This is a genomic window from Aureibacillus halotolerans, assembly GCF_004363045.1.
GTDB lineage: Bacteria > Bacillota > Bacilli > Bacillales > DSM-28697 > Aureibacillus > Aureibacillus halotolerans.
In genome coordinates, this window is the sequence record NZ_SNYJ01000009.1 from 57,672 (window position 1) to 115,342 (window position 57,671).

Consider the following 57,671-nt stretch of genomic DNA (forward strand, 5'->3'; position numbering starts at 1 on the left):
TGAACAGAAGTGTAGAGCAGAACATCTTCGGGCTGGGAAATGGTTCTCTCATTTCTCAAGCACGAAGATTTCTGCCTCGCAACTTCTACAGCACGGAACTGGATCTTGAAATGCGGAGGCGAGTGCGTACTGAAGCGCAGAATAGAACATCACACAGCTTTGAAATGGTTCTTTCATTTCAAAAGCTGGGGGATTTCTACTTCGGAGCTTCAACGAGCCAGAGCTGGACATTGAAATGCGGAGGCGAGTGCGTTTTGAAACGGAGGGCAGAACATCACCAAACAGGGAAATGGTTCTCCACATTTCTCTCGTTTTGGGGATTTCTGTCCCGCAGTTTCAGCGAGCCGTAGCTGGACATTGAAATGCGCAGTGCTCCTTTCGCTTGTACAAGCAAATGGACTTTCTGGGTAAGCGTGCAGCTTAGGAAGGATCTTTTAAGATGCCGTCAGGTTTAACAGGACAGAAAAACAACCAAATTAGGGTATACAACGTTCTTCCTCCACGTATAGGCTAATGCCAAATCGCAACTCATCATGCCCACACTTCTGTTTGATAGTGAAGTATCCATGAAAGAGATAATTGAAAGGGATAGCACTGTCAGGCAAATTAAGAACGCCTGCAAGAACCTATGACTTACGTTATTGAAGGGTACAGGCACATTCCGTGTTTAATGTCCTAGAGAAAACACTACCTAATTGCAATAAATCGCAAGGTGTTTCTCAACTCCCTGAAGTTAAGAATCTTGTAAGGAACACGCAAGAAAAATGACAGGCAGGCGGGGTAAGCTAAGTTTGAAAGGAGAGGACATTGCTTATGATGTTGCCAGTGCAGTTGACAAGTCATTTGTTCACTTCCCAGAAAAAAATAATGCCAAAATGCAACTAATGCTCAGGAAGTTTCGTTAGTATATATAGAATTTACATTCTCCCCATTGTTGTTCCAATTGATCCCATGTATGATGGAAGCACTAAGACTCTGGATGGAGACGTATGTAAGGCTTCAGCCTCTTCTTGTCTGCATGACCATCAGCTATACTTTGTAGCAGATATGGTATGATAGAGCTGGTCCTTTAAATAAATACACTGTTGCGTGTTACACATAACTCAACAGTAAAGGAAGTGGTGATGACCGTGAAAAAACAGACGAAGATTATGATATTGACTGGGAGCTACGGGAACGGGCACCTTCAAGTGGTCGATGCATTAAAAAAATCGTTTGACCAGTCTGGCACGGATTATGTGGTTGTGGACTTGTTTCAGGAAGCTCACCCATTAATGACGGCTTTAACTAAATATTTATATATAAAGAGCTTTACAGTGGGACGACGCATGTACAGCTTTTTCTACTATTCAAGTAAAAATATGAAGCACGAACAGTTCATTACGCGACTGTTCAATTCATTCGGCTGGCGCAAGGTTAGGGATCTCATTGAAACCCACCAGCCTGACATGATCGTCAATACGTTTCCAATGTTGGCCGTGCCTGAGTATAAGCGTAAAACGGGAGATACCATCCCTACGAGCCATATACTCACGGATTATTGCCTGCACAATCGTTGGACGCACCCCCTTGTGGATCGTTATTATGTGGCTACCGAAAAGCTGAAGAACGATCTTATTCAAACGGGGATCATGGAGGCTTCTCAAGTGAAAGTGAGTGGCATTCCTGTGATGCCTAGCTTTGAACAAAAAAGCGACCATCAACAGCTCTGCCAAAAGTATGGCTTTGCGGCTGATAAAAAGCTTGTTGTCATTATGGCTGGAGCACATGGCGTTCTGACACATACTGATTTGATTGCTCAAAAGCTCTCTGGGTATAAAAACAGTCAGCTGATCATTGTATGCGGCCATAACCACAAGCTTCGAGAAAAGCTTCTACGTGAAAATGCTGACAATCCTGATGTCGTCGTACTCGGATATGTGAATTATATGGATGATCTTATGAAGGTCGCTGAAGTCATGGTCACAAAACCCGGAGGCATTACGTTAACAGAAGCGATTAATGTCCGCCTTCCCCTCGTCCTCTATAAAGCGGTTCCTGGGCAGGAACGCGAGAACGCTGAATTCTTCCATGCCGAAGAAGCCGCAGTTCAAGTTGATGACATTGACGCAATGATTCAAGCCACACAACGCATTCTTTCTGATGATGCCTATCGTGCCAAGCTGAAGGCGAACATGGCACACCTGCACTGCCCTGGCGCAGGAGGATCAATTTGCAATGATATCTTCGAAACGCTTGACGCGAAAGAATACGCGACGCAACCAGTGACGTTCGAAAAGGTGTCTTTGCTATGAATGGGTTCAAACGGCTTGTCATCATCATGTTTTTGATTGAATTTGTCCGTTCTGCATTTTTAGTTGGCTATTTGCCAGCTATCGCTGTAGGTGGTGCAGTCATCGCAGCAAGTACAGCAGTTACAGCACACTTTTTGTCCGATGCTGGTGCCAATGTGTTTATGGGGCACATCATGCGTCTCATTAAAGAAAAGGGGGCCACTCATTTAGGCTTTCTGCTCGCTATTATCGGTTTGTTTCTAACGACCACTGAACAGCTTTGGGCTCTTATTGTTGGGAGCTGCTTGCTTGGCATCGGTATGGTGCCTGTTTGGATTATCGCTCTTTGCAAAGCATCTGGCGAAAATCGCGGAAAACGAATGGCTGTCCTTTACAGCTTTTGGATGGCTGGACTTGCCACAGGTGCTGTTGCGAGCAACTTATTAATTGATGTTTCAAACGCTTGGGTGTTCTGGATTATGGTCGGAATGGTCTTCATCGGCTGGGTGGTCATGTCAACGGTCTCTCCTCCAGAAGCAGAAGAGGTGGTTGAGCGCAAAACCACTAGCTTCAAAGAAAAGCTCAAAGCCTTTACCTTTTTCGGCAAGCATAGCAGTGTTCTTCTGCCTGGCATTGTCTTAACCGGTGTCGCCAGTGGCATGCTTGTCACATTACTGCCCATCTTTGCAAAGGTGTTTTTATCAAGCAGTCAATTTGGACTTGTACTCGCCGTAGGTGGAGCCGCTGCTCTCGTCACTATCGTGCCTCTTGGCAAACTTGCGGATAAGATCGGTCATATGCCGCCTGTGATTATCGGCTTTGCTCTTTGTTCACTTAGCCTGTTTTTATTGGCTGACACACCAAATGGCTGGGTTGTTTTTGTTGATGCATGCTTACTCGGGTTAGGTTACGCCACCTTTCTTCCCGCTTGGAATGCATTTATGGCTGCATTCGTTCACCCCACACGTAAACAAGAAGGCTGGGGTGTCATCAACAGCGTTCAAGGAGCAAGTGTCATGATTGGCCCGATCGTTGGCGGATTAATTACACAATTCTGGTCGATCCAAGGGGCTTTGCTTGTTTCAGCGATTCTCATTGGGCTGACGGCGTTGTATTATTTCGGCTACAGCTTACGTGGGCAACGCCCAGCAGGCATATAATAGTATATTCAAAAGCGGCTGGAGGACATCTCCAACCGCTTTTTAGCTGTCTACCCTCTATTTTCGTAACATCGCAATATGTAAGATGCCGTCCTCATCAAAAGGCTCAGACACGGCAACAAAACCAACTTTCTCATAGAATCTCTCTAAATGAGCTTGAGCTGTTATGCGAATCACTGGACGTTGCCATTTCTCATCAAGCCATTGGATGCTTCTACGCATGAGCTCTTGACCAAGCCCTCCGGTACGTGCGTCTGCAGAAACAATGACTCTGCCGATACGCGCCTCCCTCTGCTCATCCACATCAAATAACCGTGCGTAGGCGACAAGCTTTCCTTCGTCTGTCGCTGTCAGATGCCAGGTTGTCTGATCTTTTCCATCAAGATCCTTATACGGGCTGTTTTGCTCTACGATAAACACATCAACCCTTAGTTTTAGGATGTCGTAAAGGTCTTCTGTGCCAAGTTCTTCAAAGGAACGAACCTTCCATTCTAAAGCCATTTTGTCATTTCTCCTCTTGTTGCGAACCATTTAGTGCATGAGTATCATTCCTTACGGGTATACCGATAGAAAGAAAGGAATGGTGTTATGCGATCGTTCGTCCGTGGTGTGTATTCTCTCTTTCTTATTGTTGCAGGTGTCGCTCATTTTTTCAAGGAAGCTTCCTTTCGCAAAATTGTGCCACCAGTTCTTCCCTTTCGTAAAGCGATCGTGCTCATTTCTGGAGTGATAGAGGTTCTTTTTGGTGTCCTGCTTTGGGTAAAAAAAGCGCAACAGCTAACTGGTAAGCTGATTGCGTTGTTTATGGTACTCATCTTTCCGGCAAACATTTATATGGCCGTAAAAAAAGTGCCGGTGCAAGGCAAGCAGGTACCGCCTCTCTTATTATGGGCACGTCTGCCGCTCCAAATTCCACTCGTGCTAGGTGCTCTGTGGCTGCGAAAGTCCGATAAAGAGAAAAACTCCTAACAATTCAATTGAATCTGTTCGGAGTTTTTTGCTAACCGCTTCGTCAGAATACTACGCTTTCCGCGGGCACGGCTTCAGCTTCCTCGGAAAGCAAAAGCTTTCCGAGGCGATCTTCAGCTCGCGCTGTTCCCGCAGGAGTCTACGTATTTTGACTTCGCTGATGTTTTGTTTTTGCGTAAAGTGTTTTTATTTTTTTTCTTGGTCTCGTATAATCGAGGAAATGGAAAAGTGAGTTGAGCTGTGTTGTTGCTCCAATAAAGCACATCTTTTCATACAGGATTAATACCAACTGATGCCCTCACGCGCAAAGCAATCCAAGGTAGCAAAACGAGTTGAAGTAGCCGTTCACTTGTGTACTAATTTATTTTCGAGAAATGTAAGACATGTCGTTGCACGAAGTCAGTTACAAACCTGGAGCTAAGAGAAAAACCTATTTCGTCAGGGGGATCGCGGAACATTTCAAGGAACGGATAGAATTTGAGTTAAGCGATACGTTCAAGAAACAAAAAAAAGCGCCGCGCTAAACGCCATTTGTGACGTTTAGGACGGCCTTCTCTTCTTATTTCGTCAACTGATTGACATGAATCTCTACTTCATCAGGGCGATACACTGCTGTGACAGCCCCTTGACGATCAAGGGCAAACATGACCGTCCGCTCGCTCTCCAGTGTGAAGGCATATTCCGTCTGATGCTCTGGATGACGAACCTTCACCTCTGTGTCAAACGCATCTTCGGAAACAAAGACGAGCAAGTCCCCTTCTGGATAAGCTTGTCGACGTCCGTAGATGCCTGAGATATTGCCTTGCAGCCACTCTAGATCAGACTGCACCGACGCATCCTCAAATACAAGCTGGTAGAGCTTTTCCACCGGCGCGTCCTGGTGGTTTAACTCAACAGGAAGCGGACACCAGACAAGTTTTCCGTTCCCAATTCGCTTTACGATAGGCGCAACACCTGTTGAAAGCTGAGTGTCTGCCGTCATTTCGGTTTCAAGCTTGCCTATCAAGTTCATATTGGTTGATTGATCCTCTGAAAAGGTTAATGAATGAACAGCCTCCTCAAGGACAAGCCGTTCTCCGCGACGAATATTCGAAGGTTTGCTTTCGCCGATAACGTCGACTGCTCGGTCGTTCGGATACCAGTATGCATCCAAACTGATGGGCCCTGTCCAAAGAATCGTGCTTCCGTGCACCTCGGCATGAGCGATCAACTTCTCATAAGCCGTATCGTCAAAGTTATGGGTGCTTGGCACGATAATGACTTTCGGTGAATCAATGCTGAGCTCATCCAAGTGGTATTCACTGACGCCGCGGAAAGGAATGCGCAACTGGTTCGTCAGCAGTCTCGCCAGTTTTTTCGTTGCCGCCGGGGCAACTGGGCGATTAGAAAAGTCATTGGAATAGGGATACACGACCGCGACCTCTTCCAGCTTGCGGTCATGCAGCAAATGGCTTACCTTTGGCATAAATGCTCCAAAATCGTAGGACACGTTCGCTTCTGGTTTTTCACTTCCATCTGAACGAATGGCACCGATATTGGATTCGTTGACGTTGTCCATGTAATGGTTCACGTTCCAAAGCCATTGGACCGCTCCCGCTCCCCCTGCACCAAATGCGTACGCGTACTTGCGCTCCAAAATGTTTCGCAGCTCAAGCTCCGAGCGTTTGGCACGACCATCCGGACGTTCGATGTACATAATGCCTGTTTCTTGGACGAGGTTAGGCTTATCCGGAGCCTTAGTGAAGATTGAATCCCACACAAGGTGATCCATGTACCACCACGAGTGGACGGTCGTGTAATCGACGGCCTCGGCATAGAAAAACGGTGATGGACGACGGGAGCCTAAGCCTTCATCTTGACCAACTGTAACGAGCTGATCTGGCACAGCCTGTTTAATTGAAGACGTCAGCTCGCGCGCCCAACGATTGTGCATTTCCATCGTAAAGAGTGTGTAATCAAGCCACTGTCCACCTTTTTTCGGAAGGATGCTCGTCGTGCCAAAAGGGATATCCTCTGGCTCAGGCAATTTGACCGATGCAAACGTTGGCAGCTGCTCTGGGGTCATGTTCCAGCGCTCACGCAAGCGATTGATGTCACCATGTCGCTCTTCAAGCCAATCCACGTAGGCGGCTTGCTCAAATCGATCATGCGAAGATCGTGGCCCTTCGAAAATACGCTTTGGATCAAACATCGTCGGTTCATTGATCAAATCCCATTGAACGTTTTTCGTTGTCTTATGACGCACAACCATGGAACGAATAAAACGTTTTTGCGCTTCCACACTTCGCGGGTCAAGATACGGGTTTTCGCCTTCCCACGTTTCTGGGGCAAAGGAGAAAAAATTCACCGTCACTTCAAGGTCATGACGTTTTGCTGTTAAGATGAAGGCATCAAAGGCACGTAGGGTTTCTTCTGATGGATGGCCATCGACAAACATGGCCGTCCGCCATGCCGTCCAGAAGCCCGTACGAATATAATTAATGCCGGCATTTTTCATTTGCGCCATGTCTTTAAACCATGCCGCAGCGTTTGGCAGGAACAAAAACTTTCTTGCCACGTCTGAGGTCATATAGGTCATGCCGACAATAGGGAAAGGCTCGCCATCCTTTTCAAAGTAATCGCGTCCTGCTTTAAGTGGGGTTCCTTCCTCAAGCAACGCTTTGTCATAGCCCCAAAAGCCTTGGTGAAAATGACGGACATCGCCTTCAGATGAAACGGCTTTTGCCTCAATCGCATAATAGCCTGGTTTGATATCCAACGGGACAGGGATGGACTCGTATGAAATGTCAGCGTCTGCCGTCGTTTGATACGTCGTTTGCCATGATTGACCACTTTGCTCTGCTTTAATATCAATGTCAATCGTCCACTCCGTGATATGTGCATCTTGACGCAAGTCCTGAAGCTGGAGCGACAGACGTGGGCGTTCACCTTCATAATAACTGGCATAGTTAGGTTTCAGCCAAATTTCCGTTACACCTTTCGCAGCAAACGCAGCGATCTTCGCTACAAGGTCTTTTTGCCAGAAACGCTCAGTAACGTGCTGATTAACAAATACCCAACGCCCACCAGCAAAATCACCCTTCGTATTTTCCAGCATGACTGCTGGCGCTGAGACAAAGCGATTGTCTGAAGAAACCCCTTTCACGAGTGGGGAAATATGGGCATCCATTGGGCCACACGACCCCATTTCAGCAGGAACATCTGCCGCATGCGTCACATGTAGCGTGAAATTGTATGTCGGCTGAATATCCAATGCGGCCGCCACTTCTTCCCATTGCGGCCAGTCAGCGTTATGTACGAGAGCGTGAACAGGTGCTGGGTCCACGTCGTGTGTTTCTTGAATGTTTAGTTCCTGATGGTAGCCTGTCTGTTCGCGTTCAGTAAACCACTTGTCCTCCGTTACCGTGACGGGGCGTTTAAATGGCGCTCCTCCAATATGTACCAAGCCTTTACCTGCACGCAGATGTGCCTTTATGCTTGGCCACGCATTCTTTGGAAAATACGCGCCGTGCGTCATGACAAGCACAGTTGCTGACTCAAGCGCTGCTACAAGCTCATCCGCCGATGCCACCGTACCTGCAGAACGCCAAGCATCAATCGTTTGTTGTTTAGGACGCTCTCCTTCAAACGGGAAAGCGGAATCATAAAAATATAGTATGGACATTTTGAAAAACCTCCTCTTGTGATTCATTGTACTGTGGTAGAGGAGGGGCTGAACAGGTCATTTGAACATAAAATGTCTCAAAAATTCGCGAACTGAAAAAATCACCAGATGAGTAACTCATCTAGTGATTTTTATGGACGTTTGTTATTTGTTCATGTCCGTTTTTGTTTCGTCCATTTTTGTTTCATCATCCATTTTTGTATCTTCATTCATTTTCTGCTCGTCTTCATTCATTTTCTGTTCGTCTTCATTCATTTGATTCTCATCTTGATTCATATCGCCTTGCTCTTGATCTGCAGGAGGCGTTTCGTTATTTGCTCCTCCACACGCCGTCATAAGCATTGCAGCGAATGAGATCGTAAGTGCTTTTGTCCACCATTTTGTCATCGGGTTTCCCTCCTTCATCTGCCATATGATCGGCCAGGGTTGGCCTGTTGTTATCATGCCCAACATTTATTTTTTTTTTCGTCATTCGTAAAAAATATCATTTGGCGGCAGCTCGCATGAGATTGACATGAAGTGGAGGCATAGCATCTGCCTTCCATTCCGCATAGAGCAAGTCTTGGTATTTAGACGCTCCTTGCTGCTGCATTGCTTGTAACAGTGTTTCTTCGGAGATGTTCGCTTCCCTAAGGTTGTCTTTAATTAGCTCCCCATCAGTAACAAGAACTACCGGAAGAACTGGTGGAGGAGCAGAGGATGGCGGCTCTTTGACGACAGACACTGAGCCATCGGTCTCCAAAATCGCAAAAGCAACATCTCGGAGCGAAAAGATATCCTTTGCACGCAACAAATGCTGGAGCTGGTTAACGTCCATCTTATTTTTCGCCATCTCCTTTTGTTGTAGGTAACCACTACGAACAACAATGGATGGGTTTCCCTCCAAAAATGAGCGCGTTTTCTTAAACTTTTGTGTAATAATCTCCGTCACGTACGACAATATCCCCCAAACGATCGCCGCATAACAAATATGCCAAAGAGTAACCTCTTGATCATATAAGCCATTTCCAATCAGTTCTCCAAGGACGATGACCGCAATAAAATCAAACGCTGTAATCTGATTCATCTGGGTTTTGCCGAGCAATTTCGTTAAGCAAAGAAGCAGCGCATACCCAACGACCAATTCCAATAAAATATGTCCATACATTCAATCACCTACAGCCTTGGTTTTGGTTAGTATGAACAGGTTTCACCAAAAGCATGCGATGGGCTTCTAAGGAAGCTCGTTCGTTTAAGTACGCTGACCTGCAGTTAGGGGCGAAATGGATAAACTAGGAGCACCGTTATCCGTCAGATAAATGGAGTGACGCTAAAAAACCCCGGCTGCTTTAAGTCGCAACCGGGGCTTTCAGCTTTAAAATGTACTTGCTGGGGTCGTGGATGTGCACCAACGTGCATTCCGTAACTGGTGGAACAACACTTGGTAGGCTTCAGGTGTGCCAATGTAATACAAGGCCTCTAAGGCGTGGGCGCGCACGTAGCGATTTTCATCCTCTAACGCCTCAACCAATGCGGGAACTGCGTCGGCTGCTTTTGGTCCTAGTTTGATAAGAGCCAACCCTGCTGAAAAGCGCACTTGAACATCTTCGTCTTTTAAACACTTCGCTAAGGCAGCTGTGACATCTTTCTCAGGCTGCTGAATAATCCCTAGTGCATCAACGATGGTATATCGGACAAGTGGTTCTTTATGCTGAAGGGCATTGATGAGCGCCTCACTGGCACTTGCTGCTTTTCGCCCTTGTTCCCCAAGAACAAATGCTGCATAAGCGACAATTTCTTTTTTGTCATGCGTGAGAGCTGCCGTAACGTCTTCCAAGACAGTGCTAGCGTCTGATTGCAAACCATAGGCTGCGTGACGTGCTGCTTTCACACGTTCATTTGTCAGGATGTTGAGTAGCTCCTGTTGCCCAGAGGCTCCCATTTTCGCTAAGCTGTAGGCAGCGTTTAAAGCAACGGGTTCATACGACTCCTTCACCGCTTCAGCCAACGCTTGAATGACCTCTTGACTTGCCTTTTCTCCTGCTCTCCCTAGCTCGTCAGCCGCGCGAGTTCGAACGTAATTATCCTCGGATGTTAGCTCTTCAACAAGTGCTTGCTGACTAATATCAACTGAGGTGACATTGCTTTCCCCACGGAGCCAATGCCATGTATCCTTCCACATCATTTCATGAGAATGGAACAAACTAGACACATCTGGTGTACGCCACTCCTCATTCTGGTGTGCCCACGACGGTGCAGATGGCACTTGTGTACGCATAAATTCAAACTTGAGCATATATCGTTCTGTGCCTTTTAAATTGGCTGTCGAGCGATGCCAAATATCGTAATGAATAAGGGCAAATGTACCTGCCGCGCCAAAGGCTTTGGCCTCTTCCTCGTACTCATCTTCCTTAAAAATACGCGTTTCATGATTTTGTGTGCCTGGCATAATACCAGTGGGTCCAAGCTCAAGCGGCGTATCCTGAGGAAAATACATGACCATTGCCCACCACGGCCTGTGATGACGAATGGTGTTATACCCCCAGTAAGAATCTTTATGCCACTTGCCCGGTACAGCAGAGTTGTTAAAATGCCCGTGCCGGTGCGCATGCAGCATATAGTTCTCACCTAACACACTTGTTAACGCACCACTCACAATCGGATGATCAAATACTTGCTGCAATTCTTTGACGCGTGGCAACAAATTGTTTCCCGGATTTCCTTCTTCCTGATAGACATTGTTGAGTTGCGAAAGGAGCTCTTTGTGGAATTGTTCCGAAAAGTCTGTTTTCAAAATTAAAAAACCGTTTGTAATAAACTCCTGCATCTGTTGATCGGTCAGCAGATTCTTTGCATTGGTCATCTTGTATCCCTCCAATTGGGCTTTTCTCTATTGTACGGGATACGATTGAAATGAACATACCACATTCTCACTCTCTCTTGCACAAAACTAATCTATTTTGATACAGTCCTTTTCGCTCTCAAAAGAGTTTAACTGTGTGCACTCACGAACGAACTGCGCGGATACAGTCTCAAACTGACCCGTTATATGCAATATGCGCGCGGACATCATCGCTACCTGCGCCGATTCACTGGCGAACTGCGCGGCTAAACAGAATACATTTCGTATCCGGGGACCTTTAAGTACAAGAGAGATGTGCGACGACGATTTAGATAATCCCGTCAAAAACTAGTGCCCCATCAGGTAACGCAGATCTTATTTTATTCAGGATGAGTTATGGGTCTTGTTTTCGCACAAGTTAACAGCTGGATAACATTTTCTATAGGCAAACGGCTATACATTCGCGTTCAGCCTAAAGGGTACTTGTGCAACATCGACTCGAAAAGACCTCGTCATGACTTCTTCGTCGTGGAGTCTCGCTAGTCGTCGCTGCTAGTCGTCGCTTTTAGTTTATGGTAAAGGGCGAATGAAATGAGAAAGATCTTTTTTGGTTTCATTTTCAACAGTTACCACGACATTCGTGTAAAAGGCACCAGGTGACCTACCTTGAAACATTGCACTGACTTGCCTGTTGGTTGCAACACGGTTTTTTACCCAATATACGAGACCAAGCCACATTAAAACCATGTACGCAGAAACAAACATCAGCGTAGGCAACATACGTAGACTCTAGTGGGATCAGCGCGAGCTGAAGATCCCCTCGAAAAAGCCTGCTTTTTCGAGGAAGCTGAAGCCGTGCCCCACAGAAAGCGAAGTTTGTTGACGCAGCGATCGTCATTCCCGTGCACCCTAGCGCATCTTCAACTCGAAAAGACCTCGTCGTGTTTTCATTACTACTGGAGTCTCACTAGTTGCCGCTTTTGGTTAGTGTAAGTTTGGTTCAATTTCGACCATAACCAACGAAGGGAATGGAAAGGGCACTAATTTCTCTGTTGACCCAAAAACACTTGTCGGTATTCCGATGGCGATAGCCCTACTTTTTTCTTGAACACTCTTGAAAAATAATGCGGCTCCATCGCTAGCTGCTCAGCAATCTCACTGATCGAGGCGTCGGAATGGGTCAAGCATTCCTTTCCTTTGTCGAGCTTCGCTTGCAGCATAAATTGAATGGGAGATAAGCCCACCTGATTGTGAAAAAAGCGTATGAAATAATTCGGATGGAAATGAAGCAAATCGGCAAGCTGCGACACCGTGACCTTTTCATGGAGATGCTTTTCGATGTACGCAAAAACAATGGCGAGCTTCTCTCCTTCCTCCGTTTGGGTCGGAGTGTCTTCATGATCTGTTCGTTGTAAATAAAAGTGAATGAGGCGAAACAAGTTGGCTTTCTCCTGAATAGATGCCGTCCAATGCTGACGTTTATGGGCAGACAACAGCTCTTCAAACAATGCTTCAATTGCAGCTTGGTCAGTTGCGTTTAGCGACAGGAGCACCGGTCCTTTCACCCATTGAAATAACGAGATTGATCCGATGTGGGCGGTAAAGTGGCACCAATATTTTAGATAGGTATAATCGCTAATCGTTCGGTACGATTGTGGAACGCCGGAGGGCATAAGCACAAGATCCCCTTGCTTAGGATAATATGTTTTTCCGTCCACAGTGATTTCACCCTCGCCCTCAAGGATGTAATAAAAGCGATGGTGATCTGGCACGAAGGTCGTGTCCTTCCAATATGTAGCCACCTTTGTTCGCGTTGCGATGGACACAGACCCTTGCAAATTGTGCAATTTATATCTCCATTGTGTGTGCTCCATTGCATATCCCCCATTGTGAAATACAAAAAACTGACAGTCTAGCCTGTAAAGGAGACGGTCAGTTTTCATCGTTTTAAGCGTCGCCAATGGCAAACGTAATTTCAGCCTCAGCAGCAAGCTTACCGTTTACAGTAGCTCGTCCTTTGCCTTTGCCAATTTTCCCACGAACTCGAGTCAATTCTACGTCCAGCTCGAGAACATCGCCTGGCACAACTTGGCGTTTGAAACGGCATGCATCAATGCCAGCAAGAAAAGCGAGCTTTCCTCGAAGCTCTTCTTTATGAAGCAGGGCAATGCCACCTACTTGCGCCATCGCTTCTACGATGAGCACACCAGGCATAACTGGATAGCCCGGAAAATGACCTTCAAAAAACGGTTCATTTCCAGAGACATTTTTAATCGCTTTGCATCGTTTTCCTTCGTCCAATTCGAGGACTCGGTCTACAAGCAAAAAAGGGTACCGATGGGGCAATATTTGTTGAATTTCTTTAAATTCCATTCCTGTTCACTCCTGTTTTCACCATCAGGAAGAGGGAGTTCCTTTGACAACAATATCGACGATGTGTTGCCAAGTCGATGGATCCAAAACATCTAGTGGCTGCCCGTCTCCTACGATTCCGTATCCGACCATCGCGCCTAAGATAAGGGCAATTCCAGTGGAAACAATGAGGAGGAGAAGCCGAAGCCAAATAGGAAACATCCGAATTCTTCCGCGCTTTTTCCGGCGTTCCTTAGATGGTTTCGCTGCCGCTGATGTTTTCTGCTCAACTTGGGCTTTATGCTCTTGGCGTGTTTTTGGTTGATTAGACCCTGAATCGCCCATGCTACTCGTCAAAGGTCACACCCCTTCCGTGCGAATGTTACGTACGCATACTGTTGATCAACCCATTCATTTGATCGGCAATGCTGATGGATCGAGAATTTAATTGGTAGGCGCGCTGCGCTCGTACCATATCTGTCATTTCAATTGCGATGTCGACATTGGACGCTTCTAAAGCACCGGCCATAATGCGTCGGTTATTGACATTCACATTCGCCAAAACCGCAGCTTCATCCACACCACGTGCGGCAAGTCTGCCGTTTGTTGCTATCATGGCATCAGGCTGAAGAACCTCGATCACAGAAATTGGCGTTCCATAGGTTTCTGATTCCCCTGATTGCAACGTATAGGTCAACGATCCATCCTCTTTAATCGCGATGTCTCTTGCACCACTTGGTAGCGAGATGGGTGTGCCATTATCATCAAGCAAGCGGCTTCCATCCCCGGCCACAAGATCTAACTGTCCGGCAACTGTACTCGGCACCGTATAAAAATTGCCTTGACGTGTATACTGCACTTCTAACCCAGCTTCCGTTGCAACCTCTACTCTAAAATAATGGTTTTCGGCGCCGAGAGCAAGATCCAAATTCCGGTTGGTCTGTTTAATAGAGCCTGGCGCAGCATTCATCACAATTTCATTCACGTACGCTCCATTACCGAGGCGGATGCCATTCGGGGTAATACGTGCTTGCTCTTGGGCTGCAATTGGCTGATTGTCTAGCTGCTGACTAAGAAGCTCTCCGAACCGAGCCTGTCTGCTTTTGTAGCCAACAGTATCGATGTTGGCCATATTGTTAGAAATAACATCAAGCTGCGTTTGCAGCTGCTGCATCGTGACAAGTGCATTGTTTGCAATACGATTCATGTGATGGGACCTCCTTATCCAATTCGTCCTACGTCATTGACGGCCTTGCCCATGCTTTCATCATAAGCCTTGACAACACGTTGGCTCGCTTCAAACAATCGATACGAGGACATCATGTTCACCATCGTCTCGTTGAGGTCAACCGATGACCGTTCAAGTGCGCCTTGTCGAACAATAAATCCCGCAGGCGCCTGTCCAAGAGCTGCGCCATCTGCACGGTAAAGCCCCGTTCCTTCTCTGACCAACTCTTCCTGTGGAGCCGCGCTATAAGCAATATTAAGCGCAGTGGCATTGCCAGCAGCATCTGTAATGACACCGTCTTCCGATACCGTAAATGTTCCTGAAGCCAGTTGAATTTGTTCACTGGCGGCACTGAGTACAAAACGTCCCTCCGCATTGACGAGAGAGCCATTATCGTCCACATGAAAGCTCCCATTGCGAGTATAACGGGGTTCACCAGCCTCATTTTGCACTGCAAAAAACACGGCTCCATTTTCGTCTGGCAACGCAGCTTGCACGAGTGCCAAATCGCTGAATCGATTTGTTTCTTGAATATCGCCTTGCGTAAACTGCGGAATCGTTTCCTGCAAATAAACACCCGTATTCAAAGCACCGATCGGCGTTGTCGTTGGAAGCGTGCGATCTAGTCCTGGCACTGACTGCCCACCAATCCGCTGAAGCAGCATTTCAGGGAATGCCCGCAAAACACCTTGATCTGACTTATACCCTGGTGTGTTCACATTAGCTAGATTATTGGACAACATTTCTGTATGCCGCTGCTGTGCGATCATCGCTGATGCTGCTGTATTAAATCCTTTAAACATCCACCATACTCCTTTTGATGAAAAGACATGGAAATTATCCTAAATACCGTGACGGAAATTTATCAATATGCTCTAGCATTAATCCCGTTCCTTGAGCCACACAATTCATAGGATTATCGGCAATAAAGACGGGAACCTTTAGCTCTTCTGCAAGAAGCTGATCAATGCCATGCAGCAAAGCTCCGCCGCCTGTAAGAATGACGCCACGGTCAATAATGTCCGCCGAAAGCTCTGGTGGCGTTCGTTCTAACACAGACTTTGATGCTGTAATAATCACTTCAGTAAATTCTCTCAATGCCTCTTCAATTTCGGCTGAGTACACGGTCACTGTACGCGGCAGTCCTGATACAAGATCTCGCCCTCGAATATCAATTTCTTCTTTTCTTGACCCAGCAAACACGGTGGCCACTTGGATCTTTATGTTTTCTGCTGTTCGTTCGCCAATCAGCAGTTTGTATTTTCGCTTTATGTACGCGAGAATCTCCATGTCTAGGCGATCGCCTGCCATCTTAATTGACGAAGACGTCACAATATCGCCCATTGAAAGGACGGCAACATCGGTCGTTCCGCCACCTATATCGACAACCATATTTCCGCTCGGCTGAAAAATATCCATGCCTGCGCCAATCGCAGCAACTTTGGGCTCCTCTTCAAGAAATACCTTTTTGCCACCGCTTTTTTCAGCGGCCTCTTTGATTGCCTTTTGTTCAACAGATGTAATGTTTGTCGGGCAGCAAATCAGCATCTTAGGCTTCGATAAAAAGCCTTTCACATTTATTTTTTCAATAAAATGGCGAAGCATAACTTCCGTAATATCAAAATCAGCGATGACCCCTTCTCTAAGCGGACGGTGAGCAACAATGTTTCCAGGAGTTCTCCCCACCATGCGCCTTGCTTCCTCTCCAACCGCCAGTGCGCGACCTGTTTGCGTGTCCATAGCCACTACTGATGGCTCGTTCAGAACAATGCCTTTGCCTTTTACATGAATTAATACATTCGCCGTTCCTAAGTCAATTCCGATATCTCGTGCAAACATTGGGTCAGGGGCCTCCCTATTATATAAGTCCATTTTCATAACAATCTCTACAGTATAGTGTAGCACAAATTGAGAAAAAAGAGGGCGGTTTTCCATATCTTTACGCTTGATTTAACGTGGGAAAATGATATGTCTACGCAGACTGGAAAAAGAACTCGCCAAAACGCCCACCTAGTGCCCGTTCAGATAACGTAGATCTTTAATAGAATGAATTGTGGTGCTTGTTTTTGCACAAATTAACAGCGGAAAGCACTCTTTATCTGGCACAAGGGTATCATCGACTCGAAAGTACCTCTCGTCGTAATTACTTTGCACCCTAAAAGGCATAAGCGCAACATCGACTCGAAAAGACCTCTTCGTGTTTTTTTCACACCTAGGTTCTGCTACGGAGTTATGTTAGTATGCTCCAACTGCTCCACTTATCTCCAAAAAAATAAAAACATCTTGTCTCCCGATAAAGCTTTTGGGGAAACAAGGCGTGGTTGGGTGAATGTTATTATTTAACCAGCTCAGCTACGTGCTCATCCGTTTCTTTCAAATACTTTAGCTTTGTTGCCTCTCCTCCTCTTAAATGTCGAATGGACTTGTGGTAATCCAAGATGACTTTCACTTCGTTAGCCAGCTCTGCATTTACTTCGGGCAACCGCTCGGTTAGGTCCTTGTGTACTGTACTTTTCGAAACCCCGAATTCTTTTGCGATAACTCTCACGGTTTTTTTCGTCTCCACGATATATTTCCCAATCTTGATGGTCCTCTCTTTGATGTAATCGTGCACACCACTCGCCTCCCTGGTTTGGATGTGAGAAGTGTGAAATGAGACGTTGTGAACCTCTTCGAAGACTTCCCTCACTCCTCAGGCGTGTGTTGGTTACACCTTCTTAGACCTTTCACAGTCTCTCACCTCAAACACTCTCTTTGCTGGTTGATAAACTTTATGAGTCCATTCGTCTGTTTATTCCAACAATCCAGCTAGGACAAGGGTTTCCTTTTTTCAGGACAGTAGAAAAAACGAAGCGGCATCGTGCGGACTCCGTCTCCAGCGACCCATTATGATTTCATTAGAGGCTTCATGGCAGCTTCTTCATAATCAATGAACGTAAAAAATACCGCGAGCTATGGCCAGCGGCGGTTCGTGTGTGCATTCCACAATTACATTCTATAGTGTGCATGTCTGCACGATTTACACCTCATTTTCTTCCGTTTGCTGGCGCCCCAAACCCTTTTCCCAGAGAATAATTCGCCTTGTTTGACAGCGCTTCCAAACGGAAAAATCACTTGTTGCTTGTAAGGTCATGCTCATTGTATTCCATTCTTCTTTTTCGCTTTCTGTAAAATGATGATACGGTCTCATAGGTTCACGCCCTTTCGCATCTTAATGCTGTTGACAGTTTGTCCTAATGGGTCCGTCTCTAAACATTCCGTCGGGTAGGCTGATGAGAAACGCTCGCTTTCTTTGTTGCTTTGGCTTGTGCGGTGCTCATTGCCCTTGTGGCAACTCCGCTCCTCTTAAGCCTTCGCGCTTTGATAAGACAAACGTTTTCATTCTGCCTACCAGGGTTTTTAAATGACGTTCACTTTCTTCGTTGCTTTGGCTTGTCCGCTGCTCATGCCCTTGTGGCAACTCCGCTCACGCTTCAACCTGTAGTACTCACTGCCATTTCATTCACATACTGTTGAGTGTATTATCTCAAAAAAATGAAAGCGCTTCAACTAATTCCACTCTTAAGATTGTACTGCTTTTTTTGCTGCGTACATCCGCTGATCAGCAACATCAACCAATGTATCGACCTGTGTACCGTCTTTTGGATACTGCGCCGTACCAACCGAAACTTTTACAATGATTTGGCTGCTTGGGTAGGTTTGCAAGGTTTGATGGATATGATCTTCTATCGTTTTCACCTGATCGGCCAATAGGAGAACGACAAATTCATCCCCACCCCACCTGGCAACAATGGTTTGTTTATCTTGTATCGTCTGCAGGCAATTTGCCATATAACACAACACTTGATCACCTATATAATGTCCGTAGCGATCATTGATTTTTTTAAAATGATCGGCGTCAATTAATAACAATGTTAGCTCGTCCATGTTTCCCCGACTGCGCTGATTCCGCACGGATTTTGAAAAAGCTCTCATAAATCCTCTGCGATTGTACACTCCGGTAAGTGCATCTCGTTCCATCGCATTGTAAATAAGGTCAAAGCGATACCCTGCATACACGGCCACTCCTCCACCTACAATAACGATTCCAATGATAAGGATGTCACGGTTCCATGTGGTCATAAACCACACACACGAAATGCACATCAATCCTAGCCACACACTAACCCCAGCCCAACGACCTCGATGTTCTTTTACCATTTGCCTCTCACCGCCTTATGCTTTATCACATGAGCCTAAAGTCACTTAGTGCATACCAACTAACAGGTCATTAGTCCTATTTTCATGACAAAAAAAAGACCGGTACTTCGTGTCGACCGGCTCTTCACATTCTTTATACTATACTACACATCTTTTCCGTTTCCTCTTATTTTTTACAATTCTTATATATCCATTTGCTTTTTTGTCTGTGTTATTGGTTGCTTCGTTTTCATGATCACTCGTTTGATCAAATCGATTTGTTTTTGAACAGCACCTGTCCCTCTGGAGGTCCATAGCCATCTCACTCCGATGACAGCTTCTGCGATTGCAAACAGGAACAATGCGGTAACAACGACTGAACCAATGAAAGCGCCAGTTAAAATGTCGGTTTCATACGTGAGAGGGTTATACATGGTGGTTTCCAATGGAAAGTATGTATTCTGTGCAAAAATCGCCACTTTCTGTTGAATAAATGGAAACGGGTAGCCAAAGGTTGCTGAGGCTAGAGCGGATGCAGATGGAATGGTCGACTTAACGACAAATGGCGTCACTAAAACAGTAAAAAAGGCGAGCGGCACCATTAAGAAACCTAACACCACATGACGTACATGTTTCTTCATCTTCATTTTTTCCTCCTCGGCACTGGATTGTCTTGATTTTTTCCGGCAATGTCGTCAATAAGCTGTAAAAGTGCTGTAAACATTCCTTCTTGATGAAGCGTCCGTGTGCTGAGTGTCTCAAGAAGTTGTCTTTCCTGAACAGATAAAGGGCGATTTATAATCTGTTCCACATGCGTTTTTAGCTTTCGGTATCGTTCTTCTTTGTACTCTTCCACCTTCGTCAGCCTCCCCGTCCTGAATTTCATTGTTCTATGGAGGTGGGGCTCCGTTTTGGACATATCTAAAGAATTGTTTTCCACATTTTCCATGTTTTTAAACAATGAATTGTATTTAGTCTATGCAAAAGCGGCTTTTTCTTTCGATAAATATCCTCACAGCATTTTCCACTTTTAAAAGAACATTAGTTCGTATATACTAGGAACATTAGTTCTATTTAAGAGTCATGAATGGAGGAACATGATGGAACGTGTCGTTTTTCTTGTGGATATGCAGTCGTTTTATGCTTCAGTGGAACGAACTGAGCGACCAGAGCTGAAGGGGCGTCCACTTTTAGTGTCCGGCGATCCAAAGCGACGAAGTGGCGTGATTTTAGCCGCCTGTCCTCTGGCCAAACAGCATGGAGTGAAAAACGCAGAGCGGTTGTATGAAGCGTTAAAAAAATGTCCGCAGGCGGTTGTTGTGAAGCCTCGCATGCAAAAATACCTCGATGTGTCGATGCAGATTACATGCATTCTTGAAGAATTTACGGACCAGGTGGAGCCTTATTCGATTGATGAACTGTTTATGGAAGTCACCGCGAGCCAACGGTTGTTTGGTGGACCAGAGGAGATCGCACAACAGGTGCAGCAGCGAATTATGGAGGATACAGGGGTGTATGCTCGTGTTGGCATTGGCACGAACAAAGTGCTGGCCAAAATGGCGTGCGACAATTTTGCTAAAAAAGCACCGAACGGACGTTATACGCTCACACCAGAGACGATCCAGCATACGCTTTGGCCGTTGCCTGTTGAGTGTGCATTTGGGGTCGGTCGGCGTATGGAGGTGCATTTAAAGCGCATGGGGTTGCGGACAGTGGGCCAACTCGCCAACTACCCGCTCCCTTACCTAAAAAAACGCTGGGGAATTAACGGTCATGTACTCTGGATGACGGCCAACGGATATGACCACTCGCCTGTGAATGTCCGCTCCCATAACCGTGCGCAAAAAGCCATCGGCCACGGAATGACACTGCCGCGCGACTACCATCGCTTTGAAGACATTCGCGTCGTGCTGTTAGAGCTTTCTGAAGAAGTATGTCGCCGCGCACGCACCTCTCGTGTCATGGGCATTACTGTATCCGCCGGAGCGAGGGGGGCTGATTTTGACAATCCTTCTGGGTTCCATCGCCAGCAAACCCTGATCGAAGCGACCAATAACACGCTCGATGTGTATCATGCGGTTGTCGAATTGTATCGAACCTTTTGGGATCGCCGTCCCATTCGCCAGGCGCATGTCAGCCTATCACAGCTCCAAAGCGATGAGGTGTGGCAAATGAGCCTGTTTCAGGATCGCGAGAAGCAGCTACAGATTGGCTACGTGATGGATGGCATCCGCGACCGCTTTGGTCCGGTTTCAATCGTCCGCGCCTCATCGTTAAGGGCGGCTGGGCAGACAACAGATCGTTCTAAAAAGATAGGGGGGCACTACCGATGACTGAGAAGCTGGATCGTGACAATTTACTTTGGGAGGGAAGCCGCATGTTTTTGCCTGAGCATAAGCGAGCCCTGCTTGAGCACCGTGCGCAACAGCAGCGTCCAAATCCGCCGCAGCCAACCGATGAGCAACAACTGGAAGAATGGAACTACATGCTCGCTGAGGCGGAAGCTACAGGGAATCTTCTACACTTTACGGTCTTTGAGCATGGGTACTTCTCTGTGCAGGAGGGGCTTGTCACCAAACCCGTTCAAGATGGGTCCATCCGCTGTCAATCAAAAAAAGGCGAGCCTTTTTCAATTAAGGTCGCCAAGCTGGTGAAACTGGATTGGGCTTAACAAACAGCACCTCATCATTAATGTGAACTGTGAACATTACTGTAATTGCTCAAGCAATTCTTCGACCAGCCTATATACAGTAGTTGCTGGTTTTCTTTGTGAGGGAGTTTCATGTGTATAGTGACTTTGCAAGGTTTTCGCGCGTTTTACAGCTGCTTGCAAAGCACCTTGCTTCGTTAGGATCATATATGATGCTTTTACGATATACGACGCTGTTCTAATTTTACTTGTCAATTTTTCAATGTAGCTATATAATGTTGATAATGATTATCAATATCAATAAAAATAACTAAGTTATTGGAGGATTGAAATGAAAAAAAAGGCGAGATTATTTCTTCATGCATCTTTAGGATTCGCGATTGCCATGCTTGCTGCATGTGGCGCAGATACAAATCAATCAGCTCTAACGAATGAAAGTACCGAAGAAACAACTACTGAGGATTCTGGAGAAGTCAACTTGTATTCTGCCCGACACTATGATGTCGACAAAGAATTATATGATCAGTTTGAAGAAGAAAGTGGAATCAAAGTAAATGTTGTTGAAGGGGATGCTAATGAACTAATAGAACGTATGAAACGAGAAGGCGAAAATTCCCCAGCAGATTTATTTATTACAGTCGATGGAGGAATCTTACATACAGCTAAAGAGGCAGATATTCTGCAACCATTCGAATCTGAGATAATTAATGAACAAGTCCCGGAGAACTTAAGAGACCCTGACAATGAGTGGGTTGGTTTATCTACTCGAGCACGTGTCATTGTTTACCACAAAGACCGTGTTGATCCTAGTGAGCTTTCTACGTATGAAGATTTAGCAACTGATACTTGGAAAGAAAGACTGCTTGTACGTTCTTCTACAAACTTATACAATCAATCACTTATTGCATCTTTGATTGAAATAAATGGAGAAGAAGAAACAGCCAAATGGGCTGAAGGAATTGCTCAAAATTTAGCTCGTGACCCAGACGGAGGAGATCGTGATCAAGCGAAGGCTGTCGTTGCTGGGAGTGGCGATATTGCCATTCTGAACACATATTACGTAGGTCAAATGCTCGTATCAGATGATGAAGAAGAGGTAAAAGTCGCTGAACAGATTGGGGTATTCTTCCCAAATCAAGAGACTACAGGCACACATATTAACATCAGCGGAGCTGGCTTAAGCAAACATAGTGAGAACAAGGAAAATGCGATTAAATTAGTTGAGTTCCTAACAGCTGTAGAGGCTCAAGAAACGGTTTCTAATACTAACTTTGAGTATCCAGTTAACGAAGACGCAGAGCGGGCTGACATTTTAACAGAATGGGGTACTTTTAAAGCCCAAGATATTGATTTTGCTGCATACGGAGTGAATAACCCTACAGCAGTTGAATTGGCCAACAAGGCAGGATGGAAATAAATCATGAGAATACAAACAGTTTCAAGGAATTTGAAACGACATTTGAATAGTTGGACAATAGTAAGCCTTATAGGGGCAGCAGTGATACTGCTGCCTATTGCTATTGTCTTAGCCACCATGTTTACAGAACCGACTGAAAATTGGGATCACGTTAAAGCTTACCTTCTTGTTGACTATGTAAAGGGTTCCCTTACGCTTGCCTTCTTTACTACATTTTTCGCAACGACGATAGGAGTGGTATTAGCTTGGCTAGTCGTCGGCTATTCATTTCCCTTAAGAGGCTTTTTTCGTTGGGCTTTGTTACTACCTTTAGCTCTTCCTCCATATATAGCGGCTTTTACGTACAGAACCATGACAAGTTATACCGGCGTCATCCAATCTACGTTACGCAATCAATTTGGCATTACACTCCCGCCAGATACAATTGAGGTTCACTCAATCCATGGAGCTATATTTATATTGACCTTTTGCTTGTACCCCTATGTTTATTTGATTACAAGAAGTTTTTTAGAAAGACAAAGTGCATCTTATATTGAAAATGCAAACCTATTGGGTAAAAAAAACGTTCAATTGTTTTGGAAGGTTGTCTTACCAATAGCAAGGCCGGCTATTATTGCCGGAATGATGCTTGTTATTTTTGAAGTATTAAGTGATTACGGAGTTGCTTCGTATTTCGGCGTTCAGACCATTTCTACGTCTATTTTTCAAACCTGGTTTGGTATGTACGATGTGGACTCTGCTTTAAGATTAGCTGCATGGCTCATGGTCATTATTATTGGTGTTTTTATTCTTGAACGATTTCTTAGGAGGAATATGCGCTATACATCAACGAGCACTCAGAATAAACCTTTGCATCCAAAACAATTAAAAGGAATATCCTCTTGGAGTGTCCTAGTATTGTGTTCAGCTATTTTTCTTTTGGCTTTTGCTTTTCCTGTCATTCAGATTATAGTCTGGGCCGTATGGAGGTTTGAAGGATACTGGACATCTGATTTTTTGCACCTTATGTCAAACACGCTTCAAGTGTCCATCATAGCCACCGTCATTGTGGTCATTTTCTCCATTATTACAGCAAGAGTTGTTCGAACATTATCTTCTAATTTTGCTTATGGACTCTCTCGACTCATTACAGCCGGTTATGCGGTACCAGGAGCTATTATTGCTGTTGGGATACTAGCTGCATTCATCTTCATTGATGAATCTCTCTCGTCCTTTTATCAATTTTTAGGGCAAACAGAGGGAGCTCTCGTCCTGAGTCTTTCTCTAGGTATGTTAGTGACAGGTTATGTCATTCGTTTTATAGCTCCAGGTTACAATACAATCGATTCAGGATACGAAAAGATTTCAAAATTCTATTCGGAAGCATCTAGAACATTAGGTAAAACATCTACTCGAACGTTTATTAAAATTGAATTACCGTTACTTAAAGGAACCTTATTAGCTGCCTTTATTTTGACGTTTGTAGAGATTATTAAAGAGCTACCTTTGACAAAACTATTACGTCCTTTTAATTTTGAAACCTTAGCAACCCAAGCTTACAAATACGCCATAGACGAACGAATTATAGCCGCTTCTCTCCCCTCCATACTTTTAATTATTGTCAGTTTAGTTTCTGTTCTCATCTTTAATAGCATCGGAAAGAGGGATGAATCGTGAGTTTAGTATTAGTTGAGCAACTTAGTTATGCCTATACGTCTTCGAAACAACCTGTTATTGATGCTCTTTCGTTTACCATTGAACAACATGAAGTGGTCGGTATCTTAGGACCTAGCGGAAGTGGAAAGAGTACACTTCTGCGTCTAATGGCAGGTCTTGAAATTCCTCTAAAAGGAACCATATCTATTGCCGGACGGACTGTAGTAAACGATAAGTTGTTTATGGAAGCTGATCAACGGGGCGTCGGTATGGTCTTTCAAGATTATGCTCTATTTCCTCACCTTACTGTGGAAAAGAACATTATGTTTGGCTTAGGGAAGATAAAAAAAAGGGAACGTGAAGCAAGAATGCATGAAATGATAGACTTGGTGAAGCTTCATGACTTAGCTAAACGTTATCCTCATGAACTGAGCGGCGGACAACAGCAAAGGGTCGCGTTAGCAAGAGCCCTTGCACCAAAACCTACTATTTTATTGATGGACGAGCCATTTAGTAACCTTGATTACGATTTAAAACAAAGCATTAGGCTTGAATTAAAAACGATACTACAAACAGCGGGTATAACATGTCTCTTGGTTTCACATGATTTAAATGATGTGAATGATATCTGTAGTCGAGTAATCGATTTAACTGATCATACTCGAACCACGACAAGAGGATGCTTTGAAGACGTTTCAAATGCTTTGGTCAATAAGCGATAAAGGGACACCTTACGATAATGCCGAGGCAGAGGCGTCTTTCAAATGTATCAAAACAGAGTGCAGTCCCATTGGCCATGGAGTGGTTTAACACAAAGAGAATCCAAGGATCATTAGATGACTTGGATTCTAGAGAATTTGAAAAGGGGGAGACTTTTTCAAATTTGTTCAGTTTTGTGTTGTTGACAGACCAGGTCTTTGTTTTGCTGTCCTCAACACGAACAGTGGCCGGAGGGGAAGGTTTTCTCCACGCAAACGACTTGCCTTCCCATACCATGCCACTTTGTATGATAAGCGAGAAAAAAACTCGAATTATAGTTCTTTCCCGTACATCTCATAATGCTTATAAGGCACAAATCCCCATTTTTCATACAGACCTTCATGTGCGGTCCAATCAATTACAAGATGCTTTAAGCCTAATTGCTCCATGTAGGTGACAGCTTCGCCAATGATTTGCCGCCCGTAGCCTTTGCCTCTTGCGCTTTTGGCCACGCCTAAGGGACCAATGCCACCTAATGGTCCGTCAAAGAGGGGCGCCCAGTAGACGTTTTGCCCAATAATTGAAGTGGCGGGCTGATTTGTCCGTGCAAAAGCCACAATGTCGTCGTTTTCAACCAAGACGAGATAGGCTGCTCCAGATCCACCTGCCTTAAAATAACGACGAGCCTCATATGCCCATCGTCCAGGAAATTCACGATCAAGAAAAGCCAGCAGCGCGGGCGCTTCCTCTGGTTTAAGTGGGCGGACGCTTGGCTTATTCTCTGCTGTTATTGGCGGCACAACCTTTGCCAAATCAAATGCTTGTCCCTGCGACTGGTAGGCATGCTTTTCAAGCCATGTTGCCGTCTCTTTATACTCTGACGGCACGCCTGGAAAAAAGTCCCCAGGATCACGGCCAATGGCAATGCTCGTGGCACCCGCTTTTTGCAATTCTGCCTCAGCATGTCGGAGCAGCGCTGAACCAATGCCTTGTCGCCGCCACTTTGGCGCAACGGCCAGCCATTGTATCCACCCTGTTTGTTGATAGGAAGGAATCGCTTCCCCCTCTTGCCAGTATTTCACTGTAACAATACCTGCCAGCTCTTCGTCGACAAAAGCCGCTCTGCTTGCGCTCGGCAGCCAGTTCGGATCCTCCAACGTATTTTGACGAAACAAAGCTTCGCGCATCGGATAATCGCTCCCATGAACGTTATTCCAAAAAGCGATCCATTTATCCATTTCCTCAGACGCAATCGGTGTTAGCTCCATGTTTGTACCTCCCATTGATGATGTGTTTTTAACAGCCTAGCACATTCACTAAAAAACTTCCGCAAATGCCCATTGATGAATACGCTTTCATAACATATACTATAATAAAGAAAACGCTTACAAGAAGGAGAGATTATTATGGGTCTTTTTCAACGCAAATCAACAAACGAGTTAAATAAGGCAAAACTCATTGAGTCATTATTGGATTCTGGTGTGTACAAAATGTCAGATGGTCGCCAGCTGTATGAATCCAATGTAGCTGAATTAACGGAAGCATACAAGCTGCATGCCGACCATTGCTGGGACAGTATTTATATTAACTGATTGAACTGCGAATGGTTTCCGAAAGAATCTGTTCAACGGCGCGCTCTAAATCTGGCAACGTCCAACGTGTCTGCTCCTTCGTCGCTCCTACGTGAGGCGGCACATGAATAAAGCCCGCAGCCAACGACGGCCAGTTGTAAAGCACGTGATACATGAGGGCGTTACATACATACGTCCCTGCCGTGTTTGACATGCGCGCCCCCCACCCCTCTTTCATTAAACGTTTAACGAAAGCTTCATTAGGCAAACGACTGAACAATCCGTCTGGTCCCTCTTCTAAAAGCTTCCCTGGTGAACGAACAGCACGCCTTGTTTTTCCTTCCCCCCAATTGATAGCCACCCGTTCCGGAGTGATTTCCTGTCTTCCAGCAGCCATCCCTAGCATAACAAGGGCATCTGGCAAGCCGTTTTTTTCAACCCATTCCATCACCTGCACAGGTGCTTCATCAAATTCGACCGGTAGGACAAGCCCTTTAATCGCTACACCTTCTATGTGCCGCCCATCCATTGCGGATACAATATGAGTGGTTGGATTGTCGCTGTGTTCTCCGAATATACCAAAGCCTGTAAGCAGAATAGTCCTCACGACAGCAGCCCCCCCTCTCTCCCTTTAAAAAACAGCCACCTGTCCATCGGTTCGCATTTCCGTTCCTCCAGACAATACACCTGTTTCTTCATTTCGAGTAATGATCTGGCCCCTGCCAAAACTATAAGACGTTGGAGCAATTTGCACCTCATGCCCCCGTTGAACCAATGAGTGAACGAGTGACGCAGGCATGCTTTGTTCCACGAGCACCTTTTTCCCACCTGTCCATTGCCAGCGAGGCGCGTCCAAGGCAGCCTGAGGATTCAGTTGATAGTCAAGTAAATTCATGACCGCCTGCATATGGCCTTGTGGCTGCATAAACCCACCCATCACGCCAAATGCTGCATACGGAGTTGCCTCTTTCGTAATAAAGCCTGGGATAATTGTGTGAAATGTTCTTTTTTCAGGAGCGACAACGTTCGGATGTCTAGGGTCTGTCGAAAAGTTATGGCCCCGGTTTTGCAAGGAAATGCCTGTTCCTGGTACAACAATCCCCGACCCAAAGCCCATGTAGTTGGATTGAATGAAGGACACCATATTGCCCTCGCCATCTGCAGTGGAAAGATACACCGTCCCACTTGAGGATGGATCGCCGAAGGTCGGCTCGATCGCATAGTGATTTATAAGCTTTCGGCGCTCTTGCGCATAGTCTGACGACAGCAGACGCTCCAAGGACAACGTCATATGATCGGCGTCTGTGATGTACTGTTGTGCATCGGAAAACGCTAGCTTCATCGCTTCAATTTGCAAATGAACTTCATTTTCTGATCCCCACGAATGAAAGCTGTCTTCAGACACCATTTGCAGCGCCATCAATGCGGTAATCCCTTGCCCATTTGGCGGTAGCTCCCAAATGTCATGATCGCGATAAGGGATGGACACTGGATCCACCCAGTCCACTTTCATCTTGGCAAGGTCCTCTTTCCTGATGAATCCACCAGCTTGTTTTGACGCAGCGTCTATTTTCTCTGCCAATGTACCATGGTACATCGATTCAGCCTTCGTCTCAGCAATCTCTCTCAATGTCTCTGCATGGCGAGGCGACCTCCACAGGCTGCCTATTGCCGGTGCCTTCCCTTCAGGAGCAAACACAGCCATCCATTCTTGAAAGGCCTCCTCTGAAAGCTTTTGTTTGTATGTATGAAAGGCTCGTTCCCAATGGTACCCAAGCACTGGAGATAGAGGATACCCTTCCTCCGCATATTGAATAGCTGGGGCGAGCACTTCTGCAAAGGGGAGCTTGCCAAAGCGTCCATGAAGGGCAGCCCAAGCAGCTGGGGCGCCTGGAACTGTCACAGGTGTCCAGCCATATGTCGGAATGTAGGGAGTTCCACCCTCGGTTGGCAATGCATCTCGTGTCAGCATTGCCGGGGATCTTCCACTGGCATTCATGCCATGAAGCTCTCCCTTCACCCATACAATGGCGAAGGCGTCGCCCCCAATGCCATTCGACGTCGGTTCAACAACCGTTAGCGTAGCGGCTGTGGCAATGGCTGCATCAATGGCATTTCCCCCTTGCTGCATGATTGTGAGACCCGCCTGTGCCGCAAGCGGCTGAGAGGTGGCGACCATGCCATTTTTGGCGTACGAGACGTGTCGTTTCGATGGATGTGGATAGTGAAGAGGCATTGAAAAAACTCCTTTCCCAATTGTTTTAAGCGGTCATGACTTTGTGCGTTCTTCTGCAACTGCCAAAGGGTTGCGCGGAGGTGCAGTGCTCTCTCGAATGACAAGCTCCACCGGCAAGCTATACTTTTTCGCTTCCACCGTTTGGTTTTCCGCTTGTTCCAGCAATGATTTGGCGGCTAGGCGACCAATGCCCAAAAAGTCCTGAGCAATTGTTGTGAGGGAAGGCTCTGTATGCCGAGCCACCTCTGTGTCATCGAACCCTACGATAGAGAGATCTTCAGGCACACGGTATCCTTTGGCTGATAAAAGCTTGATAATTTGAATAGCCACCAGATCGTTTTCGGCAACAATAGCGGTCATTCCAGCAGTCATCATGTCGATCAGGGCTTCTGCGAGCTGTTCTGAGCGATTTTCGAGCTTATACGTCCCATTGACATTAAGGAGCATAAACTGCAACGAGGCTTCAAGCCCTGCATGTCTCAGCGCATCACAATACCCGAAATAACGGTCTCGCACAGTCGACGTCGTCTCTATCGGCACAGTGGAAATGTACCCAATGTGAGAATGTCCTAGAGTGATAAGATGCTGAACAGCTTTTCTGCCTCCATCACGATTGTCGGAAGTCACGCTCGTCATCGGCAAACCTTCATATTGCTTATCCAACAAAACAATCGGCGTTTGATTTGTGGTCAGACGATAGAGCACGTCCATGTTGGCCTTATCCGAAATCGGGTAAAACAAAAGACCCCTCACGTTTTGATGAGGCAACTCGACGAGCCAATCCCGTTCTCTTTCAATTTCTTCATGTGTCGTACAAATAGTAAACATGTATCGATGCTCGTTAAATACCTCTGCCGCCCCTTGCAAATAATTCATTAACCCCGTCGCTTTCTCAAAAGGAAGGACAAAAGCGACAATTTTATCCGCTTTGGCATTGTCCCCAAGACGCCTTGGCTTGACAAAGCTTCCGCTCCCACGTCGACGATAAATAAACCCTTCTCTCTCTAGTTCACTTAGAGCGCGCTTAGAGGTAATGCGGCTCACAGAAAACGTATCGGCAAGCTCAAGTTCTGTGGGGAGCTGTTGGTGCGCAGTCAACTTTCCCGTGACAATGTCTTTCTTTAGCTCCTCCATAATTTTCGCATACAATGGTTTTATGTCCTGTTTTTTCATTTGTTACGCCACTAAACAATGACTCGTTGGTTTAGACGTTCTTTCACAGTCTCTTTGATTCGTAACGTTTGTATACGTACACGACGTTTAGAGAATCATGTCAAACAACCACTTGCATTAGCAGCAAACTCACCTCTTTTCATATAGCTTATAGCAAACGCACCCATTCAAAATAAAGCGGTTTCGTTTATTATACTTCCTCCAAACCCTCTTCTAACAAAAACATTCAATTTTCTTTCAAAATGAACCCTTTCATAACGTTATTCTCATAATACAATTGTATAGGTTTATTCTGCATCACTGCAAGAAGTAGTTATTTGTTGCCCTTACACGACCTCTTCTTTTTCATCCAAGAAACAGAAAAAACGGCAGAAGCCCTTAAGCTCATGCCGTTTTTGTATTATGCTTGTGGCTCAGTTTCAGTGGTGTCGTCCTGACCGTTTTGATCATCTTCACGGTCCTTTTGATCATCCGCTGGTGGCTGTTCTTCGCCTTTGCCTTCGTCAATTACGGGATCCGTCGTGGCAGGAGGCTCAGTGTCGCCTTCCTTGTTGCCAGCGTCACGGTCGTCCTTGTTCTTCTCATCTTTGTTATGAGAAGCCTGTGCGTCCTCTGCTTGATCTTGTTCAGACTCTTCAAGTAATGAAGCAAGCTCTTTATCCATCACATCTTGTGGATTCACAGCCTCACCGTCTTTACGTACTTCGAAGTGAACATGAACACCAGACTCTTGGTTGTACTCACTTTGACCAGCTGTTCCGATGACATCGCCTTGCTTCACTGTATCGCCTTCTTGTACCTCGGTGTCTTGCAGACTATGGTAATACGTTTCCACACCTTCACCGTGGTCAATCTCAACAATATTTCCGAGCAAGCTGTCATTTCGAACTGCTACAACAGTACCACTGAGCGATGCAACGACGTCAAAGCTCTCTCCATTCTCTGCTGACAGGTCAATGCCTGTATTTGGGCTGAACTTGTTATTATGCATGACGAGAGCTTCTTCCTGTGCTTCTGGGTCTGCGTTTACATCATAAAATGCTTTAGCGACAACGACCTTTGTTTCCTTTGCTGCTGGCATAATAAATTGTTCATTTGGTGCTGCAACTTCGACAGCATCCTCACCAAACATTTCGGAGTCCAGTGTGAACTCTTCGTTCTGTCCGTCCTGTGCTTCCTCTAAAGCGTTATCTTGCATCCACAGAACCGATGTCAGAATCAATGCTGCACTTGCTAGATAGACTGCAGGGTAAAACCAGCGTTTCTTTGTGAGCTGCTTCCATTTGGATTGGCTCGAGGACTGCTTTTCTTCCTCTCTCATTCTTCATCACCTCAGCAATCATTCTGATCACTTTGGTGGAAAGTTATACCTGCATCTCAAAAAAATTTACTAGACGTCTTATTTGGCGGTACTGCTATCTACTAATTTATGCTCTGCCTTCATTTGAGCGACAAAGGGAGCCATCGTCGTAACATCAATGTCATGGTAGTAATAGGTCACAATGTCTTTGTAGGTTTTCCCTACCTCAGCCATTCCATTTGCCCCATACTGACTCATGCCAACCCCGTGCCCATAGCCTTTCGTAGAAAGCTCAATGTCTTGACCAACACGTCGCCATTCAAAATCGGTAGAACGTAAGTTTAACTGTTCACGCACGTCTCTGCCGGACATCACTTTTCCGTTGATATTGACCTCAGCCACGCGCTTTCCATCTGTTCGTGAAACAATGGTACCGACCGTCCCGTCGCCAGGCAATGCCACGTTCAGTTTCGCCTCAAACTCCTCAATTGGGATACGATTGACCTCTTTAAATTTTGGTGACTCCGTGTCCCAAGGGCTTTCTACAGAACGCAAGTAGGGAAACGCATTCGCCCAATAATCCTCAGAGTTTTCGGTATAGCCATTGCTCGTCGAAAAAAAGGATGCCGTAATGGGCGCATCGTCAAAGGTAAGAATTTGCCCTTGCGTTGAATTTACAGCTTGTTGAATTTTCTGGTGCTTCTCATCATACGCAGCACCCCAATTGTTCCTCAACTGGGCATCGTCGTAGTACACCTGATGCATGACAGTATCGGTCATATCCGCTCCCTCTGGCACTCCAATCACTTCCTCAGCCAACAGCTGCTTCACTGTGTACGTCCGTGCAGCCAATGCCTGCGCCTTCAACGCTTCCATTTCAAAGTCTGCCGGCATTTCCGCAGCCACCACACCAACAAGATACTGCTCTAAAGGCAACGTATCAATCGTTTCCTTCTCAGAACGATAGACGGCTACCTGAATGGATTCCGTTGTATCCTTCACATTCTCTTGAGCCGACTTCTCTTGCGGAGGTGACTGTTCATTCTGCTGAGTTGTGGAAGACGGCGGTGAAGCGAACGGAAGCACAAGAAGACTGGGAAGTCCGATGAGTACGACAAAAAAACCTACGATGATGATCAGTAGCCCTTGCAAAGATTTCATCCAATGATTCCTCCTAAAGCGATCTTCTCTCCCAACTATTCATATGAACATGGACAAGCCTTTAGACCACTCTTTGAAAGAGGAAAAATACTCTCTGAACGTGCCTAACTAGCGTTCAAGCGACGAAGAGCAAATGTCGGGATGAGGACAAGTCCTTACACCCCGCGCGGATTTTTTGAACCTACAATTATCTCGGACCTACTGTCGTATCGGTTGCGTGATCCCTTATCCCAATCATTCTTTGGCGCACATAAAAAAGACCCCCTATACGCTGGGAGTCCTTTAGACAAAATGATATACGTCGTTTAGGCAAACTTCGGTTTGACATTGACCGTAGAAGTGACTTTTTGAGTAACTTCACTAGGCAGACCGACTTCAATGGAGACTCTTTCAATGTCTGCACCTAATCCGGATAATTTTTCAACAAAATTGACGTAGCCTCGATCCATATGTTGGAGCTCAGTGACACGTGTATACCCATCGGCGACAAGGCCGGCGAGCACTAAAGCTGCTGCTGCACGGAGATCCGTTGCAGCGACTTCTGCGCCTTGAAGGTCGAACGGTCCAGACACAATCGCTGAACGTCCCTCAATTTTAATCGCTGCGTTCATACGACGAAATTCCTCGACGTGCATAAAGCGATTCTCAAATACGGTTTCGGTAATCATACTCGTTCCCTCAGCTTGCGTTGCGAGCACCATCATTTGTGCCTGCATATCTGTCGGAAAACCTGGGTGAGGCATCGTTTTAAGGTCTGCTGCTTTTAATTTTTCTGGAGCAATCACTTGAACACCTTCGTCTACCTCATTGCATTGCACGCCCATTTCTTCAAGCTTGGCAATTAACGACGACAAATGCTCTGGGACGGCACCCTTTACAATAATGTTCCCACCAGTAATCGCAGCAGCTACCATAAATGTACCTGCTTCGATTCGATCTGGAATGACGGCATGCTCGGTTCCATGAAGCTCAGCAACGCCTTCAATCTTCAATGTTCCTGTTCCTGCACCTTTGACTTTTGCGCCCATTTTGTTCAAATAATTAGCAAGATCAACAATTTCAGGCTCTTTTGCGACGTTTTCAAGGATGGTCGTTCCTTCAGCGAGTGTCGCCGCCATCATAATGTTTTCTGTTGCACCAACACTTGGAGTGTCTAGATAAATTTTTGCGCCTTTCAAACGGTCTTTCACATGCGCCTCGATATATCCATTTCCAACTTGAACGGTTGCCCCCATTGCCTCAAAGCCTTTAAGGTGTTGATCAATTGGTCGAGAGCCAATCGCACAGCCGCCAGGTAATGCAATTTTTGCGTGTCCACGACGAGCCAACAAAGGACCCATCACAAGGACAGAGGCACGCATTTTACGGACATATTCAAAAGGTGCTTCCGTTTTCAACTCTTTGGATGCATTGACAATTACTTGATTCTGACGTTCATTAAACGTCACATCAGCGTCCATATAGCGTAACACTTCATTAATTGTATAGACATCCGCAAGAGTGGGTACATCCGAAATGATACTTTCTCCTCGTGTAGGTAGAATGGAAGCAGCAATGACAGGAAGAACAGAGTTTTTTGATCCTTCTGTCTGAACCGTGCCGATCAACTTATTTCCACCACGGACGATGATTTTTTCCAAGCGATTCCCCTCCGCGTCCATTTTCACTTATATTAATATTCAACTGTAAGGATAGGTGTTCCAATGGTGACATCCACCGACTGCTCGGCTTCGTTTTCTCTTAAAGCCACTTGCAAATTCATAGGTCCTTTAGGTGTCTCGATTTGTTGGCTCCATAATTCATTATATGCAGAAACCGCTACAAACGATTGCTCATTCATCATTTCTATTGGTACTGCGTTAAATGAGCGAAGCAATGAACCAACCTCTTCAAGCAAACCACCTTCAATAATATCATTGACTTCTCCTTGGAGACAAGCAAAAATATCATTGTTTTCATTAAATAACATTGCTTTTGTTTCTACAAAAACGGACAATGCCTGTTGGTTAAAATGATCTCCAGTCATTCGATAGGAAAGCACAGACTGCCCATTTTTCTTTACAAAGCGAATATGCTCTGTGACGTTGGCTTGCTTGTCTATGCGCTTCGCATCCCAAGTGTTCTTTAATCCAGGCGTTTTGACCCATGAGAAGGCAGTAAAGATCCTCGCCAACGATTCTATAGAATCAAATCGTTCGCTGTCCACTGTTCTTGTATAAAGAGACCACATCGATTGACGAATGCCTCTCTCAACCATCATTTGTTGCGCCGTGTCTAAAAACTGTCCTGCTTCACTTATGTTGTCCTCTGATGTTCCCTTTCCCATTGCAGTATAAGATAAAACACAAAAAGCAAAAATAAGTGCACATGCGATTATTTTCAACTTCATACCTGTCATCCCCTCCTACGCTCAGTCTTAGCCTGAAACGTGGAGGAGATACGGAGAAAGGGTCGTCAACTTCCGACAAACTGTCTAAGCCATGTGTATTAAAAACCTTCGCTAAACACAGACGACCAAAGGTAATAGTCCATTAAAAAGCTAGCTACCCCTGCACCGATGCAAATGGTGAGAAGCACGAACAATACGCGAATCTGTGTGCTCTTTCCTGATTTGAACCAGGCGTCTAATTTTAAGCATTGCAGCGCCCACCACGTGACGGCAAAACAGACCAAGTGGACGACAATGCTGACAAGTGCAAAAGCTCCATCATAGGGAAACATGTATACGCCTCGTTTTCGTGTAGAGGTTATTACAAAATATTTTGGCTCATTTCCCTCTATTTTACTCTTTTCGACAGAATGATGCAAAATTCATGTGCTTTCTGAGACAATTATTTAACTGGCAACGTTTGCATCCATTTCACGCGTTGACGTCACGTTTTATTAGGTTTATCATTATGAAGGGGTTTCTTCGACAAAGTTAGCCATTTTTTTGATTTGGAAAGGTGGATTTCGATTCATGACAGAAAAAGAGATACTTAATGCTACGGAACAGCTCTGGTCTCAGAATAAATACAACAGTATGGCCAAGGGGTACGCTAGTTACGAAGCCGTTAAACGCGCGTTTAACGAAGCCACAAATGTTTCTGATTACCATCGTATCTTTTTGCGTATTCAAAATCTGCATGATGCTCCTTATTCTAAAAAAGCACTTGTGGATACATTCGAGCACATTTGGGGCTACTTTAAGCATGATGCGTCAGACGAGGAACGAGATCGATTTTTTGATTTGGTAGAGGCTTGCCATCCAACGGTTGGTGATGACTCTCACAAACAGTTGCCTGATGAGGCCCGCCGAGTCATTGCATACATTCACAGACTGCTTGCTATCCATCCAATTAATTTCTTACCCCAGAGCACTCTCTTATCCAATTCGAGCGCTTGGAACAACATTCAAGTGAACAACAAGCATTTTGCTGTAAATGAGTACCTTTATTTAGATGCCTTGCCTGTTCTTGAGGAATCTGTGACTGCATCTTAATTTTTTGAAGATCAAAAAGACTGTCTGCGACATCGGATATGATGTTGCAGACAGTCTTTTTGGATTCTTGCTGATTATTTGAGCACTCGTGGGTGTTTTTCGAGCGGTAAGTGGCGATTTTCGCGCACTCCCTCTACATTATCGCGCAACTTGATGTCTTTTTCGAGCACCAGGCGCGAATTCGAGCACTCAAGGCCCTTTTTCGAGCAGTAAGCGGTGTTTTTCGCGCACTCCCTCTACATTATCGCGCAACTTGATGTCTTTTTCGAGCACTGGGCATGTGATCGAGCACTCAAGGCCCTTTTTCGAGCAGTAAGCGGTGTTTTTCGCGCACTCCCTCTGCATTTTCGCGCAAATTAACGTCTTTTTCGAGCACCATGCGCGAATTCGAGCACTCAAGGCCCTTTTTCGAGCAGTAAGCGGTGTTTTTCGCGCACTCCCTCTGCATTTTCGCGCAAATTAACGTCTTTTTCGAGCACCAGGCATGAATTCGAGCACTCAAGGCTCTTTTTCGAGCAGTAAGCGGTGTTTTTCGCGCACTCCCTCTACATTTTCGCGCAACTTACCGCCTTTTTCGAGCACTGGGCGTGAATTCGAGCACTCGAGGTCCTTTTTCAAGCACTAAGCAGTGGTTTTCGAGCACTTCCTCTGCATTTTCGCGCAGCATAACGTCTTTTTCGAGCTCTACGGCGAATAAACTGATTTAGAAAAGTGGTTTTAAATTCTAGGCGCATGCAAAAAAAACAAGCACCGGAGAGCCTGCTTGCCCGATGCTTGCTTGTTCAATTCATTTATCGTTTGACGTTAATTCGGTTGATTGCGCGATTTAGCGCCAATTCAGCTCGTGCCTTGTCAACCTTTTCACTATTGTTCGTGCTGTTTAGTAATGCTTCGGCGCGTTGTTTCGCCTTATTGGCACGATCAACATCAATATTCTCAGGACGTTCAGCGGCCTGGGCCAAAATGGTGACTTTGTCCGGGCGCACTTCTAGAAAACCGCCACTCACTGCCAAATACTCCGTGTTGGTGCCGTTTTTTAGTCGAACTGCACTAATTGCCAATGGAGCGACCATTGGAATGTGACCTGGGAGTATTCCTAACTCGCCACGATTGGACTTTGCGACGACCATATCTGCACTGCCTTCATAGACAGGACCGTCTGGTGTCACAACATCCACATTAATTGTGCCCATTCTTTTCACTCCTTTGCAGAGGAATCAAACGCACATAGGACGCCGCCTGCCACCGAAAGGCAGCTGCTCCTGCGTCCTGTTGCGTTTATGCGTTTTGCTGCATTGCTTCCGCTTTTTCAACAACCTCTTCGATTCGTCCAACCAAACGGAATGCATCCTCTGGAAGGTCGTCGTACTTGCCATCGAGGATTTGTCTAAATCCAGTAATTGTTTCAGCGACAGGCACATAAGACCCTTCCTGGCCCGTAAACTGCTCTGCCACGTGGAAGTTTTGCGAAAGGAAGAACTGGATACGACGTGCGCGTCCAACAATTAGTTTGTCCTCGTCAGAGAGCTCATCCATTCCTAGAATCGCGATGATGTCCTGAAGCTCTTTATAACGCTGAAGTGTCTGTTGTACCTCTGTTGCTACACGATAATGCTCTTCTCCAACAATTTCAGGAGCCAAAGCACGAGACGTGGAAGCAAGTGGGTCTACAGCAGGGTAAATCCCTTGCTCAGTCAAACGACGCTCAAGGTTTGTTGTTGCATCCAAGTGAGCAAATGTCGTTGCTGGTGCTGGGTCAGTATAGTCATCGGCAGGCACGTAAACGGCCTGAATGGACGTAACGGATCCAAGGTCTGTCGATGTAATACGCTCTTGCAGCTGACCCATTTCTGTAGCCAATGTTGGCTGATACCCTACCGCTGAAGGCATACGGCCAAGCAAGGCGGATACTTCGGAACCAGCTTGTGTAAAGCGGAAGATATTGTCAATAAAGAGAAGAACGTCTTGTCCTTCTTCGTCACGGAAATATTCTGCCATCGTCAAACCACTCAAAGCAACACGCTGACGTGCACCAGGAGGCTCGTTCATCTGACCAAATACCATGGCTGTTTTCGCCAAAACGCCTGCATCCTTCATCTCATGATACAAGTCATTTCCTTCACGCGTACGCTCTCCTACACCGGCAAATACAGAGATTCCCCCGTGTCCTTGAGCAACGTTATTGATTAATTCCTGAATGAGAACGGTTTTACCTACACCCGCACCGCCAAAGAGGCCGATTTTCCCACCTTTAACGTAAGGCGCGAGTAAATCAACAACTTTAATGCCTGTTTCAAGAATTTCTGTTTTTGTAGAAAGCTTTTCAAATGTAGGTGCCTGACGGTGAATCGGATCTCTACGAACAGTTGTAGGAACAGCGTCCTCAAGGTCGATATGATTTCCGAGAACGTCAAACACACGTCCAAGTGTTACTTCTCCAACCGGTACGGAAATGGAAGCGCCTGTATCAATGACGTCAATACCACGAACGACACCGTCCGTTGACGCCATTGCTACGGTTCGAACCGTTCCGTTTCCAAGATGAAGAGCCACCTCAAGTGTCAACGTTTTTTGCTCGCCTGCCGACTCATACGTGACAGTTAATGCGTTGTAGATGTCAGGCAGATGGTCATCAAACCGAACGTCTACAACCGGACCCATTACCTGGATGATCGATCCTTTGTTCATCATGTACCCTCCTCATGATCTATTCAAAGCTGTGCAACTATTCTAATGCAGCGGCACCGCCAACAATTTCTGTAATTTCTTGCGTGATCGCCGCTTGACGCGCACGGTTGTAGGAAAGCGACAAATCGCCAATCAAATCGTCCGCATTGTCTGTCGCACTGCGCATTGCAGTCATACTTGATGCGTGTTCACTGGCCTTGCCATCCAATAATGCTCCGAACATTAGGCTTTCTGCATATTGAGGAAGAAGAACCTCTAAAATTTCAGCTTCAGATGGCTCATATTCATACATGCTTTCCTGCCCTGACTCCTTCGATTCGTTCATTAAATCGGTAAGGGGGAGCACTTTTCTTTCTGTTAGCTCCTGCGTCATTGTATTGACGAAATGTTGGTAGTACATATAGAGGGCATCAAATGTCCCTTCTGTGTATCCCTCAACCACCTTCGTCGCTACTGTTTTGATGTCTGCAAAGGATGGATGATCTGGCATATGAAGAGCAACATCTTCGACAGGAATTTTACGAGCACGGAAAAAATCAGCACCTACGCGTCCGATGACAAACAACGCATACTCTTTTTCAGAGGTATGTCGTTCTTGAATCAATCGATACACATGACGAAGTACAGTCGAATTGTACGGTCCAACAAGCCCGCGATCCGACGTAATGACTAGATAGCCCGTCCGTTTGACTTCACGGCTTTCTAACATCGGATGGCTCACGTCCGTATTCCCACCAGCAATCGATGCAACAACGTCTTGAACTTTATCCATATAGGGATGGAATGCACGCGCATTCGCCTCTGCACGATTCAGCTTTGAAGCAGATACCATGTGCATTGCACTCGTAATCTGTCTAATTTTTTTGGTCGACGTAATCCGGTTTTTGATGTCTCGCAAGTTTGCCATGCATGTTCACCACCTTTTCATTCGCAAGCCACCATATACATTGGCGGTTGCCTTTCTATTTTAAGGTCAAACGTTCTTTTCAAAAAGACCAGCCAGTCAGGTCGGTGGTGCCATGTCCGGCTGGCCTTTTGTATGCATTATTTCGATGCCGTAGGCGAAAAAGTGTTTTTGAATTCAGTGATTGCTGCCTTAAATGCGTCACCGTCTGGAAGCGTTCCAGATTCACGAATGCCATTCATAAGATCTTTTTGGTTATGTGCCATCCAGCCATGGAATTCAGCTTCGAAACGGATGATGTCTTCCACAGGAATATCATCAAGATAGCCTTGTGTAAGAGCAAATAAGATCGCTACCTGCTTCTCTACAGCCAAAGGCTTATGCAAATCCTGCTTTAGCACTTCAACCGTACGAGCCCCACGATTCAGCTTCGCTTGTGTCGCTTTATCTAAGTCTGATCCAAACTGAGCAAAGGCTTCTAGCTCACGGTAGGATGAAAGGTCTAGACGAAGTGTCCCGGCAACCTTTTTCATCGCTTTCGTCTGTGCGTCTCCACCTACGCGGGATACGGAAATCCCTGGGTTGATGGCTGGACGAACACCTGAGAAGAAGTAATCACTCTGTAAGAAAATCTGACCATCAGTAATGGAGATAACGTTTGTCGGAATGTAAGCCGATACGTCACCTGCTTGCGTTTCAATAAACGGAAGGGCGGTTAATGAACCTCCACCATTTGCATCACTAAGCTTCGCAGCACGCTCAAGCAAACGAGAATGCAAGTAGAAGACGTCCCCTGGGAAGGCTTCACGACCTGGAGGGCGACGAAGGAGCAAGGAAAGCTCACGGTACGCAGCCGCTTGTTTCGACAGGTCATCGTACACAACAAGCACGTGCTTGCCATTGTACATAAAGTCTTCACCGATTGTAACGCCTGTATATGGCGCGAGGAAAAGCATTGGTGCAGGCAAAGATGCCCCTGCGTTTACGACAATCGTGTAATCCAATGCGCCATGGTTACGCAACGTTTCAACTACCGTACGAACAGTAGAGTCTTTTTGTCCAATCGCTACATAGATACAGATCATGTCTTCATCTTTTTGGTTGAGGATCGTGTCAATCGCAATCGACGTTTTCCCTGTTTGGCGGTCACCGATAATAAGCTCACGCTGCCCACGGCCAATTGGAATCATGGAGTCAATCGCTTTAATCCCTGTTTGCAACGGTTCATGAACCGATTTACGATCCATAACCCCTGGTGCTGGTGATTCAATTGGACGTGTTCTTGTTGTTCCAATTGGTCCTTGTCCATCGACAGGTTGACCAAGTGAGTTAACGACACGACCGAGGAGTTCTTCCCCAACAGGCACTTCCATAATACGGCCTGTGCGTCGGACTTCATCGCCTTCACGAATGTCAGTGTATGGCCCAAGGATAATGATACCAACGTTGTTTTCTTCAAGGTTTTGCGTCATTCCAATGACACCGGTTGAGAATTCAACGAGTTCTCCAGCCATTACATTGTCTAGTCCATGAGCACGTGCAATTCCGTCCCCGATGGTAATGACTGTCCCGACATCTTGTACTTCAATTTCGGATTGATAGTTTTCAATCTGCTTTTTTAGCAGTGAACTGATTTCTTCCGCTTTAATACTGCTCATTTACTTCACCCCTGTCGTTCTCATTTTGCAACGAGCTGGCGCTCAATTTTTTCAAGCTTGCGACTTACACTTCCGTCATAGATACGATTGCCGATTCGAACACGAATTCCCGCAATTAATGTCGGGTCAATGGTATTGCTAAGGCGCAGTGATGATTTGCCTGCTTTTGCGGCAAACACTTGTGCAACCTGATTTTTTTCAGTCTCTGACAGTGCTCTGACACTGTAAACCGTAGCCTCAGCTACATTCAAAAAGACATCTGCTTCATGCGTAAAAGCGGCCTGTAAATGCGGAATGTCTGCTGTTCTTTGGCGATCTACCATAAGTTTAAGCGTCTGTAAAACGTCCGGCGAAAGCGTTTTGAACCCGTCATCTAAAAGACGTTTTTTCTCCGTCTTCGATACATTTGGATGCAGAAAAAAAGAGCGAATTGAACGGTCATTTTGAAAGACGTTCTCAACTACCGTTAAATCCTCACGGAAGCTTTCAATCGCTTGCTTTTCTTTTGCAATCTCAAACAATGCGGATGCATAGCGAGCGGCAACTACAGTCATCGCTGATCGCCTGCCTCTTTAATGTAATCCTCAATTAATTTCTCTTGATCTGCTGCATTCAATTCTTTCTCGATCACCTTAGAAGCAATGAGAACGGACAACGATGCAACTTGTTCACGTACAGATACCAATGCCTGCTCACGCTCATTCTGAATGTCACGAATAGCTGCTTCGCGCAAGCGCTCCGCCTCATCCTGTGCTGCTTTTAGAATGTCCGATTGACGATCCTCGCCCATCTTTTTCGCATTTTCAAGAATAGCCTGAGCTTCTTTACGAGCTGCTTCAAGCGTTTCCTGTTGCTGCTTCAAAAAGCTTTCAGCTTCTTTTCGGCTTGTTTCAGCGGAGTCAATTTCATTCGCTACGAAGGTCTCACGATCCTTCATCACTTTAATCAATGGCTTCAATGCAAACTTTTTCAGCAACAAGAGAAGAAGAGCAAAAGCTAAAAGCTGAACAAAAATGTCTCCAATGGCAAGACCCGACGCCATCAAGACGTTTGGTGCGAAGTGATTCACCGTCTTCACTCCTTTCGAAATAGTGTGTATAAACGTAAAGTCATGGTTTTACTAAGTGGTTATTGAAAAAAAGCTTGGCTTTCACCAAGTGTGGAAAGATCTCTTTATACAAGAGAAGAGGCGAAGATCCTTTGCGGAGTCCGCAGCGAACTTCGCCTCACGCACTTATATTAAGAGCCCATTACGATAAACGCGATAACTACCGCGATGATTGGAATCGCCTCAACCAAGGCAACACCGATAAACATTGTTGTTTGAAGTGGACCTTTCAATTCCGGTTGACGAGCAATTCCCTCGACTGTACGACTAACGATCATTCCGTTACCAAAACCTGCACCTAGTGCGGCAAGACCAACGGCAATAGCAGCTGCTAAAGCTCCCATGTGTTCATTCCTCCCTTGAAATTATAAAAAATGTGTATAACTTTCATTTATAAGTTAATGGTCATGACTCACTTTGTGAGCCATATACACCATTGACAACATAACAAAGATAAAGGCTTGGATACTACCAATAAAGATACTAAATGCTTGCCATACCATCATCGGTATGATTGAAGCAACGGTTCCTAATACGCCTGGCAAAACGCCATTCAAATAGCCGTCTGTGCCTAGTCCAACGAGCAAGGCCAATAAAATCTCCCCTGCGTAAATGTTCCCAAAAAGACGAAGTCCTAACGTCAATGTGTTGGAAAATTCCTCAATAATTTTAAGCGGGAACAGCCACCACTGTGGTCGTCCGTAATCTTTGACGTACTCCGTTGTCCCTTTAAGCTTCACACCATAATAATGCGTCATCGCGACCACCATCACAGCGAGCGTTAATGCAATCACCGGATCGGCTGTTGGTGATTTCCACCACAGTGCGTGATCCACAACAATGGCAAATGGGAGCCCAATCATGTTACTAACAAATATGTACAAGAGCAACGTCGTGGAGAAGATTAAAAAGCGTCCGCCTGTTTTCCAGTCCATATTGCTGTTGATGATTCCTCTTACGAAGTCTACTACCCACTCCATAAAATTTTGCATGCCCGTTGGCTTTTGTTCGAGCCGACGCGTCGCTAAAAGACATAAGAGGAATACAATGACCGACGACACAATGATCATCAACACATTGGACGGGTTAAATGTAATCAGTCCATCAAATAGCGACCATGATTCCGGGGCAACATGATCCACAGTAAATCACCTCTCTTCCTGGGTTTTCCTAAGAATGGTTTGTAAGAATGCATCTATCATAATGACTAAATATGGTGTCATTAATCCTATCACTACAGCGTGCAAATGAAGAAATTGTTCAAATTCAATCGCCAGCAATGTGGCGAAGATAGCTGTCGCAAAGCGTGAAGCTGTGCCTAATGATTTTACTGATCTGCCTTGAACGATGGCCGTACCAAATTGCTTAATTTTTCTAGCGAGTAGCCAGTGATTAAACATGCCTAGCACCGTGCCTAACTTCAAACCAAGGAAAAATTCCTGTAGCTCAGAAAATCCCCAACCAACAACAAAAAGCGCCAATGCGAATAAAAGAAGTTGCGTTTGTCGCCTATACGCGCGACTTATGTCATGCATGGACTTGTCCCCTAATAGCTTATTTTCCCGAATCCTATTTACTATTGCAATGAATCGTTTAGAGGAGATTGCTTTCGACGTTATGTGCAAATAAGGAGCGAGTTTCATCATTCTTTGCATCGTTAACGTGAAAGTCGTAAGAAATGTATAATTACACATTAAAATGAATCTAATGAGGCAAGGCTTGAGGGCAAAAAAAGAGAGGGTAACTGCGTTATACTAGCCGAAGTGTCGATGTATAAATGGCAAGCAGCACCGCGTGCAAACCCTTTTGAAAACCTTGTCATTCACATCCTTTGTTAGCATACAATAGGGCTAGTATTGTGTCAATGGCTGCCCTCACAAAAAAGCGTCAAAATTATGAACGGACCGTCACATTTCACGGTCCGTTCTGCTCCATGTCGATCATCGTTTCAAACGTGTGTTGCTCACCGTTTTGTCTTGCATAAACAAGGGCACGATATATCCGCTGTCCAGTCAATTTATGCTCAGGCAGTGTTCCACGGAAGACACCGCGTTGAACACGTCGTTGAATGTCAAGAACACGAATAAAATCAAAGGTCACAGGATCATACAAAAGGATGCCCATTTCCTCCGCCCCTTCAGGCAGATAGACCTCATAATCATACGTTTCTTTTTCATCACCAGGCATCATCTCAAAGCCCATAATTCGTGGAAAGTCAACATTTTTCCAGACGTATAGGAAAGGAACATTCACCACCGACTCATCTGACACAACCTCCAAGGTTCCTTCGTGCAGTCCTTTTTTGGCTTTGTCCACAGTGAGTTGAATGCCAACCTGTTTTTTATGCCCTGCCGGAATGGTTACTGGTGCCGGTAACCTCCATGTAATTCCTTTTTCTCGTGGTGCTTTTATAAAATACGTCTTCGTCTCTTTGGATAAGTTTTCGATCACAATGCTTGTTTTTTTCGTGCGCTCATTATCCAATTGGCCGAACGACAAGGAAGAAGGATAAACGAGTGAATGGATCTTTTGTGCTTTATTCACTTGAATTCGTCCTGCCCCTTGAATATGGGCTGGATAGGGATCGCCATATTGATTCACCAGTTGTTTCGCAGAGTTCATCAATGCTGCCTTTACCTGTATAGGCGACCAATCCGGATGCTGCTCTAGCAACACTGCGGCTGCGCCCGCAACATGAGGAGCCGCCATACTCGTCCCTTGCATGGCGCGGTAGCCACCAGGAACCGTTGATTGAATATCAACTCCTGGTGCAACGACATCCGGCTTAACCGCCCACGTATGTGTCACGGGACCACGGGAGCTAAAGGGAGCCATTTGATCCATTGCTTGAATATATTCGGTTTTAAGAGTGGTTTGTCCACGGTTAATTCGTCGAAGCAAACGTTGCCCATCTTCTCTCGCAAGCGAAGCCACAGGGATGTTAAGTTTCATCCCAGGATCGACTCCTCCTTGAAACTGGCCTTTTCCGTTGTTGTAAATAAGGACAGCTACGGCTCCAGCATTTTGCGCATTGTATGCCTTTTCCGTGAAGGGGATGCGTCCGCGTTTTATGAGCGCGACTTTCCCTTTTACATCAGTCATATCATCTTTGCGACCATACCCAGCCACCGTTGCCTCTTCCTTTCCTGATAGCACCCAGTTCGGTGCACCGTCCATAGGAAGGATAGACAATGGGTCCCCATTCACTGAGGGCATCAACAGGACAGGAAGTTTTAGCTTTGGAAACGAGGCACCAACCGAAATGGCACCTCCAGACGTTCCTGGCGACCCCACCGACCAAAGCCCTGGCCCCGTGTTTCCACTGGACGTCACTGCAACTACACCTTTTTCAACTGCAGCATCAAGCGCTTCACTCGTTGGCCAATCTGGTCCGTTCACCGTATTGCCGAGGGAAAGATTGATGACGTCCATGCCATCCTCCACCGCTTTTTCAATCGCAGCGAGGACTTGATCTGTCGTTCCCATGCCTTGTGGGCCAAGAGCACGATAGCCATACAGCTCAGCGCCAGGAGCAACACCTTGCATATCGCCATTCGCTCCAATAATTCCAGCCACATGCGTGCCATGAAATGTCAATGTCGCTTTGCCTTGAACTGTTTCCATAGGATCCTTGTCCTGATCAATAAAATCGTAGCCTCCACGGAAATTTCCTTTTAAATCTGGGTGAGTGTAGTCAATGCCCGTGTCGATAACACCAACCTTCACGCCCTTGCCCGTATATTGACTCCGGTGATGCTGGCGCTGGTCCGGGTCACCATAAATAAGCGGAACACTACCTGCCAGTGCCATTTGATAATTCTGGACTGGTGACTGCGCTGTCACTTCAGTGCCTTCGCCGATACGGTTTAGGTCCTTTGGCATCCCTTTTACAGCAACGCCATTCCAGACAGTATCGTACACATGCGAGACTTCAATCTCAGGAAAACGCTGTTGAATCGTCGTCGAGAAAGCCTCTGCATCTCCTGCGACTTTAAAAAGCCTTACAGTCCGTGCCTCCTTCTCCGCCTGTACCGTTAGCCCAAAAAAAGGATGGCTCGCCAGCAGTGTCACACTGATCAACAGCCATACACAAAAACCCTTCATTATCCATTTCATCATTTCTCATCACCTTCTTCTCCTTAAGCTGTGTCATTCCGAAAGAAATAACCAAAGAAAAAGTTGGTTGAGAGGAAACATGTATCATCCGGCGCGCTGGATTGGGCTAAAAATGTTAAAAGCAAGCGGTTAATTATTGCTGTTACGAAAAGAACTAGTGCCCCATCAGGTAACGTAGATCTTATTTTATTCAGGATGAGTTATAGGTCTTGTTTTCGCACAAATGAACAGCTGGAAAACACTCTCTATAGACAAACGGCTATACGTTCGCTTTCCACCCTAAAGAGTACAAGTGCAACATCGATTCGAAAGGACTTCGTCGTGTTTTCATTGCCGTAGGAGTCTCGCTAGTTACCGTTTTTGGTTATTGTAAAGAACGAATCAAATGAGACCGACCTTTTATAGTTTCACTTCATTCCTTTCCCAAACGACATTCGTGTAAATTGAAACATTGCACTTGGTTGCCACACGGCTTTTACCCTCTATACGAGACCAAGCCACAATAAACAATGTACGCAGAAACAAACATCAGCGTAGTCAACATACGTAGACTCTAGTGGGATCAGCGCGAGCTGAAGATCCCCTCGGAAAGCCTGCTTTCCGAGGAAGCTGAAGCCGTGCCCCACAGTAAAGAAAACACGATGAGGTACTCGCGAATCGATGTTGACCTTATACCCTTTAGGGTGCAAGCGAAGTATGTTGACGGAGCGATCGTCATTCCCGTGCATCCTAGCGCATCCTCAACTCGAAAAAACCTCGTCATGACTTCTTAGTCGTGGAGTCTCGCTAGTCGTCGCTTTTGGTTTATGATAAAGGGCGAATCAAATGAGACCGACCTTTTATAGTTTCACTTCATTCCTTTACCAAACGACTTTCGTGTAAATTGAAACATTGTACTTGGTTGCAACACGGCTTTTTACCCTCTATACAAGACCAAGCCACAATAAACAATGTACGCAGAAACAAACATCAGCGTAGCCAACATACGTAGACTCTAGTGGGATCAGCGCGAGCTGAAGATCCCCTCGGAAAGCCTGCTTTCCGATGAAGCTGAAGCCGTTCCCCACAGAAAGCGAAGTATGTTGACGGAGCGATCCATAAAGACCTCGTCGTGTTTTCTTTGCTGCTGGAGTCTCACTAGTAGCCGTTTTTGGTTTATGATACAGAACCAATGATATGAGATAGACCTTGTTGATTCAATTTCGACCATAACCAACTAAGTAGTGGAAAGGGCGCTAGCCTACCTTCTCCGAAAACGAAATAAACCCCACAACGTCTACACGCTGGAGGATTGTATTTCGTGACTTTTGCTGTTAATAACGAGGACGCGAAGCATGGATGAAAGTTATTCTCTAAAAGAAGGCTTATTCGTTTGTTTTATCTATTTCAAAACGGACGATCTTACCTCCGAAAAATAACTCATCTCCAAGGAGGACGCATGCTTTGATTTCAAAGACACTTTTTTCTGACTCTTCTCCTCATTCTTGTGGTTGTTGGAGAAGCTTTTGCGAAAAGACCCTTCTTCTAATTTCATATCGATAAAATCGAGAATTTGTTGCAAAGAAGCCATCTGACCAGCAATCTTTTCCCGATGGTCTTGTACCTGTTTCATCAGCTCAGGATATTGTTCCAGAGAATCTGAATTGGAAATCGCCAAGAAAGGGCGCATCTGTTCCAGAGACATCCCAGTTTTTTTCAAACAAGATATCAGTTCGATCATCTGGAGATCCTTTTGAGAGTAAATCCGGTGGCCGTTCCTCTTTCGTTCAGCCTTAGGAAGGAGTTCAATCTTTTCATAATATCGAATTGTATCTGTTGAAATAGCAGTTCTCTCAGCAATTTGTTTTATTGTAAACATTTGCTTCTCGTTCATCGCTTGCCTCCTAATTGTATTGACTTAAGCTCGTTGGAATTCAAGACGATCTTTCTTCTTGACTTGAAGTCGACTCCAAGATATACACTACGAACGATTCACTAAAACCCACTCACAGGAGGCGTCAATTAATGAGTATAGAACAGCCATCACGCATTGCAATGATTACAGGTGCAAACAGCGGGATTGGATTGGAATTAACCCTGCAATTGTTAGCAAAGGGCTGGCAAGTCGTTACGTTGAACCGTTCTGACTTTCCTTTAGGTAGCTCGGCTATTCAAAAAGCCATCGCGTCTGGCAGACTTCGGAATTATAAAGTGAGGGACCTTACTGATTATACCAGTTTGCATGAGGCTTTAGGGGAAATCAAGAGCAAAGAACAACATATTGATGTACTGTTTAATAATGCTGGAGGAAGCTTTGATGATTTAGAGTCCTCTAAACAAGGGCGTGAGCTGCATTATGAACTAATGGCTGTCGTTCCATATATTATCGTGATGGAAATGATGTCGTTGTTAAAAACGGGTCACATAAAAACGGTTATAAACACTTCATCTTCAGTTATAGTAATCCCCAGTGAAGTAAGCATTGCTACTCTTGAGCACCCAACGAAATTCCGCAAGCTGTTTGGCCCCTATGCATCGTCCAAGCTGGCCCTTACACTATGGACCTATGCGGTTGCACCACAGCTCGCCAAAGATCAGATCAACATTCGAAGCGTCGACCCCGGAGGAAATAACACATTAAAAAAAGGGAAGAAATCCGGATTGCCCCTCCCTATCGAATGGCTTCAGAGATTTGTTTTCCCTAAACCAACACACGGAGCTAAACAGTTATACGAGGGAGCTTTTGAAACACATCTTAATGAATCAGGTGTGTTTATCTCAAAGGGAAAGATTTCAAAAATAAAGTTTATTGATCAGGCACCGGAACTATTAGAAAGAATGCACACGCTATACACCAATGAATTTCTACCTCTCAAAAAAAGGGTCTAAGTCAAATGTTGGGGTTGGCGCGAATACGCCTGCCCCTTTTAACCCTAGTACCTCCGTAATATACTGCACAAAACACACAACTCCTATCGCACGCTTGGTTTTGGTCGACTTAAATGTACGAGATTCCGGAGCTTGCGTGTTTTTTTGTGCAAATTGTGCCTATACCCCAACAAATAGTATAGAACCCCAAAAAACTACCCAGTAGTCTCTGTATGACTTCTGGGCAGTTGTAAAATATGAGCATTATTATTTTTTAGGCACGAATGCCGGTGGGCGTTCCTCTAACTTGTTGAAATGATATAGGATCGCTTCAACAATTCGGCGAGAGGCTTGTCCATCACCGTAAGGATTCGCCGCACGTGCCATTAGTTGATGGGCACTGTCATTGGTTAGTAATGCGGTTGCCTGATCGTACACAACTTGTTCATCTGTACCGACCAGTTTTAGCGTTCCTGCTTCAATGCCTTCTGGGCGTTCTGTCGTGTCGCGCAGCACAAGTACTGGCACGCCTAATGAAGGGGCTTCTTCCTGAACGCCGCCAGAATCCGTCAAAATGAGGTGTGCTCGGGAAGCGAGATTGTGAAAATCAATAACCCCTAACGGTTCAATTAAGTGTATGCGAGGATGATCCCCAAGTTCTTTATTGGCAATCTCCTGAACAGCTGGATTTAAGTGAACCGGATAAACGACTTGCACATCTTCTTGTTCATCCGCAATTCTGCGCACTGCTCTAAAGATATTGTGCATCGGTTGACCGATATTCTCTCTGCGGTGTGCCGTCATGAGAACGAGTCTGTCATTGCCTAGCTTCTCTAGAACGCTATGTGCATAATCGCTTTGAACGGTTGTAGACAGCGCATCAATAGCGGTGTTTCCAGTAATAAAGATATGTTCATTCGCTTTGTTTTCCTGGCGAAGGTTTCTTGCCGCTTTTTCAGTCGGAGCAAAATGCAAGTCCGCGAGCACTCCTGTAAGCTGCCGGTTCATTTCTTCAGGAAATGGAGAAAACTTGTTCCACGTCCGTAAACCCGCCTCCACATGACCGACCGCTACTTGATTATAAAATGCTGCCAAGCTCGCAATAAAGGTTGTTGTTGTATCGCCATGCACGAGCACGACGTCGGGCTTCACATCTTTCATGATGCCATCCAAGCCCTCAAGACCTCTTGTCGTGACTTCGGTTAGCGTTTGACGAGCCTTCATAATGTTTAAGTCATAGTCAGGTTTCACATCAAATACATCGAGCACTTGATCGAGCATTTCACGATGCTGCGCTGTTACAGTAACAATCGATTCAATTTCGTCGTACTTTTCTAGCTCCAGCACTAGTGGCGCCATCTTTACTGCCTCGGGGCGTGTACCAAAAATCGTCATGACACGAAGTTTTTCAGTCAAAGTAACGTTCTCTCCCTTCGTTATTTTGTTCCGAACAAGCGGTCGCCTGCGTCACCCAATCCAGGAATAATATAGCCTTTTTCGTTCAAGCGTTCATCCTGCGCGGCTAAATAAATGTCGACGTCTGGATGTTCTTTTGTAACAAGCTCAACGCCTTCTGGAGCAGCAATAATACAAATTAAGCGGATATTTTTCGCTCCACGCTTCTTCAAGGAATGAATCGCTTCGACAGCCGATCCACCTGTTGCCAACATCGGGTCAACGACAAGCAATTCACGCTCCTCAATATCCGACGGGAGCTTCACATAGTATTCGACCGGCTGTAATGTTTCCGGATCACGATACAGTCCTACATGACCGACACGGGCCGTCGGAATCAGTTGTTTAATGCCATCAACCATTCCAAGACCTGCGCGCAAAATAGGAATGATGCCAAGCTTTTTCCCTTCTAGCACCTTAGCTTTTGCTGTCGCTACCGGGGTTTCTACCGTTGTATCCATCAAGGGCAAATCGCGGGTAATTTCATATGCCATTAGCCCAGCCACTTCATCAATGAGCTCCCGAAACTCCTTTGTTCCTGTTTCTTTGTTACGAATGTACGTTAGTTTATGTTGAATGAGCGGGTGGTCGAATACATATACTTTTCCCATGCTCTCTCCCCTTTCGTCAATTGGCTCTAATCCTTAGAGAATTGTACAGAAAAAGCCTTGATAGATCAAGCACTTAACTGGTCAGTTAGCGGCATAGAAAAAAGGATTGGCATGAACCAATCCCATTTCTACGCATTATTACCCAAGTGACGGGTACATCGGAAACTTAGAAGTAAGCTTAGCTACGCGCTCAGCTGCTTCTTTTTTTGCTTCCTCTGAATCTACATTTTTCAAGACAAGGGCAATGATGGCAGCCACTTCACGGATGTGCTCTTCTTTAAAGCCGCGAGTCGTAACCGCTGCTGTTCCTAAACGAACACCACTTGTGACAAATGGTTTTTCTGGGTCAAACGGAATGGCGTTTTTGTTGCAAGTGACGCCTACCTCATCAAGGGCATGCTCGGCTACTTTCCCGGTGATGCCAAGGGTTTGCAAGTCAAGAAGGACAAGATGGTTGTCTGTCCCACCAGAGACAATTTGAACGCCTTCTTCTATTAACGTCTCCGCAAGCACAACCGCATTTTTAATCACTTGTTTAGAGTACGTTTTAAACTCATCTTGAAGGACTTCTCCAAAAGAGACGGCCTTGGCAGCGATGACGTGCATAAGTGGTCCACCTTGAATGCCAGGAAAAATCGATTTGTCGATCTTTTTGCCATCTTCTTCACTGCACAAAATCATCCCACCACGAGGACCGCGCAATGTTTTATGCGTTGTTGTCGTTACGAAATGCGCATGACCAACTGGCGTCGGGTGATCGCCTGTCGCAACCAAGCCTGCAATATGAGCCATGTCAACCATGAGGTATGCCCCAACTTCATCCGCAATCTCACGGAATTTCGCAAAGTCGATTGTGCGAGGGTATGCGCTCGCCCCTGCAACAATCATTTTCGGCTTATGCGTCAACGCTTTTTGACGAACATCTTCATAATCAATCGTTTGATTTTCCTTCGTCACACCATAATCAACGAAATCAAATTCTTTTCCGCTGAAGTTGACTGGGCTTCCGTGTGTCAAATGCCCGCCATGGCTAAGATTCATACCGAGAACTTTATCGCCATGCTCTAAAAAGGCATAATAGACGGCCATATTCGCTTGTGCGCCTGAATGCGCTTGGACGTTTACATACTCCGCGCCGAAAATTTGTTTGGCGCGATCTCGAGCTAAATCCTCAACGATATCGACATATTCACAGCCTCCATAATACCTTTTCCCAGGGTATCCTTCAGCATATTTGTTCGTTAAGACAGAGCCTTGTGCTTCCATGACAGCTTGTGACACAAAATTTTCTGAAGCAATGAGCTCAATTTTGTCTCGTTGTCTTCCAAGTTCCTTTTGAATGGCTTCAAAAACGTCCCGATCTTGATCACGCAGTGTAGAATCCATGGAATATCCCTCTTTTCAAAAAATTGTCTAAGTGCATGTGTCATTCGGCAAATGATTGATTTCTGTTGTACAAATGTAGAACATTCGCTTACATTGTACCTCATTCAATTTCTTTTTGTAATAAAATCCGTACGATTTTTAATTTTTTTTGATTTTTATTCGTTTTCTTATCGTTGAAAACGATTTATGAGGCTAAAAAAAGAAGAATCCTATACAACTTACTCCTGTACGTAGACCGCACGTTCGCCACCAATTCGCTTTAAACGTGTGGTCGCCAAAACAATTGGCGCTTCTCCAATACGCAAAATTGTGCTACGAAGTGGTACTGCCACGGGCTTTAAGTGCATGCCGATGAGCGTTTGTCCAATATCAATGCCACCGTCTGCTTGAATGTTTTCGACGACAACAGGGTCTGCAAACTGACGATAGGCATGTGCTGCCATGGCCCCTCCAGCTTTGGCTACCGGAATCACAAACACCGGATTGTAGCCTCGGCGTTGTGCAGCTTCACGTTCTAGGACAAGGGCACGATTTAAATGTTCACAAGATTGAAAGGCCAGCTGCAATTGATGCTGACGCGACCAGTTGTTCAGCTGGGCATATAGCGCTTGAGCTACATCTGCACTGCCACTGGAGCCAATATGTTGCCCTGACACTTCACTCGTGCTGCAGCCCACAACAATCAGGCTGTCCTTTGAAAATTGAGCCACTGACATAAATTCATCAAGAGCCGTTGATAGCTCTGAATACAGCTCATTCATCTGATCAACTCCCTCCGTCATCTGCTTCAAGACGCTTAAAAAGACGATCTAATAGGTCTGAAACCTCTGAAAACGTCTGTTCATACGCTGCTGAACTCCCACCAAACGGATCGACAATGTCCATATCTCCGAGCGATTGAATGGCCTGTTCCAACGTCTCAATGTCTTGCTGCGTGTGCTTAGTTGGCGTGTTTCCGAGAGCAATCTGCATCGCCTGTTCAGCCTTTAGAGCATCTAGCTGCTTCCAGAGATCTAATCCAAGGACATATTCCTTCAATGTAAAGCACCGATCAGCGACATGTGGGTGCGACATGACAATGACGGATTTATGAGTCATTTCCATTGTCAAAATAAGATCTGCCCATGCAAGCACGTCCTGCGACACGGGTGCTGACGCATGGTTTATCGACACGCCGCTTGATGCCAGGACAGCTGCTGTTTTTTGGTTTGCCGGGGCACCAGGTGCTGCGGATATGCCTGCGGATTTTGCGACCATCCCATTCGGTGCCTGTGCATTAAATATCGCCTCTGCCATAGGACTCCGACACGTATTTCCCGTACACACAAACAAAACCTTCATGTTTTCACCGTTCCTACCCACTTTTTTTCATATCATAAAGCCAAATCTGAGGCAACGCAAGTAAACAAGCGTAACACATTCCAAAATAAGGATTGCATTTCGTTGCAGAGTGGACGGTTCTCTCGGTGAGAAATCAGTCATCTCCAATCCAGAGAGATAAGACGCATATGTACTAAAATGTCCATTGGAGGATGATCGCCAGGAGATTCGACGGTAGTAAAAAATGAAAAGCCGCCCAAAAAGTCACAACGATGACTTTTTAGACAGCCCCTACCGTTCTCCAAATCAAAATACTTCTGTATGTTACGCAACAAATTTGAGACCAAATACAATAAGAACGACGCCACCGAGCACTTGACTGTATGGCCCTAACCACGCACTCAGCCGATGCCCTAACCATAATCCGAACCACGTCAAACAAGCACTGAATAATCCCATCAATGTAATGCTTAAGAAAACATGTGCACCCGATATGCCTAGTGAAAGACCAACTGAAAAGCTGTCGACACTTACCCCAAAGCAAAACGCGAAGAGAGCAAGTCCACGAGGTGCCTTCTTATATCCATTATGCTTTGAAAGTGACTGAATGGCCATTTGAATCCCTAGCAAAAGCAGGACAACGCCTGCAATAATTGAAGCCCCGCGACCTAAATGGACAGACATTACTTGTCCGATCCAGATCCCTGCCAATGGCATCCCCATATGAAAAACACCAATGAGCAAAGGAATGGAGACCATTTGACTTCTCCGTAGCTTTAACGTTCCTAAACCGATCGACACCGAAAAAGCGTCCATACTTAATGCGACAGACAGCAAACAAAGCGATACCAGCTCTGCAACCATCAAGGATGGCTCCATAATTTTCCCCCTTGAGCAATACTAGTCCAATGTATGCTTCAGAAGAGAAAAGTAGACCCTTGATTAGGGCTCCTGAGATTGGAACAAAATGGCCGATACGGTTTCCTTTTTCTCAGTAACTTTCACACCTTACATTTGGCAGACACTTTGAGATTTAGTGGGAAAACTGAAATTCATTGTTGGCTTTGCTTTTTATACAGCTGCCATACGCTCGCTTTCCGCGGGCGAACTGCGAGCCTCCTCGATCGCTTGCACGCTCTGTGGGGTCTCGCTTAGCTCGCTTTTCCCGCTGGAGTCTCGCTAGTGGCTGCTTTTAATGATGCACTTGTTTTTTATGCTATGACATGAATTAAAAAGGATTCATCTCGTTATTTGGAGCTTAGAGATTCGCTTAGTTACTAAAAAGCGATCCTTTAGAAAATAAAGGATCGTGAACTTTGACACTTTTATATTTTCTAAATACAGCAGGCGTTGTCTTGAAGAGGTTCATTTTTCTATGTCACCTCGCGTCCACTCAAGCATAGCCAGCGTTGATGTAACTTTGCATGAAACGATGCACTTCCTTGTCTTGTTCACAAAAGCAACACGCCTTAACACGCTTTTTTTCCGTTATACGAGACCGAGACAAAAAAACCATTTACGCAGAAACAACCATCAGCGTAGTCAACATACGTAGACTCCTGCGGGAACAGCGCGAGCTGAAGATCCCGCAGGAAAGCTTGCTTTCCGAGGAAGCTGAAGCCGTGCCCGCGGAAAGCGAAGTATTTTGACGAAGTGGTCGAAAGGACCTCATCTTGTTTTCTTTTCACCCTACGGGTACAAGCGCAACATCGATTCGAAAGTACCGCATCGTGTTTTCTTTGCCGCTGGAGTCTCGCTAATGGCAGCTTTTAATGATGCACTCATTTTTCATGGTGTTACATAAATTGTAAATTGTCTCAGTAAGAAAAACAGGAACGGTTCATGTTCTCATTTGGCAAAGAAACGTCGTGGGGCTAGAAAGTAATTTGAACGGTCACACCACATTAAAAAACAAAGGCTATCCTCAAAAGTCATGTCTATGACTTTTGGGACAGCCCCTGTTTTTTGCTCTACTGTTATCGTATCCTGTTGCGCTTTACTCGCCGACTCGATACCATTGATGGCCTGCCGCTTTCGTGAGGCGATTCATTATGGCGGCACCGATGCCAGTTTCAGAAACAGTCTCACTAAGGATGATATCCACAGGCTGGGTATCAAAGGCTCGCAAGCTTGCAAAAAGTGCACTTGCGACCTTATCTGGTTCGTTCACATTGCCACAAATGACACTGTACGCTGCCATCGCTTGCAGCGTCTCGTTTTCCTCAAACAAGAGAAGCCCCACTTTTTTCCCTTCGGCTTGGTATGCTTTTACAGCATCCTCCATAGAGATAGACTGCTTGTCCACAAGCAACAGTGTTGCTTTAGGTGCATAATGTGTATATTTAACTCCTGGTGATTTCGGTTGGATGGTGGCTTCTTTTAAGGCAGGGTCTATGGCGATCGGTCCTATAAGGGCTTCAATCGCCTCCTTCGTCACACCACCAGGACGAAGAATCACCGGCTTGTCCCCCGAACAATCCACAACTGTGGACTCTACACCAACACCAGCGAGCCCTCCGTCCACAAGTCCATCTATTTTACCGTTTAAATCCTCCCATACATGGGCGCCACTTGTAGGACTTGGGCGCCCTGACATATTTGCACTTGGGGCAGCTAATGGGAGGCCAGCGGCATTGATTAACGCTAAAGCGATTGGGTGCTCCGGCATTCGTATTCCAACGGTCTCCAACCCCGCGGTAACGGCTGCCGTGACTGCGCCGGCATGTGGTACGACAAGCGTGAGAGCCCCTGGCCAAAACGCTTCAGCCAGTGCCTCTGCATAGTCCGGAAGATCTGATGCCAACTCATAGAGCTGCTTCTCTGAGCTAATGTGGACAATTAAAGGGTTGTCTACAGGGCGGCCTTTTGCTTTAAAAATTCTGCGCACCGCTTCTTCGTTATACGCGTTCGCCCCGAGTCCATACACTGTTTCTGTCGGGAATGCGACGGTACCTCCTGCTCGTAATACCTTTGCAGCCTCCCCAATTTTCTGATCATCACCAGGTGTTGCTAACAATTTATCCACAGACCAGCGAATGGTTTGTTTACTATTCAATTGATGACACTCCTGACCTGTCAATGTTTTCAACAACGTAAACCAAGTTATCCCCATTCAGTGGATAACTTAGTCCTCAGTTGTGCATAACCTGTGGGTAGCTTATGGCCGACACGCAAGAACTCGGTGCGTTCCTTGCTGCTCGAGCTGCTGTTCTACCCACGCCGGTACTAGTTCTGTTCGCTCAACGAATCCGAACCACGAAAATAATTCATCCAATGCATTGGAGGTTTGACCAACAAATACAGTGGCCATGCCTCTCTTTTTTGCTGTATACAAAACGCCTTCAAAAAAAGCGTATAGTCCTGCAGATCCACCAACACTGTGATACACAAAAGCTTGCAGTAGCATTGCGTCATTTTCTTTCAGTAAATAACACGCTGCGATTAATTCTTCATTGGCTTTCATCAACACGAAGTTTTGAGGGTCCTTTTCCACCACATCGATTGTACACGGGGACGCATCGTAAAATCGCTGCAATCGTTGTGCATCTTGCTCTTGTCCAACACTCACTTTATGTGTCACTCCGCTCCTCCTTATCAACTCTTCTAATA

55 protein-coding genes are annotated in these 57,671 nt (G+C 45.7%); 11 read left to right on the forward strand and 44 right to left on the reverse strand.

The features are described 5' to 3' along the window. Window positions 1-1,124: 1,124 nt before the first annotated feature. Together EV213_RS11785 and EV213_RS11790 are read left to right on the forward strand one after the other, a co-directional pair. Window positions 1,125-2,294 carry an MGDG synthase family glycosyltransferase gene (locus EV213_RS11785; RefSeq protein ID WP_133580745.1) on the forward strand — a complete coding sequence of 390 codons (1,170 nt, stop codon included), beginning with the start codon at window positions 1,125-1,127 and terminating at the stop codon, window positions 2,292-2,294. Next, window positions 2,291-3,433: an MFS transporter gene (locus EV213_RS11790; protein ID WP_133580746.1), complete on the forward strand. Its 1,143-nt coding sequence runs from the start codon at window positions 2,291-2,293 to the stop codon at window positions 3,431-3,433. Before EV213_RS11785 ends, EV213_RS11790 begins: the two co-directional genes overlap by 4 nt. Before the next feature lie 57 nt (window positions 3,434-3,490). On the opposite strand, the gene EV213_RS11795 is transcribed toward EV213_RS11790, so the two are convergent. Then, window positions 3,491-3,934, reverse strand: a complete 444-nt coding sequence (locus tag EV213_RS11795) for a GNAT family N-acetyltransferase (RefSeq protein WP_133580747.1) — start codon at window positions 3,932-3,934, stop codon at window positions 3,491-3,493. A gap of 87 nt (window positions 3,935-4,021) precedes the next feature. On the opposite strand from EV213_RS11795, the gene EV213_RS11800 reads away from it, so the two are divergent. Next, window positions 4,022-4,402: a DoxX family protein gene (locus tag EV213_RS11800; RefSeq protein ID WP_133580748.1), complete on the forward strand. Its 381-nt coding sequence runs from the start codon at window positions 4,022-4,024 to the stop codon at window positions 4,400-4,402. A gap of 559 nt (window positions 4,403-4,961) precedes the next feature. On the opposite strand, the gene EV213_RS11805 is transcribed toward EV213_RS11800, so the two are convergent. The 15 genes from EV213_RS11805 to EV213_RS11870 all read right to left on the reverse strand — a co-directional run bounded on the left by EV213_RS11805 (window position 4,962) and on the right by EV213_RS11870 (window position 19,502). Next, entirely contained in the window at window positions 4,962-8,066 is a 3,105-nt protein-coding gene (locus EV213_RS11805; RefSeq protein ID WP_133580749.1) for a beta-galactosidase, read from the reverse strand. A 144-nt stretch (window positions 8,067-8,210) separates the two neighbouring features. Next, window positions 8,211-8,453, reverse strand: a complete 243-nt coding sequence (locus tag EV213_RS11810) for a hypothetical protein (RefSeq protein ID WP_133580750.1) — start codon at window positions 8,451-8,453, stop codon at window positions 8,211-8,213. A 97-nt stretch (window positions 8,454-8,550) separates the two neighbouring features. Next, window positions 8,551-9,213 carry a DUF421 domain-containing protein gene (locus EV213_RS11815; RefSeq protein WP_133580751.1) on the reverse strand — a complete coding sequence of 221 codons (663 nt, stop codon included), beginning with the start codon at window positions 9,211-9,213 and terminating at the stop codon, window positions 8,551-8,553. A 207-nt stretch (window positions 9,214-9,420) separates the two neighbouring features. After that, on the reverse strand, window positions 9,421-10,908 hold the full coding sequence (locus EV213_RS11820; protein ID WP_133580752.1) for a HEAT repeat domain-containing protein: 1,488 nt from the start codon (window positions 10,906-10,908) through the stop codon (window positions 9,421-9,423). Window positions 10,909-11,927: 1,019 nt separating this feature from the next. Further along, complete coding sequence (locus tag EV213_RS11825; protein ID WP_166639282.1) at window positions 11,928-12,761, reverse strand: AraC family transcriptional regulator; 834 nt, start codon at window positions 12,759-12,761, stop codon at window positions 11,928-11,930. 73 nt (window positions 12,762-12,834) lie between these two features. After that, entirely contained in the window at window positions 12,835-13,260 is a 426-nt protein-coding gene (gene fabZ, locus EV213_RS11830) for a 3-hydroxyacyl-ACP dehydratase FabZ (protein ID WP_133580754.1), read from the reverse strand. 24 nt (window positions 13,261-13,284) lie between these two features. Further along, the gene (locus EV213_RS11835; protein WP_243740077.1) at window positions 13,285-13,596 is read right to left on the reverse strand and encodes a DNA-directed RNA polymerase subunit beta; all 312 of its coding nucleotides are present in this window, start codon (window positions 13,594-13,596) and stop codon (window positions 13,285-13,287) included. A gap of 25 nt (window positions 13,597-13,621) precedes the next feature. After that, window positions 13,622-14,446, reverse strand: coding sequence for a flagellar hook-basal body protein (locus tag EV213_RS11840; RefSeq protein ID WP_133580755.1), 825 nt, complete (start codon window positions 14,444-14,446; stop codon window positions 13,622-13,624). Between the two features lie 14 nt (window positions 14,447-14,460). Then, window positions 14,461-15,270 carry a flagellar hook-basal body protein gene (locus tag EV213_RS11845; RefSeq protein WP_133580756.1) on the reverse strand — a complete coding sequence of 270 codons (810 nt, stop codon included), beginning with the start codon at window positions 15,268-15,270 and terminating at the stop codon, window positions 14,461-14,463. 34 nt (window positions 15,271-15,304) lie between these two features. Beyond that, window positions 15,305-16,306 carry a rod shape-determining protein gene (gene mreB / locus EV213_RS11850; protein WP_133580757.1) on the reverse strand — a complete coding sequence of 334 codons (1,002 nt, stop codon included), beginning with the start codon at window positions 16,304-16,306 and terminating at the stop codon, window positions 15,305-15,307. A gap of 496 nt (window positions 16,307-16,802) precedes the next feature. Beyond that, window positions 16,803-17,081 carry a sporulation transcriptional regulator SpoIIID gene (spoIIID, locus tag EV213_RS11855; protein ID WP_133580758.1) on the reverse strand — a complete coding sequence of 93 codons (279 nt, stop codon included), beginning with the start codon at window positions 17,079-17,081 and terminating at the stop codon, window positions 16,803-16,805. Window positions 17,082-17,486: 405 nt separating this feature from the next. Next, complete coding sequence (locus EV213_RS20775) at window positions 17,487-17,657, reverse strand: hypothetical protein (RefSeq protein ID WP_166639283.1); 171 nt, start codon at window positions 17,655-17,657, stop codon at window positions 17,487-17,489. Window positions 17,658-18,028: 371 nt separating this feature from the next. Further along, a complete protein-coding gene (locus EV213_RS11860) occupies window positions 18,029-18,667 on the reverse strand; it encodes a GGDEF domain-containing protein (RefSeq protein WP_133580759.1) in 639 nt (212 codons plus the stop codon). Between the two features lie 182 nt (window positions 18,668-18,849). Further along, window positions 18,850-19,293: a hypothetical protein gene (locus tag EV213_RS11865; RefSeq protein WP_133580760.1), complete on the reverse strand. Its 444-nt coding sequence runs from the start codon at window positions 19,291-19,293 to the stop codon at window positions 18,850-18,852. Beyond that, window positions 19,290-19,502, reverse strand: coding sequence for a hypothetical protein (locus EV213_RS11870; protein WP_133580761.1), 213 nt, complete (start codon window positions 19,500-19,502; stop codon window positions 19,290-19,292). Before EV213_RS11870 ends, EV213_RS11865 begins: the two co-directional genes overlap by 4 nt. Before the next feature lie 241 nt (window positions 19,503-19,743). Here EV213_RS11870 and EV213_RS11875 point away from each other — a divergent pair, with 241 nt between their 5' ends. From EV213_RS11875 to EV213_RS11895, 5 genes are all read left to right on the forward strand, one after another. Further along, window positions 19,744-20,979 (forward strand): DNA polymerase IV, encoded by a 1,236-nt coding sequence (locus EV213_RS11875; RefSeq protein ID WP_133580762.1) that lies wholly within the window; start codon window positions 19,744-19,746, stop codon window positions 20,977-20,979. After that, on the forward strand, window positions 20,976-21,317 hold the full coding sequence (locus EV213_RS11880) for a YolD-like family protein (protein ID WP_133580763.1): 342 nt from the start codon (window positions 20,976-20,978) through the stop codon (window positions 21,315-21,317). The genes EV213_RS11875 and EV213_RS11880 overlap by 4 nt, the downstream gene beginning before the upstream one ends. 310 nt (window positions 21,318-21,627) lie before the next feature. Next, complete coding sequence (locus EV213_RS11885) at window positions 21,628-22,713, forward strand: Fe(3+) ABC transporter substrate-binding protein (protein ID WP_133580764.1); 1,086 nt, start codon at window positions 21,628-21,630, stop codon at window positions 22,711-22,713. A 3-nt stretch (window positions 22,714-22,716) separates the two neighbouring features. Beyond that, the gene (locus EV213_RS11890; protein ID WP_133580765.1) at window positions 22,717-24,369 is read left to right on the forward strand and encodes an ABC transporter permease; all 1,653 of its coding nucleotides are present in this window, start codon (window positions 22,717-22,719) and stop codon (window positions 24,367-24,369) included. Beyond that, window positions 24,366-25,070, forward strand: a complete 705-nt coding sequence (locus EV213_RS11895; protein ID WP_133580766.1) for an ABC transporter ATP-binding protein — start codon at window positions 24,366-24,368, stop codon at window positions 25,068-25,070. Before EV213_RS11890 ends, EV213_RS11895 begins: the two co-directional genes overlap by 4 nt. A gap of 309 nt (window positions 25,071-25,379) precedes the next feature. Here the strand turns inward: EV213_RS11895 and EV213_RS11900 are convergent, their stop codons facing one another. Then, entirely contained in the window at window positions 25,380-26,315 is a 936-nt protein-coding gene (locus tag EV213_RS11900) for a GNAT family N-acetyltransferase (RefSeq protein ID WP_166639284.1), read from the reverse strand. A 138-nt stretch (window positions 26,316-26,453) separates the two neighbouring features. Here EV213_RS11900 and EV213_RS11905 point away from each other — a divergent pair, with 138 nt between their 5' ends. Then, a complete protein-coding gene (locus tag EV213_RS11905) occupies window positions 26,454-26,639 on the forward strand; it encodes a Fur-regulated basic protein FbpA (protein ID WP_133580768.1) in 186 nt (61 codons plus the stop codon). Here the strand turns inward: EV213_RS11905 and EV213_RS11910 are convergent. The 8 genes from EV213_RS11910 to EV213_RS11945 form a co-directional block, all read right to left on the reverse strand. After that, on the reverse strand, window positions 26,632-27,225 hold the full coding sequence (locus EV213_RS11910) for a pyroglutamyl-peptidase I (RefSeq protein WP_133580769.1): 594 nt from the start codon (window positions 27,223-27,225) through the stop codon (window positions 26,632-26,634). The genes EV213_RS11905 and EV213_RS11910 overlap by 8 nt on opposite strands. A gap of 24 nt (window positions 27,226-27,249) precedes the next feature. Then, complete coding sequence (locus EV213_RS11915) at window positions 27,250-28,854, reverse strand: gamma-glutamyltransferase family protein (protein ID WP_133580770.1); 1,605 nt, start codon at window positions 28,852-28,854, stop codon at window positions 27,250-27,252. Between the two features lie 33 nt (window positions 28,855-28,887). Beyond that, window positions 28,888-30,027: a GntR family transcriptional regulator gene (locus EV213_RS11920; protein WP_133580771.1), complete on the reverse strand. Its 1,140-nt coding sequence runs from the start codon at window positions 30,025-30,027 to the stop codon at window positions 28,888-28,890. Between the two features lie 400 nt (window positions 30,028-30,427). Then, window positions 30,428-31,348, reverse strand: coding sequence for a stage II sporulation protein SpoIIQ (spoIIQ, locus tag EV213_RS11925; RefSeq protein WP_133580772.1), 921 nt, complete (start codon window positions 31,346-31,348; stop codon window positions 30,428-30,430). A gap of 78 nt (window positions 31,349-31,426) precedes the next feature. Continuing rightward, on the reverse strand, window positions 31,427-32,488 hold the full coding sequence (gene spoIID / locus EV213_RS11930; protein WP_133580773.1) for a stage II sporulation protein D: 1,062 nt from the start codon (window positions 32,486-32,488) through the stop codon (window positions 31,427-31,429). 305 nt (window positions 32,489-32,793) lie between these two features. Continuing rightward, window positions 32,794-34,128: a UDP-N-acetylglucosamine 1-carboxyvinyltransferase gene (gene murA / locus EV213_RS11935; RefSeq protein ID WP_133580774.1), complete on the reverse strand. Its 1,335-nt coding sequence runs from the start codon at window positions 34,126-34,128 to the stop codon at window positions 32,794-32,796. Window positions 34,129-34,160: 32 nt separating this feature from the next. Beyond that, complete coding sequence (locus tag EV213_RS11940; RefSeq protein ID WP_166639285.1) at window positions 34,161-34,877, reverse strand: YwmB family TATA-box binding protein; 717 nt, start codon at window positions 34,875-34,877, stop codon at window positions 34,161-34,163. Between the two features lie 98 nt (window positions 34,878-34,975). Continuing rightward, the gene (locus EV213_RS11945) at window positions 34,976-35,209 is read right to left on the reverse strand and encodes a DUF1146 family protein (protein ID WP_133580776.1); all 234 of its coding nucleotides are present in this window, start codon (window positions 35,207-35,209) and stop codon (window positions 34,976-34,978) included. A 238-nt stretch (window positions 35,210-35,447) separates the two neighbouring features. Here EV213_RS11945 and EV213_RS11950 point away from each other — a divergent pair, with 238 nt between their 5' ends. After that, window positions 35,448-35,969: a DUF1722 domain-containing protein gene (locus EV213_RS11950; RefSeq protein ID WP_133580777.1), complete on the forward strand. Its 522-nt coding sequence runs from the start codon at window positions 35,448-35,450 to the stop codon at window positions 35,967-35,969. A gap of 791 nt (window positions 35,970-36,760) precedes the next feature. Here EV213_RS11950 and EV213_RS11955 read toward each other — a convergent pair. From EV213_RS11955 to EV213_RS12005, 11 genes are all read right to left on the reverse strand, one after another. After that, window positions 36,761-37,162, reverse strand: a complete 402-nt coding sequence (locus EV213_RS11955) for a F0F1 ATP synthase subunit epsilon (protein ID WP_133580778.1) — start codon at window positions 37,160-37,162, stop codon at window positions 36,761-36,763. A gap of 85 nt (window positions 37,163-37,247) precedes the next feature. Then, the gene (atpD, locus tag EV213_RS11960) at window positions 37,248-38,657 is read right to left on the reverse strand and encodes a F0F1 ATP synthase subunit beta (protein WP_133580779.1); all 1,410 of its coding nucleotides are present in this window, start codon (window positions 38,655-38,657) and stop codon (window positions 37,248-37,250) included. Window positions 38,658-38,694: 37 nt separating this feature from the next. After that, window positions 38,695-39,564, reverse strand: a complete 870-nt coding sequence (gene atpG / locus EV213_RS11965; protein ID WP_133580780.1) for an ATP synthase F1 subunit gamma — start codon at window positions 39,562-39,564, stop codon at window positions 38,695-38,697. Window positions 39,565-39,701: 137 nt separating this feature from the next. After that, window positions 39,702-41,219: a F0F1 ATP synthase subunit alpha gene (gene atpA, locus EV213_RS11970; RefSeq protein WP_133580781.1), complete on the reverse strand. Its 1,518-nt coding sequence runs from the start codon at window positions 41,217-41,219 to the stop codon at window positions 39,702-39,704. A gap of 20 nt (window positions 41,220-41,239) precedes the next feature. Continuing rightward, window positions 41,240-41,773: a F0F1 ATP synthase subunit delta gene (locus EV213_RS11975; protein ID WP_133580782.1), complete on the reverse strand. Its 534-nt coding sequence runs from the start codon at window positions 41,771-41,773 to the stop codon at window positions 41,240-41,242. Further along, window positions 41,770-42,261, reverse strand: a complete 492-nt coding sequence (gene atpF, locus EV213_RS11980; RefSeq protein WP_133580846.1) for a F0F1 ATP synthase subunit B — start codon at window positions 42,259-42,261, stop codon at window positions 41,770-41,772. The genes EV213_RS11975 and atpF overlap by 4 nt, the downstream gene beginning before the upstream one ends. A gap of 197 nt (window positions 42,262-42,458) precedes the next feature. Further along, window positions 42,459-42,671, reverse strand: coding sequence for a F0F1 ATP synthase subunit C (gene atpE, locus EV213_RS11985; RefSeq protein ID WP_133580783.1), 213 nt, complete (start codon window positions 42,669-42,671; stop codon window positions 42,459-42,461). Between the two features lie 54 nt (window positions 42,672-42,725). Next, window positions 42,726-43,469 (reverse strand): F0F1 ATP synthase subunit A, encoded by a 744-nt coding sequence (gene atpB, locus EV213_RS11990; protein WP_133580784.1) that lies wholly within the window; start codon window positions 43,467-43,469, stop codon window positions 42,726-42,728. Between the two features lie 6 nt (window positions 43,470-43,475). Further along, window positions 43,476-43,862, reverse strand: coding sequence for an ATP synthase subunit I (locus EV213_RS11995; RefSeq protein WP_133580785.1), 387 nt, complete (start codon window positions 43,860-43,862; stop codon window positions 43,476-43,478). Window positions 43,863-44,241: 379 nt separating this feature from the next. Continuing rightward, the gene (locus EV213_RS12000; protein ID WP_133580786.1) at window positions 44,242-46,446 is read right to left on the reverse strand and encodes a S8 family serine peptidase; all 2,205 of its coding nucleotides are present in this window, start codon (window positions 46,444-46,446) and stop codon (window positions 44,242-44,244) included. 1,378 nt (window positions 46,447-47,824) lie between these two features. Next, on the reverse strand, window positions 47,825-48,316 hold the full coding sequence (locus EV213_RS12005; RefSeq protein WP_133580787.1) for a MerR family transcriptional regulator: 492 nt from the start codon (window positions 48,314-48,316) through the stop codon (window positions 47,825-47,827). A gap of 131 nt (window positions 48,317-48,447) precedes the next feature. Between EV213_RS12005 and EV213_RS12010 the strand changes: the two genes are divergently transcribed. After that, on the forward strand, window positions 48,448-49,311 hold the full coding sequence (locus tag EV213_RS12010; RefSeq protein WP_133580788.1) for an SDR family NAD(P)-dependent oxidoreductase: 864 nt from the start codon (window positions 48,448-48,450) through the stop codon (window positions 49,309-49,311). Window positions 49,312-49,557: 246 nt separating this feature from the next. On the opposite strand, the gene wecB is transcribed toward EV213_RS12010, so the two are convergent. The 8 genes from wecB to EV213_RS12055 form a co-directional block, all read right to left on the reverse strand. Next, window positions 49,558-50,706: a non-hydrolyzing UDP-N-acetylglucosamine 2-epimerase gene (gene wecB, locus EV213_RS12015; protein WP_133580789.1), complete on the reverse strand. Its 1,149-nt coding sequence runs from the start codon at window positions 50,704-50,706 to the stop codon at window positions 49,558-49,560. A gap of 20 nt (window positions 50,707-50,726) precedes the next feature. Next, entirely contained in the window at window positions 50,727-51,356 is a 630-nt protein-coding gene (upp, locus tag EV213_RS12020) for a uracil phosphoribosyltransferase (protein WP_133580790.1), read from the reverse strand. A gap of 138 nt (window positions 51,357-51,494) precedes the next feature. Continuing rightward, window positions 51,495-52,742: a serine hydroxymethyltransferase gene (locus EV213_RS12025; RefSeq protein ID WP_133580791.1), complete on the reverse strand. Its 1,248-nt coding sequence runs from the start codon at window positions 52,740-52,742 to the stop codon at window positions 51,495-51,497. Between the two features lie 218 nt (window positions 52,743-52,960). Continuing rightward, window positions 52,961-53,503 (reverse strand): TIGR01440 family protein, encoded by a 543-nt coding sequence (locus EV213_RS12030; RefSeq protein ID WP_133580792.1) that lies wholly within the window; start codon window positions 53,501-53,503, stop codon window positions 52,961-52,963. 4 nt (window positions 53,504-53,507) lie between these two features. After that, window positions 53,508-54,083, reverse strand: coding sequence for a low molecular weight protein arginine phosphatase (locus EV213_RS12035; protein ID WP_133580793.1), 576 nt, complete (start codon window positions 54,081-54,083; stop codon window positions 53,508-53,510). A 303-nt stretch (window positions 54,084-54,386) separates the two neighbouring features. Further along, window positions 54,387-54,941 carry a manganese efflux pump MntP gene (locus EV213_RS12040; RefSeq protein WP_243740078.1) on the reverse strand — a complete coding sequence of 185 codons (555 nt, stop codon included), beginning with the start codon at window positions 54,939-54,941 and terminating at the stop codon, window positions 54,387-54,389. Between the two features lie 1,117 nt (window positions 54,942-56,058). Then, window positions 56,059-57,117, reverse strand: coding sequence for an L-threonylcarbamoyladenylate synthase (locus EV213_RS12050; protein WP_424923048.1), 1,059 nt, complete (start codon window positions 57,115-57,117; stop codon window positions 56,059-56,061). 102 nt (window positions 57,118-57,219) lie between these two features. Further along, window positions 57,220-57,642, reverse strand: a complete 423-nt coding sequence (locus EV213_RS12055) for a hypothetical protein (RefSeq protein WP_133580796.1) — start codon at window positions 57,640-57,642, stop codon at window positions 57,220-57,222. Between the last annotated feature and the right edge of the window lie 29 nt (window positions 57,643-57,671).

Excerpts from the sequence above, each read along its gene's own strand:
- EV213_RS11790 (WP_133580746.1), top strand. The coding sequence starts at position 2,291 with ATGAATGGGTTCAAACGGCTTGTCATCATCATGTTTTTGATTGAATTT.
- EV213_RS11820 (WP_133580752.1), bottom strand. The coding sequence starts at position 10,908 with ATGACCAATGCAAAGAATCTGCTGACCGATCAACAGATGCAGGAGTTT.
- EV213_RS12035 (WP_133580793.1), bottom strand. The coding sequence starts at position 54,083 with ATGAAGGTTTTGTTTGTGTGTACGGGAAATACGTGTCGGAGTCCTATG.
- EV213_RS11945 (WP_133580776.1), bottom strand. The coding sequence starts at position 35,209 with ATGTTTCCCTATGATGGAGCTTTTGCACTTGTCAGCATTGTCGTCCAC.
- upp (WP_133580790.1), bottom strand. The coding sequence starts at position 51,356 with ATGGGAAAAGTATATGTATTCGACCACCCGCTCATTCAACATAAACTA.
- atpD (WP_133580779.1), bottom strand. The coding sequence starts at position 38,657 with ATGAACAAAGGATCGATCATCCAGGTAATGGGTCCGGTTGTAGACGTT.
- EV213_RS11825 (WP_166639282.1), bottom strand. The coding sequence starts at position 12,761 with ATGGAGCACACACAATGGAGATATAAATTGCACAATTTGCAAGGGTCT.
- EV213_RS11785 (WP_133580745.1), top strand. The coding sequence starts at position 1,125 with ATGACCGTGAAAAAACAGACGAAGATTATGATATTGACTGGGAGCTAC.
- EV213_RS12030 (WP_133580792.1), bottom strand. The coding sequence starts at position 53,503 with ATGAATGAGCTGTATTCAGAGCTATCAACGGCTCTTGATGAATTTATG.
- EV213_RS11875 (WP_133580762.1), top strand. The coding sequence starts at position 19,744 with ATGATGGAACGTGTCGTTTTTCTTGTGGATATGCAGTCGTTTTATGCT.
- EV213_RS11815 (WP_133580751.1), bottom strand. The coding sequence starts at position 9,213 with ATGTATGGACATATTTTATTGGAATTGGTCGTTGGGTATGCGCTGCTT.
- EV213_RS11845 (WP_133580756.1), bottom strand. The coding sequence starts at position 15,270 with ATGTTTAAAGGATTTAATACAGCAGCATCAGCGATGATCGCACAGCAG.
- atpE (WP_133580783.1), bottom strand. The coding sequence starts at position 42,671 with ATGGGAGCTTTAGCAGCTGCTATTGCCGTTGGTCTTGCCGCACTAGGT.
- EV213_RS11950 (WP_133580777.1), top strand. The coding sequence starts at position 35,448 with ATGACAGAAAAAGAGATACTTAATGCTACGGAACAGCTCTGGTCTCAG.
- EV213_RS12010 (WP_133580788.1), top strand. The coding sequence starts at position 48,448 with ATGAGTATAGAACAGCCATCACGCATTGCAATGATTACAGGTGCAAAC.
- EV213_RS11805 (WP_133580749.1), bottom strand. The coding sequence starts at position 8,066 with ATGTCCATACTATATTTTTATGATTCCGCTTTCCCGTTTGAAGGAGAG.
- mreB (WP_133580757.1), bottom strand. The coding sequence starts at position 16,306 with ATGTTTGCACGAGATATCGGAATTGACTTAGGAACGGCGAATGTATTA.
- EV213_RS11905 (WP_133580768.1), top strand. The coding sequence starts at position 26,454 with ATGGGTCTTTTTCAACGCAAATCAACAAACGAGTTAAATAAGGCAAAA.
- EV213_RS12005 (WP_133580787.1), bottom strand. The coding sequence starts at position 48,316 with ATGAACGAGAAGCAAATGTTTACAATAAAACAAATTGCTGAGAGAACT.
- spoIIQ (WP_133580772.1), bottom strand. The coding sequence starts at position 31,348 with ATGAGAGAGGAAGAAAAGCAGTCCTCGAGCCAATCCAAATGGAAGCAG.
- EV213_RS11955 (WP_133580778.1), bottom strand. The coding sequence starts at position 37,162 with ATGGGCACAATTAATGTGGATGTTGTGACACCAGACGGTCCTGTCTAT.
- EV213_RS11800 (WP_133580748.1), top strand. The coding sequence starts at position 4,022 with ATGCGATCGTTCGTCCGTGGTGTGTATTCTCTCTTTCTTATTGTTGCA.
- EV213_RS11810 (WP_133580750.1), bottom strand. The coding sequence starts at position 8,453 with ATGACAAAATGGTGGACAAAAGCACTTACGATCTCATTCGCTGCAATG.
- EV213_RS11995 (WP_133580785.1), bottom strand. The coding sequence starts at position 43,862 with ATGCATGACATAAGTCGCGCGTATAGGCGACAAACGCAACTTCTTTTA.
- EV213_RS12040 (WP_243740078.1), bottom strand. The coding sequence starts at position 54,941 with ATGGAGCCATCCTTGATGGTTGCAGAGCTGGTATCGCTTTGTTTGCTG.
- EV213_RS11900 (WP_166639284.1), bottom strand. The coding sequence starts at position 26,315 with ATGGAGCTAACACCGATTGCGTCTGAGGAAATGGATAAATGGATCGCT.
- EV213_RS11880 (WP_133580763.1), top strand. The coding sequence starts at position 20,976 with ATGACTGAGAAGCTGGATCGTGACAATTTACTTTGGGAGGGAAGCCGC.
- atpA (WP_133580781.1), bottom strand. The coding sequence starts at position 41,219 with ATGAGCAGTATTAAAGCGGAAGAAATCAGTTCACTGCTAAAAAAGCAG.
- atpF (WP_133580846.1), bottom strand. The coding sequence starts at position 42,261 with ATGGCGTCGGGTCTTGCCATTGGAGACATTTTTGTTCAGCTTTTAGCT.
- EV213_RS11975 (WP_133580782.1), bottom strand. The coding sequence starts at position 41,773 with ATGACTGTAGTTGCCGCTCGCTATGCATCCGCATTGTTTGAGATTGCA.
- EV213_RS11920 (WP_133580771.1), bottom strand. The coding sequence starts at position 30,027 with ATGAAAAAACAGGACATAAAACCATTGTATGCGAAAATTATGGAGGAG.
- EV213_RS12000 (WP_133580786.1), bottom strand. The coding sequence starts at position 46,446 with ATGATGAAATGGATAATGAAGGGTTTTTGTGTATGGCTGTTGATCAGT.
- EV213_RS11890 (WP_133580765.1), top strand. The coding sequence starts at position 22,717 with ATGAGAATACAAACAGTTTCAAGGAATTTGAAACGACATTTGAATAGT.
- atpG (WP_133580780.1), bottom strand. The coding sequence starts at position 39,564 with ATGGCAAACTTGCGAGACATCAAAAACCGGATTACGTCGACCAAAAAA.
- EV213_RS20775 (WP_166639283.1), bottom strand. The coding sequence starts at position 17,657 with ATGAGACCGTATCATCATTTTACAGAAAGCGAAAAAGAAGAATGGAAT.
- EV213_RS11940 (WP_166639285.1), bottom strand. The coding sequence starts at position 34,877 with ATGAAGTTGAAAATAATCGCATGTGCACTTATTTTTGCTTTTTGTGTT.
- fabZ (WP_133580754.1), bottom strand. The coding sequence starts at position 13,260 with ATGGAATTTAAAGAAATTCAACAAATATTGCCCCATCGGTACCCTTTT.
- EV213_RS11865 (WP_133580760.1), bottom strand. The coding sequence starts at position 19,293 with ATGAAGATGAAGAAACATGTACGTCATGTGGTGTTAGGTTTCTTAATG.
- EV213_RS11795 (WP_133580747.1), bottom strand. The coding sequence starts at position 3,934 with ATGGCTTTAGAATGGAAGGTTCGTTCCTTTGAAGAACTTGGCACAGAA.
- EV213_RS11885 (WP_133580764.1), top strand. The coding sequence starts at position 21,628 with ATGAAAAAAAAGGCGAGATTATTTCTTCATGCATCTTTAGGATTCGCG.
- EV213_RS11860 (WP_133580759.1), bottom strand. The coding sequence starts at position 18,667 with ATGGTAAAAGAACATCGAGGTCGTTGGGCTGGGGTTAGTGTGTGGCTA.
- EV213_RS11915 (WP_133580770.1), bottom strand. The coding sequence starts at position 28,854 with ATGCCTCTTCACTATCCACATCCATCGAAACGACACGTCTCGTACGCC.
- EV213_RS12025 (WP_133580791.1), bottom strand. The coding sequence starts at position 52,742 with ATGGATTCTACACTGCGTGATCAAGATCGGGACGTTTTTGAAGCCATT.
- EV213_RS11840 (WP_133580755.1), bottom strand. The coding sequence starts at position 14,446 with ATGAATCGTATTGCAAACAATGCACTTGTCACGATGCAGCAGCTGCAA.
- spoIID (WP_133580773.1), bottom strand. The coding sequence starts at position 32,488 with ATGAAATCTTTGCAAGGGCTACTGATCATCATCGTAGGTTTTTTTGTC.